At 41.6% G+C, this 52,904-nt stretch carries 46 protein-coding genes and 2 pseudogenes; 6 read left to right on the forward strand and 42 right to left on the reverse strand.

The genetic code is table 11. From position 1 onward, the window contains the following. Positions 1-39 precede the first annotated feature (39 nt). From PS3_RS05555 to lpdD, 3 genes are read left to right on the forward strand one after another with little or no spacing between them, the layout of a single operon-like run. A complete protein-coding gene (locus PS3_RS05555) occupies positions 40-1,527 on the forward strand; it encodes a UbiD family decarboxylase (protein ID WP_040468305.1) in 1,488 nt (495 codons plus the stop codon). 9 nt (positions 1,528-1,536) lie between these two features. Further along, on the forward strand, positions 1,537-2,100 hold the full coding sequence (locus PS3_RS05560) for a UbiX family flavin prenyltransferase (protein ID WP_040468307.1): 564 nt from the start codon (positions 1,537-1,539) through the stop codon (positions 2,098-2,100). Then, positions 2,075-2,491 carry a prenylated flavin chaperone LpdD gene (gene lpdD / locus PS3_RS05565; RefSeq protein ID WP_050950859.1) on the forward strand — a complete coding sequence of 139 codons (417 nt, stop codon included), beginning with the start codon at positions 2,075-2,077 and terminating at the stop codon, positions 2,489-2,491. Before PS3_RS05560 ends, lpdD begins: the two co-directional genes overlap by 26 nt. 44 nt (positions 2,492-2,535) lie before the next feature. On the opposite strand, the gene PS3_RS05570 is transcribed toward lpdD, so the two are convergent. The 17 genes and pseudogenes from PS3_RS05570 to PS3_RS05645 all read right to left on the reverse strand — a co-directional run bounded on the left by PS3_RS05570 (position 2,536) and on the right by PS3_RS05645 (position 19,813). Further along, on the reverse strand, positions 2,536-3,714 hold the full coding sequence (locus PS3_RS05570) for an MFS transporter (protein WP_007122306.1): 1,179 nt from the start codon (positions 3,712-3,714) through the stop codon (positions 2,536-2,538). Positions 3,715-3,769: 55 nt separating this feature from the next. Further along, positions 3,770-4,399 (reverse strand): annotated as a pseudogene (locus PS3_RS10635) (alpha/beta fold hydrolase); the annotation flags it as partial. 89 nt (positions 4,400-4,488) lie between these two features. Beyond that, positions 4,489-5,787: an O-acetylhomoserine aminocarboxypropyltransferase/cysteine synthase family protein gene (locus tag PS3_RS05580; protein ID WP_007122307.1), complete on the reverse strand. Its 1,299-nt coding sequence runs from the start codon at positions 5,785-5,787 to the stop codon at positions 4,489-4,491. A gap of 140 nt (positions 5,788-5,927) precedes the next feature. Continuing rightward, positions 5,928-6,770 (reverse strand): homoserine O-acetyltransferase/O-succinyltransferase family protein, encoded by an 843-nt coding sequence (locus tag PS3_RS05585; protein WP_007122308.1) that lies wholly within the window; start codon positions 6,768-6,770, stop codon positions 5,928-5,930. A 375-nt stretch (positions 6,771-7,145) separates the two neighbouring features. Then, on the reverse strand, positions 7,146-8,276 hold the full coding sequence (locus tag PS3_RS05590) for a trans-sulfuration enzyme family protein (protein ID WP_007122309.1): 1,131 nt from the start codon (positions 8,274-8,276) through the stop codon (positions 7,146-7,148). 3 nt (positions 8,277-8,279) lie between these two features. Next, positions 8,280-9,434, reverse strand: a complete 1,155-nt coding sequence (locus tag PS3_RS05595; protein WP_040468309.1) for a trans-sulfuration enzyme family protein — start codon at positions 9,432-9,434, stop codon at positions 8,280-8,282. A gap of 443 nt (positions 9,435-9,877) precedes the next feature. Next, positions 9,878-11,203: a CapA family protein gene (locus tag PS3_RS05600; protein ID WP_040468310.1), complete on the reverse strand. Its 1,326-nt coding sequence runs from the start codon at positions 11,201-11,203 to the stop codon at positions 9,878-9,880. Positions 11,204-11,212: 9 nt separating this feature from the next. Further along, positions 11,213-12,072 (reverse strand): annotated as a pseudogene (locus tag PS3_RS10870) (MetQ/NlpA family ABC transporter substrate-binding protein). A gap of 211 nt (positions 12,073-12,283) precedes the next feature. Next, on the reverse strand, positions 12,284-13,453 hold the full coding sequence (locus tag PS3_RS05610) for an aminotransferase class I/II-fold pyridoxal phosphate-dependent enzyme (protein ID WP_007122311.1): 1,170 nt from the start codon (positions 13,451-13,453) through the stop codon (positions 12,284-12,286). A gap of 8 nt (positions 13,454-13,461) precedes the next feature. Beyond that, a complete protein-coding gene (locus PS3_RS05615) occupies positions 13,462-14,217 on the reverse strand; it encodes a dehydroquinate synthase/iron-containing alcohol dehydrogenase family protein (RefSeq protein ID WP_235719990.1) in 756 nt (251 codons plus the stop codon). Between the two features lie 3 nt (positions 14,218-14,220). Beyond that, positions 14,221-14,505 (reverse strand): dehydroquinate synthase/iron-containing alcohol dehydrogenase family protein, encoded by a 285-nt coding sequence (locus tag PS3_RS10650; protein ID WP_235719991.1) that lies wholly within the window; start codon positions 14,503-14,505, stop codon positions 14,221-14,223. Position 14,506: 1 nt separating this feature from the next. Continuing rightward, the gene (locus PS3_RS05620; protein WP_040468311.1) at positions 14,507-15,802 is read right to left on the reverse strand and encodes a lanthionine synthetase LanC family protein; all 1,296 of its coding nucleotides are present in this window, start codon (positions 15,800-15,802) and stop codon (positions 14,507-14,509) included. A gap of 13 nt (positions 15,803-15,815) precedes the next feature. Next, a complete protein-coding gene (locus PS3_RS05625) occupies positions 15,816-16,466 on the reverse strand; it encodes an amino acid ABC transporter permease (protein WP_040468313.1) in 651 nt (216 codons plus the stop codon). 17 nt (positions 16,467-16,483) lie between these two features. Beyond that, positions 16,484-17,275 (reverse strand): transporter substrate-binding domain-containing protein, encoded by a 792-nt coding sequence (locus PS3_RS05630; protein WP_040468314.1) that lies wholly within the window; start codon positions 17,273-17,275, stop codon positions 16,484-16,486. A 306-nt stretch (positions 17,276-17,581) separates the two neighbouring features. Next, complete coding sequence (locus PS3_RS05635) at positions 17,582-18,316, reverse strand: amino acid ABC transporter ATP-binding protein (RefSeq protein WP_007122313.1); 735 nt, start codon at positions 18,314-18,316, stop codon at positions 17,582-17,584. Next, positions 18,317-19,012: an amino acid ABC transporter permease gene (locus PS3_RS05640; RefSeq protein ID WP_040468316.1), complete on the reverse strand. Its 696-nt coding sequence runs from the start codon at positions 19,010-19,012 to the stop codon at positions 18,317-18,319. It abuts the gene before it with no gap. 3 nt (positions 19,013-19,015) lie between these two features. Then, positions 19,016-19,813 carry a transporter substrate-binding domain-containing protein gene (locus PS3_RS05645; RefSeq protein ID WP_040468318.1) on the reverse strand — a complete coding sequence of 266 codons (798 nt, stop codon included), beginning with the start codon at positions 19,811-19,813 and terminating at the stop codon, positions 19,016-19,018. A 514-nt stretch (positions 19,814-20,327) separates the two neighbouring features. On the opposite strand from PS3_RS05645, the gene PS3_RS05650 reads away from it, so the two are divergent. Then, positions 20,328-21,707, forward strand: a complete 1,380-nt coding sequence (locus PS3_RS05650) for an aspartate ammonia-lyase (RefSeq protein WP_007122315.1) — start codon at positions 20,328-20,330, stop codon at positions 21,705-21,707. Positions 21,708-21,804: 97 nt separating this feature from the next. Here the strand turns inward: PS3_RS05650 and brnQ are convergent, their stop codons facing one another. The 3 genes from brnQ to PS3_RS05665 form a co-directional block, all read right to left on the reverse strand. Beyond that, positions 21,805-23,175, reverse strand: coding sequence for a branched-chain amino acid transport system II carrier protein (gene brnQ / locus PS3_RS05655; protein ID WP_007122316.1), 1,371 nt, complete (start codon positions 23,173-23,175; stop codon positions 21,805-21,807). A gap of 409 nt (positions 23,176-23,584) precedes the next feature. Further along, positions 23,585-25,036, reverse strand: a complete 1,452-nt coding sequence (gene ffh / locus PS3_RS05660) for a signal recognition particle protein (RefSeq protein ID WP_007122317.1) — start codon at positions 25,034-25,036, stop codon at positions 23,585-23,587. Between the two features lie 71 nt (positions 25,037-25,107). Next, the gene (locus tag PS3_RS05665; protein WP_007122318.1) at positions 25,108-26,031 is read right to left on the reverse strand and encodes an AEC family transporter; all 924 of its coding nucleotides are present in this window, start codon (positions 26,029-26,031) and stop codon (positions 25,108-25,110) included. Positions 26,032-26,171: 140 nt separating this feature from the next. Between PS3_RS05665 and PS3_RS05670 the strand changes: the two genes are divergently transcribed. Further along, the gene (locus PS3_RS05670) at positions 26,172-27,272 is read left to right on the forward strand and encodes an iron-containing alcohol dehydrogenase family protein (protein ID WP_235719992.1); all 1,101 of its coding nucleotides are present in this window, start codon (positions 26,172-26,174) and stop codon (positions 27,270-27,272) included. A 58-nt stretch (positions 27,273-27,330) separates the two neighbouring features. Here the strand turns inward: PS3_RS05670 and asd are convergent, their stop codons facing one another. The 22 genes from asd to gmk all read right to left on the reverse strand — a co-directional run bounded on the left by asd (position 27,331) and on the right by gmk (position 52,464). Then, the gene (gene asd, locus PS3_RS05675) at positions 27,331-28,431 is read right to left on the reverse strand and encodes an aspartate-semialdehyde dehydrogenase (protein WP_040468319.1); all 1,101 of its coding nucleotides are present in this window, start codon (positions 28,429-28,431) and stop codon (positions 27,331-27,333) included. A 158-nt stretch (positions 28,432-28,589) separates the two neighbouring features. Next, on the reverse strand, positions 28,590-28,931 hold the full coding sequence (locus PS3_RS05680) for a putative DNA-binding protein (RefSeq protein ID WP_007122320.1): 342 nt from the start codon (positions 28,929-28,931) through the stop codon (positions 28,590-28,592). A gap of 16 nt (positions 28,932-28,947) precedes the next feature. Beyond that, positions 28,948-30,264, reverse strand: coding sequence for a signal recognition particle-docking protein FtsY (gene ftsY / locus PS3_RS05685; RefSeq protein WP_007122321.1), 1,317 nt, complete (start codon positions 30,262-30,264; stop codon positions 28,948-28,950). A gap of 10 nt (positions 30,265-30,274) precedes the next feature. Continuing rightward, positions 30,275-33,841: a chromosome segregation protein SMC gene (gene smc, locus PS3_RS05690; RefSeq protein WP_007122322.1), complete on the reverse strand. Its 3,567-nt coding sequence runs from the start codon at positions 33,839-33,841 to the stop codon at positions 30,275-30,277. A 9-nt stretch (positions 33,842-33,850) separates the two neighbouring features. Then, positions 33,851-34,552: a ribonuclease III gene (gene rnc, locus PS3_RS05695; protein WP_007122323.1), complete on the reverse strand. Its 702-nt coding sequence runs from the start codon at positions 34,550-34,552 to the stop codon at positions 33,851-33,853. Positions 34,553-34,680: 128 nt separating this feature from the next. Further along, the gene (acpP, locus tag PS3_RS05700; RefSeq protein WP_007122324.1) at positions 34,681-34,923 is read right to left on the reverse strand and encodes an acyl carrier protein; all 243 of its coding nucleotides are present in this window, start codon (positions 34,921-34,923) and stop codon (positions 34,681-34,683) included. A 53-nt stretch (positions 34,924-34,976) separates the two neighbouring features. Next, positions 34,977-36,002: a phosphate acyltransferase PlsX gene (gene plsX, locus PS3_RS05705; RefSeq protein WP_007122325.1), complete on the reverse strand. Its 1,026-nt coding sequence runs from the start codon at positions 36,000-36,002 to the stop codon at positions 34,977-34,979. A gap of 16 nt (positions 36,003-36,018) precedes the next feature. Further along, positions 36,019-38,055, reverse strand: coding sequence for an ATP-dependent DNA helicase RecG (recG, locus tag PS3_RS05710; RefSeq protein WP_007122326.1), 2,037 nt, complete (start codon positions 38,053-38,055; stop codon positions 36,019-36,021). 86 nt (positions 38,056-38,141) lie between these two features. Next, positions 38,142-39,830: a DAK2 domain-containing protein gene (locus PS3_RS05715; RefSeq protein ID WP_007122327.1), complete on the reverse strand. Its 1,689-nt coding sequence runs from the start codon at positions 39,828-39,830 to the stop codon at positions 38,142-38,144. Positions 39,831-39,852: 22 nt separating this feature from the next. Further along, positions 39,853-40,215 (reverse strand): Asp23/Gls24 family envelope stress response protein, encoded by a 363-nt coding sequence (locus PS3_RS05720; protein ID WP_007122328.1) that lies wholly within the window; start codon positions 40,213-40,215, stop codon positions 39,853-39,855. A 138-nt stretch (positions 40,216-40,353) separates the two neighbouring features. After that, positions 40,354-40,542: a 50S ribosomal protein L28 gene (gene rpmB / locus PS3_RS05725; protein ID WP_040468321.1), complete on the reverse strand. Its 189-nt coding sequence runs from the start codon at positions 40,540-40,542 to the stop codon at positions 40,354-40,356. 124 nt (positions 40,543-40,666) lie between these two features. Beyond that, positions 40,667-41,317 (reverse strand): thiamine diphosphokinase, encoded by a 651-nt coding sequence (locus PS3_RS05730; protein ID WP_007122329.1) that lies wholly within the window; start codon positions 41,315-41,317, stop codon positions 40,667-40,669. Positions 41,318-41,371: 54 nt separating this feature from the next. Beyond that, on the reverse strand, positions 41,372-42,025 hold the full coding sequence (rpe, locus tag PS3_RS05735; RefSeq protein ID WP_007122330.1) for a ribulose-phosphate 3-epimerase: 654 nt from the start codon (positions 42,023-42,025) through the stop codon (positions 41,372-41,374). 10 nt (positions 42,026-42,035) lie between these two features. Then, complete coding sequence (rsgA, locus tag PS3_RS05740; RefSeq protein WP_007122331.1) at positions 42,036-42,905, reverse strand: ribosome small subunit-dependent GTPase A; 870 nt, start codon at positions 42,903-42,905, stop codon at positions 42,036-42,038. A 17-nt stretch (positions 42,906-42,922) separates the two neighbouring features. Beyond that, the gene (pknB, locus tag PS3_RS05745; protein ID WP_007122332.1) at positions 42,923-44,836 is read right to left on the reverse strand and encodes a Stk1 family PASTA domain-containing Ser/Thr kinase; all 1,914 of its coding nucleotides are present in this window, start codon (positions 44,834-44,836) and stop codon (positions 42,923-42,925) included. A 3-nt stretch (positions 44,837-44,839) separates the two neighbouring features. After that, positions 44,840-45,583, reverse strand: a complete 744-nt coding sequence (locus PS3_RS05750; protein WP_007122333.1) for a Stp1/IreP family PP2C-type Ser/Thr phosphatase — start codon at positions 45,581-45,583, stop codon at positions 44,840-44,842. A 12-nt stretch (positions 45,584-45,595) separates the two neighbouring features. After that, positions 45,596-46,933, reverse strand: a complete 1,338-nt coding sequence (rsmB, locus tag PS3_RS05755) for a 16S rRNA (cytosine(967)-C(5))-methyltransferase RsmB (RefSeq protein ID WP_040468322.1) — start codon at positions 46,931-46,933, stop codon at positions 45,596-45,598. Beyond that, positions 46,914-47,876, reverse strand: a complete 963-nt coding sequence (gene fmt / locus PS3_RS05760) for a methionyl-tRNA formyltransferase (RefSeq protein WP_007122335.1) — start codon at positions 47,874-47,876, stop codon at positions 46,914-46,916. Before fmt ends, rsmB begins: the two co-directional genes overlap by 20 nt. A 16-nt stretch (positions 47,877-47,892) precedes the next feature. Continuing rightward, complete coding sequence (gene priA, locus PS3_RS05765) at positions 47,893-50,310, reverse strand: primosomal protein N' (RefSeq protein ID WP_007122336.1); 2,418 nt, start codon at positions 50,308-50,310, stop codon at positions 47,893-47,895. Between the two features lie 15 nt (positions 50,311-50,325). Further along, entirely contained in the window at positions 50,326-51,516 is a 1,191-nt protein-coding gene (gene coaBC, locus PS3_RS05770; protein ID WP_007122337.1) for a bifunctional phosphopantothenoylcysteine decarboxylase/phosphopantothenate--cysteine ligase CoaBC, read from the reverse strand. 67 nt (positions 51,517-51,583) lie between these two features. Beyond that, positions 51,584-51,847: a DNA-directed RNA polymerase subunit omega gene (rpoZ, locus tag PS3_RS05775; protein WP_007122338.1), complete on the reverse strand. Its 264-nt coding sequence runs from the start codon at positions 51,845-51,847 to the stop codon at positions 51,584-51,586. Continuing rightward, positions 51,844-52,464, reverse strand: coding sequence for a guanylate kinase (gene gmk / locus PS3_RS05780; RefSeq protein WP_007122339.1), 621 nt, complete (start codon positions 52,462-52,464; stop codon positions 51,844-51,846). Before gmk ends, rpoZ begins: the two co-directional genes overlap by 4 nt. A 169-nt stretch (positions 52,465-52,633) precedes the next feature. Between gmk and PS3_RS05785 the strand changes: the two genes are divergently transcribed. Next, positions 52,634-52,904, forward strand: a 271-nt coding sequence (locus PS3_RS05785; protein WP_040468324.1) for a hypothetical protein, incomplete at its 3' end; no start/stop codon positions are given.

Genomic DNA, 52,904 nt, shown 5'->3' on the forward strand with positions numbered 1-52,904 from the left:
AATTCTTGCTTTAATTAAATTCAAACGGAGGTTCTTAATATGACTACTAATTTACCAAACGATCCCTATGACTTACGTAAAGTTCTGAAAGAATTACAAGATCAACCAGGCCAATATCACGAAACCAACGAACCTGTTGATCCTATGGCGGAATTATCGGGAGTTTACCGATACATTGGGGCTGGTGGTACTGTTCAACGCCCCACCCAAGAAGGGCCAACAATGATGTTTAATAACATTAAAGGCTTTAGCGACGCCCGGGTTTTAATTGGTCTCATGGCCAGCCGAAAGCGAGTTGGGCAAATTTTCCATCATGATTACCAAACCCTGGGGCGCTTTTTAAAGGATTCCGTCAATACCCCAGTGCATCCAATTCAGGTTGATCATGACCAAGCGCCGGCCCAAGAGGTCGTCCATCGGGCAACGGATCCAGATTTTGATATTCGTAAAATCATTCCCGCTGCCACTAATACGGAATTTGATGCTGGTCCCTACATCACGGTCGGTGTGGTAAAAGGTTCCAGTCCTGATCAAACTATGACCGACGTTACTATCCACCGAATGGTCTTAGAAGATAAAGACACCATTGGGATGTACATCATGCCGGGTGGTCGACATATTGGTCACTTCCTGAAACAATATGAAGATTTAGATCAGCCAATGCCGATCACCATTAATATTGGTCTCGATCCAGCAATTACCATCGGCTGTACTTTTGAACCGCCAACAACTCCCCTAGGTTACGATGAATTAGACATTGCCGGTTCCATTCGTCAAGAACCAGTCCAATTAGTTGATGCTGTAACTGTCAAGGAACAAGCGATTGCCCGGGCTGAATATGTGATTGAAGCAGAAATTCTTCCTCATGCCAGCATGCAAGAAGACATCAATACCCACACGGGTTATGCCATGCCCGAATTTCCCGGCTATAATGGTGACGCCAATCCAGCTGTTAATGTAGTTAAGGTTAAAGCAGTTACTCACCGCCAAGACCACCCAATCATGCAAACAATGATTGGTCCCAGTGAAGAACACGTTTCAATGGCCGGGATCCCTACTGAAGCATCAATTCTAGATCTGGTCGATAAAGCCATTCCGGGTAAGGTCACTAATGTTTACAATCCACCGGCTGGAGGTGGAAAATTGATGACCATTATGCAAATTCATAAGGACAATGAGGCCGATGAAGGAATTCAACGTCAAGCCGCCCTACTTGCCTTTGCTTCCTTTAAGGAACTTAAGACGGTCTGGTTGGTGGACGAAGACGTGGATATTTTTGATATGAATGATGTCGTCTGGACGATGAATACTCGTTTCCAAGGAGACCAAGATGTGGTCGTGATCCCTGGGATGCGCAACCATCCACTGGACCCATCAGAACGGCCCGAATATGATCCTAAATCCATTCGCTTCCGCGGGATGAGTTCCAAGACGATTATCGACGGAACAATTCCATTTGATATGCGGGAGACCTTTAAGCGGGCACCTTTTAAAGAAGTTAAGGATTGGCAGAAATACTTGGAATAAGGTGAGAATATGAAAAAGATTATTGTTGGCATTACTGGTGCTTCCGGCGTGATTTATGGGATTGATCTTTTAAAAAAGCTCCATGCGCTCCCAGAAGTTGAAACCTACCTAGTTATGTCAGCCTGGGGGAAGAAGAATATCGAATTAGAGACAGATTATGCAATCAGTGAAGTAGAAGGCTTTGCTGACCACCTCTTTAAGAATCGGGATTTGGGCGCCACGATTGCCAGTGGGTCTAATCTGTTTGATGCCATGATCATTGTCCCGGCAACCATGAAAACAGTCGCCGCCCTTGCCATTGGCTATACTGATGACTTAATTACTCGGGCAGCTGATGTAACAATTAAAGAGCAACGACAATTAATCATCGTTCCGCGGGAAACCCCGCTCAGTGCTATTCACCTCGACAATTTAAGTAAACTGGCTCACCTTGGTGTCCAAATCATTCCTCCCATGCCAGCATTTTATCAGCAACCAACTACTATTCAAGAGCTCCTTGATCAGCACTCCATGCGCCTGATGGATGCTTTAGGAATTAAGCAAGAAGTTGGTCGACGCTGGGAAGGAGATTAAAGTGAATTTCACGATTCAAAAATCTGGTCTTCGGTTGCAAGCTGAACTGAAAATCATTAATGGTGACCTCCTGATCGCCTTAACTGGGGGTGATACCCCGCACATTGGCACCATTACTACCTTTGATCAGGCTACTAGAGCGATTACAACGACTCAATTTACAAGTCATGATAACCGAAAACATAAAGATCAAGTCCTGGCTGAGGAACTTTTAAATATTATTCAACCAGTCTTAACCGGTAACTGTGTCATTACTTCGGGAGTCCACGTTAATGGGATTACTCAAGCACAGATTCATGCCACTTTCCCAATGGCCCAAAATTTAGGTCAACAAATTAAGGCATGGCTGCAAGAAAACCCTTTCGAAATTAAGGAACCGGAATATCATTAATAGAGGCCGGAAAGAATCGTCATCACGTTCTTTCCAGCCTCTTTTTAACTTACAAATTTAATGTTCCTAGTTGCCAAGGCAATAATAATTGCCATTAAAACGGCCACTATTCCGATAACAATATCGCCAGCAAAGGCCATTTGAATACTGATATCCGATAAAATCCCAGTAATAATGGGAACGGTAAATGAAGCGATCGCTCCGAAGAAATAAAAGACGCCGGTCACCATTCCCCGATGCTGCGGATAGAGTTTCATAAATAAGGTTAAACCAGTTTGCATAACGCCACTAGCAGCACTGAAGCCAAAGATAAAACTAGTAATTTCCGCCACCACTAACTGGTGAGAAAGCACAAGCATTATCAAAGATCCGGTAGCGATCAAATTCATCGCAATGATAATCTTCGCTTCACCAACATTTCGTCCTAATAGGATAAATAAAGTTAGCACTCCCAAAATGGACCCTATACTATATAAGGAAAGTAACCAATGACTTTGACTGGCAGTATAGTGCTGACTGTTTTCACCAAAAAGGGTAACCCATTGCGTAAACCAAATCATCAGCGCCATTGAAACATAGCCATAAATAACGAAGGCGCCACTAGCGATTAAACGTCCAGGATTGTTTCTGCTCCCCTGACTATCCTGATTCGAACTCGAAGTTACTTCTGGTCGTTTCGGGAATCTAATCGGCATTAATAAAACCGCATTTATCGCCAATAAGCCCGCCATAATCAAAAATGTCCAACCGTACCAGCGCCCATCATGGGAGAAAAATGAAACCAGAAGCGGCAAAATAAATTCCCCCACCGAAACCACGGCCCGCAGTAAGACGTTAAATTGTCCATTACCATTGTTCATTTCAACAAAGGTCGTATAGGTGCCGGCGTCTAAAGCCGAATTAGCAATCCCTGCTAAGATCGCTAAGACATAGGCAACTGGAATGCTCGGTGACATCACTATGCCAACCGCAAAAACAAAGTAACAGGCCATCCCAAGATAAACAAACAACTTACGACTGAGTCGATCCGCCCAATATCCGGTGATCAAATAAGCAAGCAAGCGCCCAATCCCAACTCCGGAAATAATAAAGGAGACCATCTTAATGGTTACTCCCCACGACGAAGCTAAATTCGTCATATTTTGCGCTAAAATTAACAAGCCAAAGCCATGAACAACATAGTTTAGATATAAACTGAGTGATAATCGGCGACGCTGCCCCACCGTGATAGTCAACCACCCCGTCTGCTTGACCATGCAAAAACAAGATCGGATCAGTAATCTGATTTAAATTCTCTTTTAATTCTACTGCCCCGTTCCCCAAGGCATTCATGATCCCCACTTTTAAATTGGTTAAATTAGCCGGATCCTGCGCCGCTCGCTGTTCAACCCGTGAGTCAGCATTCACGCCTTGACCGCCACTAGTCTGATCAGGAATGACCTGATGCGGATCAAGATCCAGAGGTAATTTCCCTAAAGTTGGGATCTGATAAACCGAAAAAGGGTCTACAGCAACGGCCCCCGCAATCTGACCCGTTGTTTGGGTGAGATAGCGCAAGATGGTAAAGCCACCCATACTATGCCCGATCAAAAAAGTTGGGAAATAATAATATTCACTCTTTACCTGTTCAACTAGTGTTGCCAAGGTTGTCTCCAAATCACTAGCTGCCTGCAAATACCCCCGTTCGCCTTCTGATTGACCGTGACCAGGTTGATCATAACGAAAAACATTACAATGGTTGGCAAGCAAGAAACTCGTTAATTGATCATATTTTTCGAGATGCTCTCCCAAACCATGAACGATAATGATATTAGCTTGCGGATAATCGGCTAAATTGGCAACAGTATGAATTTTAATACCTAAAGCGTCAATTAAAACTTGGTTCGTCCTTTGATCGTAAAATCCCATTTGATCCTCCCGAGTGAACACAAAAGCGACCAGGTGATTTCACCTGATCACTACATTAGAAATTAAGAAATGAATTTAGCAACCAATTATTAGTCTAGTTGGGCCAAGGATTGATCCAAATCAGCAATTAAATCATCTACGTTTTCAATCCCAATCGACAAACGAATGAGGTCTGGTGTAATGCCAGCAGATAACAATTCTTCTTCGCTTAATTGAGCATGGGTGGTTGAAGCTGGGTGCACTACTAAGGACTTAGCATCCCCAACGTTAGCTAATAAGGAGAAGAGTTTCAAATTATCAATAAATTTGACAGCCGCCTCGGCACCACCAGTTAATCCAATCGTAAAGATAGACCCAACCCCCTTCGGGAAGAATTTATCAGCTAATGGCTTATATTTGTTGCCAGCCAAACTTGGATAGTTAATCCAAGCGACCTTCGGATGATTGTTTAAGTAATCCGCTACCTTTTGAGCGTTTTCGACATGCCGTTCAATTCGTAGCGACAAACTCTCTAAGCCTTGTAATAACAAGAAGGAGTTGAACGGACTTAGAGCTGCCCCAGTATCCCGTAGAATCTGAGCTCGAAGTTTCGTTGTAAAGGCGGCTCCGCCAAGATCTTTCCAAACCAAGCCATTGTAATGTTGATCAGGGGTCGTAAAGCCAGGGTAACGTCCTGATGCTTCGTAGTCGAATTTATCACCTTCTACGACAACCCCACCCATGGAAGTTCCATGACCACCAATAAATTTAGTAGCTGAATGAACGACGATGTCTGCCCCTAAATCTAGAGGACGGATTAGGTAAGGAGTTCCAAAAGTGTTATCAACAATCAGCAAGATCCCATGCTTGTGGGCGATTTCCGCGACTGCTGGAATATCAATCAAGTTCGCGTTGGGATTACCAATTGTTTCCAAATAAACTACCTTGGTATGATCATTAATTGCCTTTTCAAAGTTAGCTGGGTCATCAGGATCAACAAAATGAGTCGTAATCCCAAATTGAGGCAAGGTCGCTGCAAATAAGTTATAGGTTCCACCATAAATCGTCGATGCGGAAACAATCTCATCACCTTGACCGGCTACATTTTGAATCGCTGCTGTAACTGCCGCTGCACCCGAACCAAGGGCTACACCTCCGGTCCCGTTTTCTAAGGCCGCCACCCGCTTTTCAAAAACTTCCGTTGTCGGGTTGGTTAACCGTGAATAAATATTTCCGGCATCCGTCAAGGCAAACCGACCGGCAGCTTGTTCAGCGTCTTTAAAAACATAGGCCGTCGTTTGGTAAATTGGAACTGCCCGCGACCCAGTTTCAGCATCTGGATGTTGTCCTGCGTGCACTTGTAAGGTTTCAAATGATAATCCGTTGGTATCTAAATCGTAAACTGACATGGTAATCTCCTTTTAGATCATAAATTTTTAACTACTTTTAATTAAGACTTAGCTCCACATGACATCATCATCCAGATCAAGGAGGACACTGACATATCCCCAATTCTGATAATGTTTCATTAGTATCCTCCTCGACTAATTTAAACTATGGCAAAGCAACCTTTAAAAACATTTTTGTATAGCTTTAAAGCATCTTGGTGCCAAGAATCTTGGACATTTTCTGGTTCTGGCGTCCCTTTAAAATAATTGGCCGGTAATTCAATACTCTTCCCAGCTTCACTATCACGATGATACTCCTGGTACAAGGTCAAACGATCGTATTCGGGATGTCCCGTGATGTATGTGAAGTGGTGATCAGCGCTTTCGACAATTTGCGGGCCAACCACTTCATTTGCCGCAATCAAGACAAGGTTGGTGCGCTCGATATTCATGATCCGGTTAGTAGTATGGCGAGAAAAAGGAATCTTCAAACGATCAACGTCGATCCCATCAAACAGTTCGCTCTCATGGAAAACCGTGACGGGATAAAGGCCAAACAATTTTTGATCCGTTGGATATTTGGGTAAATCAGCCTCATAATACATACCGGCTTGGGCTGCCCAACAAAGACACAAGACTTTGGTGCAGTGATCGCGCGACCAATCGATAATCTGACAAAATTCATCCCAGTAATCAACTTCTTCAAAATCAACGGTTTCAACTGGCGCACCAGTGATAATTAAGCCGTCAAAATGTTGATCCGCGATCTCTTGCCACGTGGCATAACATTCTTTAATCGTCGCTGCTTGATCACTCTTAAAGTGATGAGATGCCGGATAAAAGAACGTTAATTCAACATCCGTTTCCAAAGCGGCTAAAACACGACGATATTGATTTTCAGTTGTTTCTTTAGTTGGCATCAAGTTTAAAATCGCAATTCGAAACGCTCCTGAAATACTTTGATCAATATCCTTGGTATACCCGTTTAAACTATATACTGTCATGTTAATAACCTCCTTGAAAATTTTACTTATTTGAATTTCTGTTAATAAAAAAATCGTTCCTAAATAGTTGCCTATCCAGGGACGATCACTCGTGTTACCACCCATCTTCATTAACTTGTTACCAAGTTAACCTCATCAGCACACCGAAGTATGCTAGGGATGGTATCGGATCCTGCCGGAATCATCAGCCTTGCGACCAAGATTCAGCGACTCGGAGCTCATTTTCAGTAATGATTCATCGTCTTCTTTCACCAAACGAAGCTCTCTGGAACTAGAATCAACTACCTACTCTTCTCGTCAACGTCATTCATATTAATAAGTTAAGACCATTATAGTCCTCTAATATGAGATGTCAACAACTTTTATCATTTTTATTTAATTTTTGTCTAATAATTGGGCTAAATCGGCAATTAAGTCATCCGGATTTTCGAGACCAACTGATAAGCGTAAAAGGGTCGGTGTAATCCCTAACTTTTCACGTTGGGCTTCTTCAACGTCGGCATGTGTTTGATATAACGGGATCGTAATGAGACTCTCAGCACCCCCTAAACTTTCCGCAAAGGAAATGATTTTAACATTATCTAATACCTGCCGAGTTAATTCGGGCGTTGCTAAATAGAATGAAATCATCCCCGCTTTTCCGGGATAAAGAACCTTGGTAACTTCTGGACGCGATTCCAAAAATTCCTTAATCTTTGTGGCACTTTTTGTATGGCGTTCCATTCGAATCGGTAAAGTTTTCAAACTACGCAAGAGCAGCCAGGCATCAAAAGTGGCCATCGTGTCGCCGGTAGTAATGTAGTATTCATAGTATTCGTTATCCAATTGTTCATCATTCACTACAACGACTCCACCTAAGAGATCATTATGCCCCGAAAGATATTTGGTGGCTGAATGAACGACGACGTCCGCACCCAAGGTCAATGGCTGTTGATAAATTGGCGTGTAAAAAGTATTATCCACCATGACCAAAATGGAGGAATTGTATTCATGAACGGCAGCGGAAAGAGCCTTTAGATCGAGTTTCTTCATCGTGGGGTTGGAAGGTGTTTCTAACCACACTACTCGGGTAGCGGGACTTAATAAATCCACTAGATCAGCTAATTTCTCCCCATCCCATTGTTTGAACTTAACTCCCATATGACTTTCCAAATACCGGAAATAGCGGAAATCACCACCATATAAATCATCTAAAGAAATTAACTCATCACCGGTCTTTAAAATGCTTAAGGCTAACTGAACCGCCGCCATCCCAGAACTTAAGGCAAAGGCACGCTGACCACTTTCTAATTCTGCTAAGGTTTCTTCAAGCACGCGCCGTGTGGGGGTGGCTAAGCGGGCATAAGTATATTCCTTTTGCTCATCAAAATTAATTGCTTGCTCTAATGATGGATGACGATAATTAGATGAAAAATATAAAGGTGCTGAAACCGACCCATTCGCATCTCGGTGATTCCCGGCTTGCGCGGCAATGGTTTCCACTGACTTTTTACCCTGACTACACATAAACTATTCCCCTCTCTGTGCACTTAATAAAGCTTGTTTTAAATCTGCAATTAAATCTTCGGCATCTTCAATCCCAACTGAGAGCCGAATTAACCCAGGCTTAATCCCCGCAGCTAATTGCTCAGCCGGCGATAATTCGGCATGACTCATTTGACTTGGTAATTCCACTAAACTCTCTACTGACCCTAAACTAACGGCTAATTTAAAGTAGTTAAGTTGGTTCACAAAAGCCACGGGATCAGCTTGATCATTTAACTCAAAGGATAAGACCCCCCCAGCCCCTTTAGCCTGAGTACGGAGACTCTCGTAACCTGGATAACCCGGCAGACCTGGATAATTGATTTTTGACACGACACTTTGACTTTCTAAAAATTCGACAATGGCTTTCAAATTTTCCATTTGACGATCCATCCGTAAAGATAAGGTTTTAATCCCCCGCGCTAATTCATTTGAGTCTTCAGGTGATAAGATTCCGCCCAGGGCGTTTTGAACAAAATAGATCCGCTCGGCATACTGGTCATCTTTGACGGTGACGGTTCCAGCACTCACATCGGAATGTCCTGATAGATATTTAGTAGCACTTTGAATTACCACATCCGCGCCTTGTGTTAATGGTTGCGATAAATATGGACTTAAAAAGGTGTTGTCAACAATCGTGGTTAAATGGTGTTGTTGGGCTAACTTTGCCACCTCTTCTACTGAAGTTACCTGTAACAAGGGGTTGGTTACTGGTTCAAAATAAATTCCCTTCGTGTTGGGCTGAATTGCGGCTTCAATCGCTGCTAGATCACGAGTATCGACGGTGGAAATCGATAGTCCCCACCGATTAAAGAACTGATTCAATAATCGAAAAGTTCCGCCATAGATTTGATCACCAACAATGAGATGATCGCCTTCTTTAAAAATCGCTAAAGCCGCATGAATGGCCGCCATTCCAGAAGCAAAAGCGAAGGCATGTTTGCCACCTTCCAGATCGGCAACTTGATCCTCTAAAGCTTGGCGCGTCGGATTACCTGATCGTGAATAATCATATTTAACTTGTGCGCCAATTTCCGGGTATTCATAAGTCGTTGCCTTATAAATGGGCACCGTCACAGCCCCCGTTTGATTGTCTTTCGGGGCTGGTACATGGACCAGCCGAGTATTAAAACCTGTCATATTCTTCTCCTCTAAAATAAAAAACGCCCCCAAATGACCGAAGTCATCCAGGGACGATTGCTCGTGTTACCACCCATTTTCATTAGTCTGTTACCAAACTAACCTCAACAGCACACCGGAGTATGCCAGGGATGGTATCGGATCCTGCCGGGATAACTATAATTATTCTAGTTTCCATTTGCTCCGAGGTGATCTTCAGAATCATCTCAATCCCGCCTTTTCACTAACGACGGTCACTGATGATCTCCATAATTCCTACTCTTCTCATCAACACATAAATATTAAAATTTAATTAGAATGATTGTAGTATAGTAGGTCACCTATTGGCTGTCAAGAGATATATCTGAATTAATCTGCTGTAATTTTAAATTCCCCCGTCGGTATAGTTATTATCAGCGATTTGGAAATATTAAATCTTAGTATTTTAACCTAATATTAGATCGCTAAATTTCATCAATTTTAAATTCTAATGATGAGTAATCGTAACTCACCTTAGTATTAAATTCGAAACTATCTTCGTTTAATCGTTTTAAAATACGATCTGAAATTTCTCGATTAGCAGATACGGGAATTCCATGATTAAGAATACGTTTATCCTGTAATCTTAAATCAATTGGCAATGCCTTAAATTTGATCTGGTTGTCATCAAACATTACTCCAATCAATAGACCATCATTAAACATAGTTCTGCTATTAAAACCAACCCACTCGCCATTTTCTTTAGCACGATGGCTATGTAGTACCGATGGTAAAGCGTTTTCATTATGACCATATTCAGCATTCATTTCAGGTGGAATTATCGATTCGCCGGCCTCAAATTCCATTAAGAAGCTACCCAAATTATAAAAAATTGGTTTGCCATGATATTTTTCAATTCCACGTAAGAAATGAGCTCCATGACCTATCACTAAATCGGCTCCCGCTTTAATTGCCCGGTGGGCGCTTTCAACAATAAAATCAGCAGGTTGATCATTATACCAATCTTCATTAGCTCCCTCATGCGTGTGAATAGTAAAAACAACATAATCAGATCGATACTTTGCATCTTTAATTTGACGCTCAATTTCCTTAATATCACTCTGGTTTACTTCTGTGACAGTTTTCGTTTGATCACTTTTTCTTATTTGAATAGATTTTTCATAAAGCGACCCAAATTTAAATGTTCCTTCTGGTTCCGGAACCCATCGTTCAACGTCATAACCATTTTGACTTGATTTAGTCAGGCCCAATTGATCCCGCAATTCCTCTAAAAACAGGTATTGGTCATCCTTAACTTCATAAACCGTGTTCCACCGCAAAGGATTAACTCCCGGTCTAGCAACGACGCCATTTCCTCCTCGACTTGCTAAAAACAAATCGCCTCTAGTTGCCGTAGCAGAAACAATCCCCACCCTACACTCTTTCGTATCTACAAAGCGTGGTTTTTCAACTTCATCTAAGCTTCTACCTAGTCCGATCGGATCTAACCCCCTTCGCTCAGCAACCTTGATCGTATTTTTTATACCTTCAATTCCAAAGTCACCTGTATGATTATTGCCAAAATTTATTGCGTTAAAACCTAATTTAACTAATTCATCTAATCGATCTTCCCGAACAGCGGTAACATAACCTCTTCCTGCTGCTACAGGTGTTCCATATTTAGGAATTGTAAATTCAGCATTTGTAAAATTTACGTCACCTTCTTTTAAAAACTCTAAAATTCTTGAATCTAATCGATTAACCAAATTCTTACTTGAAAATAAGCTATCCCCTGTTATATTAATCTGCATAACTTTCTCCTAATTCTTCAGATAGTTTAATGTTTTTTTAACTTCAACCTTAGCTGGATAATGCTTTTTAATCCATTTTTGAATTTCTTTATTATGATAAAGCGTCAGGAGCTTCTTATATTCTGACTTTTTCGCATTATTTGCAGTAGTTACAATTACGTTTACATTGGCTTTAGTATTTTGATTAATATTTTCATGATAAATTGAATCTTTCAAAACGTTCAATTTAGCTTGTTGAGCTGTGTTATTATCAATCGCGACTGCAGCAACACTATTGTCATGTAAAACGCTCGGCGTACTAGTTGAAACAACTGTTTTAATCTGAAGTTTCTTAGGATTATTAACAATGTCAGATGGCGTTACCAAAGTATTAGCATTATGTTTTTTAAGGTAATTAAACCAGCTGACTCAAGTAGTTTTAATCCTCTGCTTTCGGCAGCAGCATCATTAGCAATAACTACTGTACTCCCATCAGGAATTTCACTTATTTTTTTGTATTTTTCAGAATAAAGTCCCATCGGCTGAATATAAGTAGTACCAATTGCTACAAGTTTATTCTTTGGATTCTTATTGTTGTATGTGGTGAAAAAGGCATAAGATTGAAAACCATTAACATCAATTTGACCAGTAGCGGTTGCTTTATTAATCGAATTAGAATCAGTTATATCTTTCACCTTAATGTTTAGACCCGCCTTTTTGGCCTGAGATGATTTAGCAATATGTTCCCATACGGCAGTATCAGTATTTTGTGTTCCGATAACGATTGTATCTTTACTAGTTGATTTTTGATTCGTTATATACCATAATCCACCCCCAAATATTATTAGAATGATGATTATTGCTATCCAAATAAATTGTTTTCTACGCATGACTTTCTCCTTTTCTTTTAGAACAAAAAAGCTACCAACCACAAACATGGTTGATAGCTCCTATCAAAGTCTGGTACTCTTCTGGCCCACTACTTAATTAATGTACCTCAAAAAGCCCAACTGAAACCATGTCAGTTCGGATTTAATTGTGATACACATGTACATCATCGCTTGTTTCAATTTTTTCATGATTTCAGTTCCTTTCTTATTATTATCCATTTTCTTCAATAAACGAAACCAGCCGCTTAAGAGCTTCCAAAATCGTTTTGGTCTGGTCGACCAGACTTACCCGAATATAACCTTTCCCATATTCACCAAAAGTACTACCAGCCACCACAGCCACGTATTTTTCTTTCAACAAATCATTCGCAAATTGTACATCGTCTACACCGTTCGGCAATTTAATCCATAAGAAGAAGGTCCCGGCCGAATCCAGCACTTCGATGTGATGGTCCTTCAATAACTTAACAGCTGCAACTTGTCGGTCCTGATAGATCGCTCGTAAATTAGCTCTCCCTTTTTGCGAATTTAAAAGTCCAAACTCAACCGCATCCTGAATGGCCCCAAAGACACCACCAAAAGATGCCCGAATAAACCCTTCAATTAAATGAATGATTTCTTGATTTCCAACGGCAAAAGCGATTCGCCACCCAGCCATATTAAAAGTTTTCGAAAGGGTATATAATTCAACCCCAACGTCTTTAGCCCCTGGAACACTTAAAAAGCTCGGTGCTGACTGATGAAAGGAGATATCGGCATAAGCAAAGTCATGCACCACTGGAATCTGATTTTGCTTGGCAAAGCTAACCGTTTCTTCAAAAAATTCTCTCGTGGCGCCTGCCCCCGTCGGGTTATTGGGATAATTCAAAAAGAGCAAATTAGCCTGTTTTAAAACAACTGGAGGAATTTGATCATAGCTTGGCAGATACTGATGATCGGCCTTTAGTGGTAAGGGGTAACTACGCCCGCCCGCCATCTTTACGCCGTTTTGATAACCGAAAAAGGCGGGATCAGGAATCAAAGCATAATCGCCGGGATTTAATAAGACCATCGGTAAAGCGGTGATCGCTGCTAAGGATCCGGAAAAAATGGTGATTTCATCCAACGATAATTCCACCCCATATTCGCTTTGATAGAATTCTTGAATCGCAACCTTTAACGTTTGTTTCCCACCATATGGCGGGTAGCCATGATTTAATGGCTTTTTACTATCCTGTAAGAATTCATCTACAATTTCTGGAAAAGTTGGTAAATCGGGGCTTCCTCGTCCTAGAGAAATCACTTCATGACCAGCTTGCTTTAATTCACGAATTAACTCTTGTTGGCGCGATAAAAAATTATCAGTTTCACCATTAATTCTGCTTGCCTGATTTATTTTCATGATCGACCTCACAAACGTTCAAATACCGCCAGAATCTGTTCAGCTGAGATAGCGGGAAAAATCGATTGCATCCGCTCATTTTGCACATCCGTCATTTGAATTGCAATCTCCCGTGCCTCTTGGTCACTAATCGCTAAATCACTTAATCTCTCTGGTAAACCGAAATGGGGATAATAAGAATGGATTTCGGATATTAAGTCCTGATTTGCTTCTAATTCCACTTGAATTAAATTCCCCAGTGCCACGATCTCGCCATGCGTGAATTTAGTTACTCCTTTAACCTTCATAAATGCATTGTAGAAGGTATGGGCGGCGACACTACGCCCATTCAAATCCGCAAACCCATCAACGGCTGCGGCAAATAAAAAGATCGTATCTAAAAAATTGATTAATTGTTCTGACGCTAATTGATCAACACCCTCGACTGCTAAGATTTCATCGCGACACTCATCCAAAAAGAAGCGCGCCGCTTTTTCTGTAGCTAAAGATAGGTGATCCTTCGGCAATCGGCGACGAATTTCATAAAACTTAGCTAAGGTATCCCCGATTCCAGAATTCAAATATGGTCGCGGACTCTGTTTTAAGAGTTGGGGTTCAATTAACACAGCAGCAATTGGATTGGCAATCCGGACACTTTCAATCATTTCATGCGCTTGATTGTAGACAATACTTTTGGTGGTCAAGGCAGCACAATTAGACGGGACAGTTTGGATATTAATTAACTTTACCTTTAATTGATCCGCCACTAATTTGGCGTTGTCCATTAATTATCCTCCGCCTAAGGCAATTAATCCATCCACCTGGGACTGACTAATTTGGTCCACTAAACGGGTTACTTCCGCAAAAGTATTCGCGCCCGCAAATAAAAATAGTGGGTATGTTTCATAAAAATGAGCTGGCAGAAAATCGGCCGTCACCTTTTTTACCAGTTCGTCAGTCATAATCACTGGATGTTGAATTTCAAGGTCAGCCAAGATTCCCTCAATTGATTTTAAAATTCCGGGTTCATTAATATAAATCCCCGGGCTTTGGCGAATGACTCGTTTTGCCATGTTAACTCACCTCCGCAGGAAATGGATCATCTAACATCCGGTAAATATGCAATGTATCGGGATGATTTAATAATTGATGCAATTGTAATAATGAAGCGGCAATCCCTGCTGCCCCATCATAATATCCGAGAGCGGCAGTTTTAATTGCTGGATTTTTCCGTTCAAATGATTGCACCCACTTTACTTGGTCATTCTCTTCACTAGCCCGTTTAATAATGATTTCCGCCGTTACTTTAGCTTTTTCTAAATAGTTATCGTCCTTGGTCGCTAAATAAGCTCCAATATACATCTGAAGAAGCCCCGCCGATGAACAACAATAATTATCAAGTTCCCAATATCCTGCCGACCGTTCTTCCGGCGCTTTGAGATAATCAAGCCCAGCAATCGAATCTTTTAACAATTCCAAATGTCGCTGATCATGCTCGAGCTGCCATTCTTGGTAAAAATAGCGGGCTACCCCAGTGGGACCTCCACAATAACCAACATAGCAAATATGTTCATCATCAGGTAAATAATGGGGTAGAACAATCTTAGTTTGATCTAGCGAATTCTTTCGATAAAAATCATCAATCCCTTGCGTTCCTAACCGATACTTTTCTTGCCCAGTGATTTCCCAAATTTTTAAGAGAACAAAGGCGACTCCGCTCGGGCCTAATGGAAAGCCCGTATTAAATTTACCATTCGGTCCCCCTACAAATTTTAGGTCCAGCCCTATATAGTATTGACCAAACTGATCGTGATGTTGTTGTTTTAAGACATAGTCCCCAAATTTTGCTAATGCTGCTTGAAAACCTGACAGTTGGTATTTAGGTCCCAACTTAGCTAATAATAAAGCTGTCCCCCCATCAGCGACGACACCAATCTGCCCAGACCAAGCTCCTTGATCAGTTTGATCATCAATGATTGCTTGTAGAATTTCTTGAACGGTATCTCGATAAATGGCTTGATTAGTAAAGTCAAAAAGTTCATCTAAGATAAAGGCAATGCCGCTATAACCAGTCGTGATCGCATAGGGACTAAAAGCCTTTTTTAAAGTCCGTTGATTTTGCCACCGATATACCAAGTATTTTCCGGCTTGATCTGCAATTTTGAGGTAACGTGAATCTTGCAAGTTGGAATAAAGATCTAAATAAAATTTAATGATCCCGGCACTACCTGCATACAAAGAGATTTCGTCATAATAATTCCAGTCACCATGAAAAGATTCTGAAATATCCCACACCGTACCTTCATCACGATCAACTTGATGGGCTGCTAAATATTTTTCAACACCTAAGACTGTTGCTAGATAATCCATCTCTTACCCCCGTCTAATATTGACTATAGCGTCGTTCCAGGAATTGCTGAAAGATGGTATAGATCAAAATCAAAATGACATACCAAATTCCTACGACGATATAAACTTCAAAATATTGGAAATTCTCTGAAGCAATCAACTTCCCTTCCCCAAATAATTCGGTGACCCCGATGGAAAAAGCTAAGGAGGTTTCTTTGAGCAGTCCAATAAAGGTATTCCCGATGTTAGGAATCATGATCCGAATGGCTTGAGGAATTACAATGAACCGATAAACCTTTTGATTACTTAAGCCCAGGGATCGGCCGGCTTCAACCTGGCCGCCATCAACGGAGGATAAGCCTGACCGAAAGATTTCTTCCAAATAGGCGGCTTCTTTTAAAGCAAAACAGAAGATCGCCGCCGCTAATGGTGAAACTGACGATCCTGTATTCAACAGTTCGGGAATCCCAAAATAAGCGACAAAAAGAATCACCAAGGTTGGGAAGCCCCGAAAAATCAACAGATATAATCTGACAAACCAATTCGTAGCTTTAAAAGAATACATAATCGTTAACAATGCCCCGAGCGCAATTGCAATGGCCATTGCTGCTAAAGCCATGCCAACGGTTTGTGGTACATAGCGACCAATTTGTAAAAATAATTCTCCTAAATAATTTAAGTTCATACCTACATTACCTTTCGCTAATCATCAACTGATTTCTTAGTTACATCTTCGCCGTAGTATTGTTTTGATAATTTACTAATCGTCCCGTCAGCTTTAAGTTCCTTTAAGGCCTGGTTAAACTTCTTCTTCAAAGCGGTCCCTTCACTACTCTTTTGGAATGGATATGCTTCATTATTCCATCCCGCCACGCCTTTCACGATCCGCAAATTCAAGTTTTGCTTCTTAATTGTTTGTTGAAGGAATTGACGTTGATTTAAAACCCCTGCGACCGTTCCATTATTAGCATCGGTAAAGATCGCATTCCGATCATCGTAAGTTTTGATCTTAATCTTGGAGTCATAAGCCTTCAATAAGGCAATGTTGCTTGACCCAAGGGTGGCCGAAACCGTTTTGCCTTCCAGATCCTTTAATGATTTAACACTGGAGTCTTTAGGCACGGCTACCTGCGCTGCATAATATGCAAAGGTATTGGAGAATTGGTAGGTTTTCTTTCGTTCAGCATTAACGGTTACCGCATTGGCTACGGTATCAATCTTGCCGGATTTAACTGATTCCAACAGGGCTGGAACATCACCAATCACTTTAAACTTCACTTTATAACCAAGCTTTTTAGCCACTGCCTTGGTTAAGGCGATGTCAAATCCGGTTAGTTTCCCGTTCGAGCGATACGAATTGGGATATGTTTGAGCTGTCGTTCCTACCGTAATCGTCTTACTGGCGGCTTTGACCGTCGTCTGACTAGCGAATAACCCTACGACTGTTAAAAAAGCCGTTAAAGTAACCAAAATTCCTAATTTCCACTTCTTCATCTTCTTTACCTTCCTTTTTTCTAAAACAAAAAAGGCTACCAACCACAAACATGGTTGATAGCCTTTATCAAGGTTTGGTACTTCTCAAGCACATTATTCAATTAATGTACCCGAAAATGCCCAACTGAAACCATGTCAGTTCGGATTTAGCTGGAGTACACATACACATCATCGCTTGATTCAAACTTTTCATAATTCCAGTTCCTTTCTGTTAGATATTTTTCAATATAGATAATATATTGGAATGACCACTAAAAGTCAACATAATTTTTAAAATATTTTAATCATATTTTAAATTTAATTTAATTAAAATTCCATTGCGTCTAAAAATGCTTGAATTCGTTCCGTTGGATGCGTAAAGAAATCATCCGTTGAACCATCAAATTCAATACGACCATCTTCAACAAAGACAATTTTATCCGCTACGCGGCGGGCAAATTCCATATTATGGGTCACCACAATCATCGACTGGTCTTGTTTTGCCAAATCTTGTAAAACACGCAAGACCTGGGCCTCTAATTCGGGATCTAAGGCGCTGGTCGGTTCATCTAATAAGATATAAGACGGGTCAAGGGCCAGCGCACGACAAATTGAAATCCGTTGTTGTTGTCCCCCGGAAAGCTGATCTGGATATCGATCGGCAGTATCAGCCAAGCCCACTTGTTCTAATAACCGACGCGCATTGGCCTCAGCTTCCTTTTTAGGCTGCTTATGTACGACAATTGGTCCTTCAGTGATATTTTGTAAAATCGTTAAATGAGGAAATAGGTTCCAACTTTGAAAAACCATCGCAGTTTGCTGACGGGCTTTCAATAATTCGTTTCTAGCAATTGGCTTAGCAAAATCAATCGTTTGATCATTTATCTTTAAGAGACCTGCCTGAGGACGTTCCAAGAGGTTAATGGATCGTAAGAGAGTTGATTTCCCCGCTCCCGATGGCCCTACTAAAACCGTAGTCTGATGTTCAGGAAATTCAACACTAACATTATCTAGGGCATGGTGGTCAGCAAATTGCTTATCAACATTTTGAAAAGAAATCATTTAAGCCACCTCCTGAGTAAGATAACGCGAAAAATGTTTTTCTAAGTAATGTTGCAGAATTGACAAAATGGTACAGAAAAGCGCATAAATAACGGCCACAATACAATACATTAATAATGGCTGATAGTTTCTTGCAGCATATTGTTGGCTAACCATAAACATTTCTAGAATCGTAATTGACGACGCTAAAGAAGTGTCCTTGACTAAACTGATAAAGGAGTTTGATAATGGTGGTAAGGCGACCCGAATGGCCTGTGGAAAGACAATCTTAAATAAAGTCTGTTGGTAGGTCATACCAATTGAATAAGCTGCTTCCCATTGACTTTGGGGGATTGAACTAATAGCTCCACGAACCGTTTCGGAGGCATAAGCCCCTGTATTCAAGGAGAAAGTTAAAATTCCTGCAGTCCAGGCATCAAATTGAATGCCAACATTGGGTAACCCAAAGAAAACAATAAATAATTGAACCAATAATGGCGTCGACCGAAATAGCCAAACGTAAAAACCCAGAATCCACTTTAACAAATGCCAGAAAATGACCAGCACCCGATTACCACGTGGTGTTGAGATCCGCACAAGCGCCGTCAAAACGGCAATCACTAACCCGATAGCGAAGGAAATTACTGCAATCGGGATGGTATATTTGATCCCTGCCCATAAAATATCGGGAGTTGAACTAGTTATGATTTCCCACATAAATTACTCCTCAGTTAAATCAGTTCCAAAGTACTTTTCAGAAAGTTTTTTCAGTGTTCCATCTTGGCGTAGTTCCTTCAATGCCTTATTAACCTTCTTTTGCAGTCCCTTGTTATTTTTGCTCATCATTGCCGTAATCTTTTGACTGGCGATTTGACTAGTTGGTACTTCAATTGACTTCAGATCAGCATTCGGATTCTGCTTGATGTAATAGGCATAAGCTTCATTTGAGTTTAAAGCAGCAACGACCCGACCTTGTTGAATTAATTGCATTGAACTGGCAAAATCACTTGATGAAACCACGGTCCCACCAAACTTCTTTACGTTCGATTCATTAGCGGTCCCCGTTCCAGCAGCCACCTTTTGCCCCTTAATATCATCAATGCTAGAAATCGTCGAATCCTTCTTGGTAATTAAGGCTGACTTAGAATAAATGTATGGGGTTGAAAAGGCGTAAGCTTTCTTCCGTTGCGGTGTTTCCGCTAAATCGTTAAAGACAATATCAAATTTATTAGAACCCAAGCCGGCAATTAGTGAATCCCATTTGGTTGGCACGAATTTTACCTTGTAGCCTAGCTTTTTTGCGACATCCTGTGCTAAGTCAACTTCAAAACCTTTTAGTTTCCCGTTTTCTTTATAAGAATATGGCGCATATGTTCCCTCTAAGCCGACAGTTAGCGTTCCCTTAGTGATTAAATTGGCTTGACTACTGCTCGAGCTCTTGCCACAAGCCGCTAAGGTAACTGTTGCTACTACAGCTACGGCTAAGACTGATAAACGTTTAATCCTTTTCACTTTCATTGTTAACCTCCAATTAACATACCTTGAAATTAGCTTACATGTTGCAAAAAAGGCATCAACCACCCAACATGGTTGATGCCTTTTTAAGGTTAAGGAAGAATGAGTGCTTAATGTACCTCAAAATTCCCAACTGAAACCATGTCAGTCCGGACTTGCAATGAAGAACACATACACATCATTTGCAGATCCAATGGTGACATACTTTCAGCTCCTTTCTTTTGCTTATCATTTGTAAGTACAGTGTCTAGTTTACCGACCCAGATCTTATCTGTCAACATAAATATTGAAATGTTACTAAATAGCGATGACTGTTTGACATTTTCTCAATTGGTCTATATTCACACTTGAATCTAACAGTAATTTCCGATTAGTTGTTTCCGCTTTCTTAATAATAAAATTAAGTAAAATGCATCCACAACATAAATATTTACGTATTTAGTTTTATATTATTTACTCTAACTCTTTTGAATGATAGGATCTGTGACATATTATTTATTCAACGGAGGATTGGTCTATGAGAATTGAACACGATTCATTAGGAGAACTAGCAGTACCCAAAGATGCCTTATACGGGATTCATACCTTGCGGGCTCGCGAAAACTTCCCCCTGGAATCCATTAAAAACGATCCAGAACTTTGCAAAAACTTCCTTTTAGTCAAAGAAGCAGCTGCGATTGCTAACATGAAGGCCGGGGCATGGGAAGATAAACGCATTCCTACCGCCATTATCTCATCTTGTGATTATCTTTATCACAATTTCAGTTATTATCATCAAGAATTTGATCTTCCCGCCCTGCAAGGTGGTGCCGGTACTAGCACTAACATGAACATTAATGAAATCATAGCTAACAAAGCCTTACAAGAACTCGGCCTCCCTTTAGGTGATTATCAATACATCAGCCCCAACGATGATGTCAACAAGTCCCAGTCAACCAATGATACCTATCCTACAGCTGGCCATTTAACCATGATTAAATTCACACGAACGGTGATGGACGAATTGTCGAAAGTAATAACAACCCTTCAAGACCTAGCAACTAAGTATCAAGATGTCCTAAAGATGGGGCGAACCCAGCTTGAAGATGCCGTTCCAACTACATTTGGTCGATCATTTAAAGCCTATGCCTCCGTCCTTTCTCGGGATATGGATCGATTAGCGGCCGTTTGCCAGGAATTAATGACCATCCCCCTTGGCGGAACAGCGATTGGAACCGGTGTGACTGGTAACCGCTCATATATGGACACGGTGGTTGATGAATTAGCTACTTTAACTAAACTACCCTTAAAACAGTGCGATGATTTAGTGGATGGGATTCAGAACAACGATTGTTATGTCTCCTTATCAAATGCTTATCGTAGTTTGGCCGTAGATTTATCTAAAATGAGCAATGATCTTCGCTTACTAAACTCTGGTCCTCAAGATGGTCTGAGTGAAATTAATCTTCCCAAACGACAAGCAGGTTCATCCATTATGCCAGGAAAGGTTAACCCCGTAATTCCTGAATTCTGTACCCAAGTTGCTTATCAAGTTATGGGCCACGCAACCACAGTAGCCATGGCAGCTGAAGCTGGTCAATTAGAACTCAACGCCTTTGAACCGGTCGCCTTTTATGATTTATTCGAAGATGCTCGCTTATTACGAAAGGCACTGCATACGCTAGATAAAAACTGTCTCCAGGGAATCACCATCAACATTGAACGTTGTATTGCCATGGTTGAACACTCAGCTGAAACAGCGACCGCCCTATCGCCAGTTCTGGGTTATGAGCGAACTACAGAAATCATTAAAGAATCCTTACGGACCGGAAAATCTATCCGAGCCCTCGTCAAAGATGAGATTAGTCAAGAAAAACTGGATGAATTACTTTCGCCAGCTTCATTCTTTGTGAAATAAAATAACTAGCTGAAAAAAACGCCCCATAGGTAAACTGGAACGGCTGCAGGTCTAAAACGGACCAACGTGAATTCCTAATATCGATGGGGCGTATTTTTTAATCATTTTCAAGCGATGGTAAAGCCTGCCGGGTTTTGAAGATATGGGTTAAAAGCCCAATTATCAATCCAGCAATTCCAAAAGTCAGCCAACCAAAACCTAAACTAAAGAATGGGAAATAGTGACTCGCAAAATTAATCATTGCTTGGGCAAAGCCAGTATTACGAATAATTTCTGGGGCTGAATTGATCATATCAAAAATGGCTGGAATTAAAGTGAAGGCCATGGTGATCCGATAAATCATTGGATCGTTCTTAAAGAAAGGTGAAAAGATGGCCAGAATAATCAAGGCAATTGCTAAAGGATACAAGAACATCAGCATTGGGGTTGACCAAGCAATAATCTGATCTAAACCAAGATTAGCAATTAAAAATGACAAGCCACAGTTAAAGCGTAAGAAGGCCTTATAAGAGATTCTAGGGAAGCGCTTATGGAAATCTTGGGAAAAGGCGATTACTAATCCCATGGCTGTCGTCATACAAGTTACGGTTGCCAAAGTTGCTAAAATGGCATCTCCCGCAGTTCCTAAGTAGTAATGTGCAATTTGCGCTAAGGTCGTCCCTCCGTTTTCAGCAAGGGTGAAATGATGAAGACTCGTCGCCCCTAAAAAGATCAAAGCCAGGTAAATTAAGGCAATTCCTAAAATCCCAATCGAACCACTTTTTGCCGTTGCTAAAGAAATATCACGTTGCCGGCTTAAACCATAATTTTTAATTGCCGTAATAACAGTAATCCCAAAGGCCAAGGCAGCCAAACAATCCATGGTATTGTACCCTTCCAAAAAACCGTTCGTGAAGGAACTCGTGAGATAAGCACTAGTGGCGGTGGTGGTGGTAGCAGAACCTAGTGGGCTGATGAAAGCTAATAAGAAAATAACAAATAACAAGAGTAAAAACAGCGGATTTAAAATCTTCCCAATAATCGTAGTAATATTCCCTTCGCGGGTGGAGAAAAAGTAAACAATCCCAAAGAAGATGGCAGAATAGATGAACAATCCTGGCCCCGCCAAAGATTTTGCTAAGTGCGGTGCAATCCCGATTGAAAATGGCACGGTGGCCGTCCGCGGAGTTGCGAATAACGGTCCTAAAGTGGCATGAACTAAAATTAAGAAAATTAAGGCGAACCACTTCCCGTTTGGTAAGGCCAGGTCATAGATCCCCTCCGAACGAGTAATACTGATTGCTAATAAAGCCATTAAGGGGAGCAACACCCCAGAAAAGATAAATCCAATTGCTGCACTCAACCAGTGACTCCCGGCTAATTGTCCTAAATGAATCGGAAAGATTAAATTTCCTGCGCCGAAAAACATGCCGAAAATTAATGATCCTAATAACAAATATTTCTTCCAATTTAATTGTGACGTTTTCATAATTCGACTCCTTTTTGAATCAACTTAGTGTTGTTAGAAAAAGGCTTAGCTAAGTCCTAAGTTAATCAACGAAAAAAGCGTCCCTCCCAGAAACCGATCTGGAAGGGACGCTACCGCGTGTTACCACCCTTGTTTGTAATGATATTACTAGCATTACCTTACCACGTGCTCATCACTGAATACGCTGGCGCGATTACGGGCGCACCCGTTCGACACTCCTGACGTTGCATCGACCACTCACAGGCTACTTTCGTCTTAGTAACTGATCCTCGCTCACACTATGCCGAGGTCGCTGTATCCGGTCACTAATTCTACTCTCCTGATCAACGTGTTTTCTTCGTTGATTAACTTGTGTATTAATATACTGGGTCTGTCATCATTCGTCAAGATAAAAATTAGAATTTTTTAATTATTTACGCTTTTTATTTTTCTTGAGTCGCTTTTTCTTATTCTTTTTCATTTGACGAGCCATCCGATTCATCGCCATCTTACCAAGTTTTCCCCCTGGCATCCCTGGCATATTTCCGAGGCCGCCCATCATGTTTTCCATCCCGTTCAAGTTCCCATTGGTCACTTGTTTCATCATCTTCCGCATTTGATCGAATTGCTTAATCATTCGATTGACTTCGACGATTGGTCGACCGGATCCGGCTGCTAACCGTCGCCGTCGACTAGGATTCATTAAATCAGGATTCTCACGCTCTTCCGGAGTCATAGATTGAATGATCGCCTTAATATGCAAAAATTGTTTAGGATCGATATTAATGTTTTTTAAGGCCGGATTGTTTGCCATCCCAGGCATCATCTTAATTAAATCTTCGAGCGGCCCCATCTTCGAAACTTGATCCATTTGATCCAAGAAATCATTATAATCAAAATTATTTTCTTGCATCTTCCGCATCGTTTCAGCGGCTTGTTCTTCGTCAAAGTTCTTTTGCGCTTTTTCAATCAGGGTCAGCATATCTCCCATCCCGAGAATTCGAGATGACATCCGATCGGGATAGAAAACATCTAAGTTTTCCATCTTTTCCCCTTCACCGACAAACTTAATTGGTTTCCCGGTTACGGCCCGAATGGACATTGCCGCCCCACCCCGGGTATCACCATCTAACTTGGTTAAAACAACCCCGGTAATATCTAGCTTTTCGTCAAAACCTTCTGCAGTATTAACGGCGTTTTGACCCGTCATGGCATCTACAACCAACAAGATTTCATCTGGATGAGCTAACGCTTTAATATTAGCTAATTCATCCATTAAGGCTTCGTCAATTTGTAAGCGACCCGCTGTATCAATAATGACATAATCATTGTGGTGTTCCTTAGCTACTTCCATCCCTTGGCGGACGATTTCTACGGGATCAACGTCAGTCCCCAGGTCAAAAACTGGCACATCAATAGAATCAGCCACTTGTTTTAATTGCGTAATGGCGGCTGGCCGGTAAATATCGGCCGCAATAAACATTGGCCGCGCTTTTTCTTCATTTTTGAGTCGTAAAGCCAGTTTCCCAGCCGTGGTAGTTTTCCCGGCCCCCTGTAACCCAACCATCATGATCACGGTCGGAATATGATCTGACTTATTAAGGGGAACGGCGGTTTCCCCCATCATCTTAGTTAATTCTTCATTAACAATTTTAACAATCTGTTGGGCTGGATTTAATCCCTTTAAAACTTCCGTCCCAACTGCTTGTTCTTGAACTGTTTTTACAAAATTCTTAACAACCGTAAAGTTAACATCCGCTTCCAATAGGGCCAAGCGGATTTCGCGCATCGTTTCACGCAAGTCGGCGTCCGTAACTTTCGGTTTCCGCCGTAGTTTTTCCATTGTCTTTTGAAGACGTTCCGTTAAACCTTCAAATGCCATTAATTTATTGCCCCTTTATTTATTTTCTAAAAATAAATTTTACCATAAAAGTCCTTAGCTGTCGTGATTTACTAAAGCATCGTGAGGGCGAAGCAAATCGGGATTGTAATTAAACTTAATAAGGTCGAGATACTCATTAAAACCACGGCGGGCTTAGTATCATCTTTAGCCTGTAATGTAAACAAAACGACCACGCCCGCTACTGGACAGGCGCTTAAAATGACCGTTGTATACAGAGCTACCCCAGTAACTCCGAGTAATCGTAAAATCAAAATAGTAATTATCGGGAAAATCAAATTACGTAAGAGCAAAGTTATCCACATTGATCTAGGTAATTTTAAATCACGCCAGTTTAAACCGACGAGATTACAGCCGATCACAATCATCGACATTGGTCCATAGGCCGAACTAATATCCCCCATAAAAGTTGAAATCATCGTTGGCATCTTCAAAGAAAAGACAAAGGCTAACAAACCTAAAATAATCGCGATAATATTAGGGTTTTTAAAAATTTGTTTCAGTTGCTCGTGAAAACTAGGTTGTTGCTGACGAAACATGCCAACACCCTGCGTCCACGAAAACAAATTAAAACCGGCCATCGAGGCTACGCCATAAAAGACTCCGTTATTTCCAAACAAGGCTAAGGCTAAGGGAATCCCCATAAACCCATTATTACAATAGACACTTCCATAACGGGCAATTCGACGCAAATTAGGATCTTGGACGCGCTGAAAAATTAGTTTAGCAACCACAATCATCACGATATATGAAAAGATGACTGCTACCAAAACTAAGCCAAGAATATGGAGTCGATTCAGAGAAAAATCTTTTTGAAAAGAATTAAAGATTACGATTGGACTAGCAAAGTAGAGTAACATATTGGTCATTTCACTAATTGTTGTCACCTTAAAAAAGCCTAGGGCACGAATTAAAGCACCTAGGAACATCAATAAGAATAAAACCATAATTTGATTGGCTAGTTGGCTAATCGACATAATCTTTCCTCCGACCTTTAAACTAAGTCTATTATACTAATTATTCTTTGAATATTTTAATCTTTTTTTAATTTAACTATTGATCTTATTTAAGAACCTTGCTTATACTATACCCAATCTAAATTTTGGGAGTGTTTACTATGGCTTTGATGTTTTCGCAAAGTGGTCCGCAACGTTATATTTCTGATGAAACAGCCTATCAAGTTTTACCAGATTATTTCCATGAACTAGGTCTCAAGACCGTCGTCTTTTTACATGGTGAAAAAGGCTATGCGGTTGCTAAATCCTTCTTACCAAAATGGCCAGCTGATGTTTCAGTCATTGACGTGCCCTTTAATGGCGAATGCTCTTATGAAGAAATCGATCGCGTTAAAAAAATTTGTGCTGATTCCAAAGCTGACGCCATTATGGCTTTAGGCGGCGGTAAATGTTTAGATACCGCTAAGAGCGTAGCAAATGGCACTAAGTTAGCTCAAATCATGTTACCAACTCTGGCTAGCAATTGTGCCGCCTGGTCTGCCCTGAGTGTTCATTACAGAGAAAATCATGAACATATTGACCATAAAATTTATTTAAGAACGAGTGAATTGCTCTTGGTTAATCCCAAGGTAATCTTCAATTCACCCCTTGACTATTTTGTGGCAGTAATTGGTGATACCCTAGCCAAATTTTATGAATCGGAACGGGTTTTTGAGCATCTGAAACCAGAAGAATTTACCGATGCCCTGATTATCTCGCAAAGGATGGCAAAACAGTGCCAAGAAATTTTACTAAAATACGGAGTACAAGCCGTTGAAGATATGAAAAAAGGCAACTATAACGAGAATTGGCGCCAAGTAGCCGAAACAATCATCGTTACCGCAGGAACCGTTGGAGGCTGGGGAGATGCTTATGCCCGGGCTACCGCTGCTCACCCCGTTTGTGACGCCCTAACCGCTTTTCCAAGAACTCATAATCACCTCCATGGAGCTAAAGTAGCTTATGGTATCTTTGTAATGCTGGCGCTCGAAAACCAAGAAGACGACTTAAAGGATCTGTTACCGTTTTATCGTCAAATCGGCTTGCCAACTAATTTAGCTGATCTTGACTTTGGCGATGCAACTGATGCTGAGTTGGATCAATTAGTAGCTGATATTACCGCACCAAATACGCAATTACACCTGTTACCAGCCACCGATATTTCACCCGCAGCGGTTCATCATGCCATCACCCGGGTGGAAGAATTAACCAAAGCTAATTAATTAAATCTACGATAAAAGAAGCTGGAAGAAACATAACTTTCTTCACAGCTTCTTTTTTCTAAAGTTCACTCTTTTTCTTTAAATAGCCTTTCTTAACTAAGGCTTCGGCAGATAATACACCACCGCCAGCAGCTCCACGTAAAGTGTTGTGCGAAAGGCCAACAAACTTCCAATCAAAAATCGAATCCTCACGTAGACGCCCAATGGAAACTCCCATCCCATGCTCAAAGTTTACATCCTTTTGCACTTGTGGACGATCATCATCTTCTAGATATTGAATAAATTGCTTAGGCGCACTTGGTAGTTCGGCTTCTTGTGGGAAACCTTGGTAATCACGTAGGGCCTGAACTAATTCTTCCTTAGTTGGATTTTGCTTAAAGTTAACAAAGACCGTTGCCGTGTGGCCATAAAGAATTGGTACCCGGATACATTGACTCGTGATCTTGATCCCTTCCTTATTCACAATTGACTTGGTAGCTGGATCCACATGCCCCCATACTTGAAGCGGCTCTTTTTCCGACTTGGCTTCTTCACCTGCAATGTAAGGAATAATATTCCCATTCATTTCTGGCCATTCCGCAAAGTTCTTCCCCGCCCCCGAAATTGCTTGATAGGTCGAAACAATTACTTCCGTTGGTTCAAACTTTAACCAAGCGGTCAAAGCGGGAGTATAACTTTGGATAGAACAATTTGGCTTAACTGCCACAAATCCATTCGTAGTCCCTAATCGTTCCTTTTGATACTTAATAACGTCATAGTGATCTGGATTGATTTCGGGAACTACCATTGGAACATCAGGTGTCCAACGGTGAGCACTATTATTTGAAACCACTGGTGTTTCCGCCTTGGCATATTGTTCTTCGATATCGCGAATGACATCTTTGGGCATATTGACCGCACAAAAAACAAAATCAACTTGCGGCGCAATCGTCTCAACATCACTCACTTCTTCTAAGACCATGTTAGCAATTCGATCGGGAATTGGCGTTTCCATTTTCCACCGACCATCAACTGCTTCAGCATAAGTTTTTCCTTTGTTTCGCCCACTCGCAGCCACTAAAACAACTTCAAACCATGGGTGATCAGCCAATAAGGAAATAAAACGTTGTCCGACCATCCCAGTTGCCCCTAGGATACCGACCTTATACTTTTCGCTCATCTCGAAACTCCTTTAAACAATTAAAATTTAATTAAGATATGTTTTTATTATAGCCTATTTTCCTAAATTACGCAGGAAAATGGTAATTTTTTGCTTCACAAATTTATTTTTGCCTTAATTCCCGAATAAAAAACGGAACAACCGGCTATGGTGTTCCGTTATTCAGCTTCGAGATTTTCTAGTCCCGCTACTAGCTGATTTAAATTTTGATCATCAGGATAATGCTCCTTAATGTATGTCTGGATCTGGTCAGCTTGTTGATTGCGCAATTGAAAATTGCTAAACAAGTGCAATTTTTGCTCGTAATCTTCTAGGATTCGTTCGGTGCGACGAATATTATCATAAACCGCCTGCCGCGAAACTTGGAATTCTTCAGCAATCTCACCAAGGGAATAATCGTCTGCATAGTAGAGTTGCAAGTAATCGTTTTGCTTACTTGTCAATAATGGCTGATAAAAAGCAAACAAGGCATTAACCCGCTCATTTTTTTCCAATTCCATTAGCCTTAACCTCCCCTTATTGGACGTTAACCAAGCCTTTGAACAATCCGTAGACAAAGTCACTTGCATCAAATTTTTCTAAATCCGTGACCTTTTCACCTAAGCCCACAAATTTAACTGGCAAGTGTAGTTCATTCCGGATAGCTAAGACGATCCCCCCACGGGCCGTCCCATCTAACTTAGTTAAAACAATCCCGGTCACATCCGTACTTTCTTTAAAAAGTTTGGCTTGGTTAAGGGCGTTTTGACCAGTCGTCGCGTCAAGAACCAAAAGCACTTCATGGGGAGCGCTTGGAATTTCCCGAGTTAAAATCCGTTTCATTTTGGCTAATTCGTTCATCAAATTAACTTTATTTTGTAGCCGTCCTGCGGTATCAACAAATAAAATGTCATAATGATCATCCTTAGCCTTTTTGACCGCATCAAACACAACGGCTGCTGGATCGCTATTTTCTGGCCCCGTCACAATATCGACACCATCACGTTGGGCCCATACTTCTAATTGCTCGGTGGCTCCCGCCCGGAAGGTATCAGCGGCAGCTAATAAGACCTTTTGTCCTGCTTGTTTATACCGAGCAGCTAACTTCCCGATCGTCGTCGTTTTTCCGGCACCGTTGACCCCGACAAACATGATAACCGTCGGGCCTTGTTCGGCTAAATGAATTGAATCATCTTCATTGGCGCCGGCTTCTTCGTATAGCTCCACCATTTTTTCGATAATGACATTGGAAACTTCTTGAGTTGATTTAGCATTTTGTAGTTTTACTTCTTCGCGTAGTTCGCCACTTAATCGGACGGCCATTTCATATCCTACATCTGACTCAATCATTAATTCTTCAAGATCATCAAAGAAGTCTTCATCGACTGACCGGAATCGGGCCAAAAAGCGGTTCAACCGTTCCCCAAATCCTGACCGCGACTTTTTTAGTCCTTGATCGTATTTTTCTTCGGTCGTCGCTGTGTCCGTTTCTTCCACTGTTTCGTTTGGCGTTTCAGAAGTAGCAGGTTCAGTTGACTCCGATTCGCTCGTTGATGCTTCCAGCGATTGTTCACTGACCTCACTAGCCGCTAATTCACTTTCACTAATTGACGCTAACGAAACTTGACTATTTTCTGATAAACTAGTCGATTGACTTTCACTTGCCAAAATTGTTTCCGATTCACTAGTGGTTAAGGAACCTTCGTTGACCCTAGAAGCTTCAGAAACACTTGCTTCGGTTTGACTATTACTTGTTTCAACTAACGATTCAGTTGTTGATTCGCTAACAACTGTTGATTCACTGGCTTCTGAACTGGGCTTAGCCTTCCGCCGGAAAATATCGAATAATCCCATCGTTTTTCTCCTATTCTGCTTGGTGTTGTCCTAAAGTTTCATCAATATCCACGGCAACCATCCGTGAAACCCCTGATTCTTGCATGGTGACCCCATATAAAATGTTGGCATTCATCATTGTCCCTTTACGGTGAGTAATGACAATAAATTGTGGACCATCATCGCCAAAATGACTTAAATAATTAGCAAACCGGTCTACATTGACCGCATCCAAGGCGGCTTCTGGCTCATCTAAAATAGCAAACGGGACTGGACGCACTTGGATAATCGCAAATAAAAGGGTAATGGCCGTCAAAGCCTGTTCCCCACCCGACAAAAGACTGAGGTTTTGATTACGCTTTCCAGGCGGTTGCGCAATAATATCAACCCCAGTTGTCAAAGGGGCATCCGGATCAGTTAATACTAGCTTCGCACTCCCACCGGCAAAAATCTGTTTAAAAGTAGCGGAAAAGGCTGTCGAAACTTCTTCAAAAGTTTTTATAAACCGCGTAGCCACTTCCCGATCCATTTCACTCATGGTGGCATCTAATTGCGCCCGTGATTCCAATAGATCCGCCTGTTGACCAGCTAAGAAATCATAGCGCGTCTTCACTTCTTCATATTCCGCAATCGATGCCGTATTAACTTCTCCTAATTCAGCAATTCCACGATTTAATAACTTGATCTGACGAGCTAATTCATCATCATCTAATTCACTTAAGTCGGTCTGAGCATCGGTTAAGGACATACTATAGCGTTCGCTTAATCGATTTAAACCTTGGTCAATTTGGGCTTCTAGTTTAGCTTGTTGACCACTTAAGGTTGATAATTCATTCATTGCCACCCGTTGTAAACCTTGCAGCCGATCTAATTGAGTCGTTTCGTTCTCAATTTGCTCAGCCATCGCATCAGTTTCCGTTGATAATTTTTCAACTAGAGCTTGTTGGTCTGTTAATTCCACTGTCGCTTTTTGTAATGCCGCTTGGCTATTTTCGACTTCATCGGCTTGTGCTTGAACTGATGATTCTAATTGATCCAACTGGTGTTGATAATCAGCTTGACTTTGTTCATAATCGGCCAATTGGACTTGATCAGCATTTTGCTGACTTTTCAATTGATTCAAGCGTTCCTGGCCAACTGCCGTCTTTTGCATCAACTCTTGGATCCGTTCTGCTTGGCTATTAGCATTTTGCTGCAGATCATTAATCTGATCCTTCATTTGTTGAATGGCTGTTTGATGATCTGCAATCTCTTGACTAAGTCGCGCATAGTCACGGTCTAATTGATCAAGCTGGCTTTGATAATTTTGACTTTGGCTATTTTGTTGGTTGACTGTGAATTCTAAACTTGTTAATTGACGTTTCAAGCTGGTCAACTCATTAGCACTCACTTGCGATTCGGTAACTAGAGTTTGATGCGCATTTTGCAATTGACCTTGCTCTTCTTGAAGCTTGGTTAGCACAGCTTGGTTTTGTTCACGGGCGGTTTGGATATTTTGGACCTGATGTTCCAATTCGCTAGCGTTGGCCTGCGTTTTTTTCAAGGCCGTTTCAAGTTGTGCTAACTGCTCCTTTTGTTGAAGTAAACCAGTCCGTTGCCGCCGGTTAGCTCCCCCCGTCATCGCCCCACTCGCATTGATTAATTGACCATCAAGGGTCACTACCCGCAGTTGGTGTTGCCCAGCTCGAGCAATCGTTGTTGCATGGTCTAAGTTGTCAGCCACGACCGTCGTCGATAATAGGTGGGCCACAACTCCCTTATATTGGTCTTGATATTGAATTAATTCACTGGCCTGGCCAATAAAACCTGGTAAAGTTTGGACTCGTTGTAAACTATTAGGCGTCCAACTAGGTCGTAAATTATCCATTGGTAGGATCGTCACCCGACCAGCTCGTTGTTGAACTAAGAAGTTAATAATTGCTTTCCCGGTAATTTGGGTATCAACCACTAATTGTTGTAATTGGCTACCCAGAACCGTTTCGATCGCCATGGTATATTGAGGCGCCACCTGAATTAATTCACTCACGGAACCAAAAAGTCCAGTGAAGCGTTGCCGATTTTTTAAAACATACTGAACCCCTTGGTAATAGCCAGTATAATCAGCCGCCATGGACCGGAATCCTTGAATTCGATTTTGAGCTGATTTTACTTCACCAAGAGCTTGATACCATTGCTGAGAAATTTGTTCATAGCGTTGCTGAATGGTTTGCGCTTGGGCCTGTTCCGCTTGTAATTTAGCACTAATTCGATCTAATTTTGCTTGGCTAGCCGCCACTTGTTGGTGTTGAGCTTGGGCTTTTTGATTAGCTTCTTCATATTGCTCTTGTAAATTTTTTAAATCTGTATCTGCTTGCGCCTGTTGATCACTATCACGTTGATGATTCCGTTTTAAGTATTGCTGTTGATTTTGTACGGAGGTTTGCTCTTGCATTAAATCAACTAATTGCGATCGTTTTGTTTCAACTTGCTCCTCTAATTGAGCCACTTGTTCCCTTGCACTCAAGGATTGAGCTGCTTTTAAGGCGGCTTGATCACTGGCTAACTGCTGACTTTGCTTGGTAATAGTCTCCCGATCTTGACCTAACTTCTTTTGTAAAACTGCAAGCTGTTCTTTTAATGACTGAATCGCCGTTTGAAGACGTCCAATCTCTTGTGCGCGTTGTTCTTGTCGGACTGAAGATAAGGATTGTTCCCCATTCAACTTGGCAATTAATTCCGTTAGTGAAAGAACCTGTTGTTGATGTTCATCCTTGGCCTTTAATTGGCGTTGATAAGTTTCACGTAGAACTAATAAATGTTCATTCGCACTTTTAGTTTCCGTTTCGTATTGATCTGATGTTGCTTTAGCATGGGCTAATTGATCTTGTACGGTCCCCAATTGCTGGCGTTTAGTCAAAATTGACCGCACTGTTTGGGTCCGGTCTAAAAGGTCTAAGCGCGTTTTTTGTTCCAAGTAATCCTGGGCTAACGCACTTTGTTCAGCTAAAGGCTCTAAGCGATCCATAATTTCAGTAATAATATCATTAACCCGATTTAGATTGTCATTGGTTTCGGCCAAACGTTTTTCAGCCACCTGCTTATTCTGTTTATATTTCGAAACCCCCGCCACATCTTCAATCACTGTCCGACGATCACTCGGTTTACCATTGAATATTTCGGCCACGCGGCCTTGGGAAATAATGGAAAAAGACTCACGGCCAATGCCTGAGTCCATAAATAATTCCACAATATCTTTTAAGCGTACCGCGTGGTCATTAATCAGATATTCACTATCCCCATTCCGGTATAAACGACGGGTCACGGTTAATTCCGTGAATTCACTTTGGAGATAATGATCACTATTATCAAAGGTGATCTTAACCTGGGCCCGATTCAAGGGTTTACGATCAGTCGAACCATTAAAAATTACATCCGCCATCTTGTCACCCCGTAAGGTTTTCGCGAATTGCTCCCCCATTACCCAACGAATGGCTTCAATAATATTACTTTTACCACTCCCATTAGGACCGATAATCCCATTCATGCCCGGCTGGAATTCAATTTTTGTTTTCTGCGCGAAGGATTTAAACCCTTCAATCTCTAAAGATAATAATCGCATCGCGTTATCCTACTGTTTATCTTGACGAAGCTTTTTCAAGGCGGCCTGAGCTGCTGCCATTTCTGCGTGTTTCTTCGATGAACCAGTTCCTTCGCCAATTACTTGTCCATCCATACTAACATTTACCGTAAATTCAGGCGCATTTTCGGTTCCACCTTCCGATAAAAGATGATATTCAATATCAACATCACCATCGCGTTGTAAAAATTCTTGCAGCGAAGTTTTACTATCAACAGCGTGGTCAAACCAGCCAAGATCCAACTTAGGAAAAATCACACGTGCAATAAACTTTTTAACGGCTTCACGACCTTGATCCAAATATAATGCCCCAATGAAGGATTCGAAAATGTCACACAAGAGGCTGTCGCGATTACGAGCGCCCGCCATTTCTTCACCCTTACCAAGCCGAATATATTGATCAAAATGACATTCCCGGGCAAATGCGGCGAAACTCTTTTCTTGAACCATGGCCGCCCGTAAACGGGTTAACTTTCCCTGCGGTAATTCAGGGTACCGTTGATAAATGTATTCTGATACATACAACTGTAAAACAGCATCGCCTAAAAACTCAATTCGTTCGTAAAATTTCAAATACTCCTTGGGGTGTTCATTTACATAAGAAGCTTGGGTAAAGGCCTCAGCTAATAGATCCAAATTCTTAAATTGGATGCCAAACTCACTAGACAAATATTCACTTAATTCGGTAATCATAGTAATCCTTTCTTGATTAACCCTGTGATATAGAATCCTATAAAGACACAATCCCATATCACAGGCCTAAGCCTATTTTCAAACAAGGCTGTGACGAAAAATTCATCATCACAGCCCAACAGCAGAGTTTAGTTTTGATGACTGACGATATAATCAACCACTTCCCCAATGGTGCTCAGTTGTTCAGCATCGTCATCATCAATGGTTGCGCCAAAAGTATCCTCAACTTCAAGAACAAATTCAACAAAATCAATAGAATCAGCATTTAAATCTGTACGTAAATTTAAATTATCGGTAATCTTCGCCCGATCAACTTCGAAGTGATCGGCTACGATTGCTGAAACTTTCTTAAATACTTCAGCTCTATCCATTCTAAATCAACCTCTTTAATTATTGTAACGACTTAATTCTATTAGGTTTTCACCTAATTGTCCAACTTTTCTCTGGTTTGATCGGCACTAAAGTAATCAACTGTTTGACCAATTAAATTGGCATCAATCATTTGTTTAATCTGGACAATGGTATTTTTAATGGCTTCTGCATCGGAAGAACCATGGGTTTTAACTACCGGTGCTTTTAGCCCTAAGAGAACGGCGCCCCCATAAGTTGACGTACTCATCTGATTTTTAATCCGTTTTAAGGCAGGTTTGAGTAACCACGCTCCCAATAAGGCCCGCCAACCACCTTGCTTAACCCCATCTTTAATGAGGTTCATAAACATTTTGGCAGTCCCCTCAGTCGCTTTGAGAGCTGCATTAGCTGTCCAACCATCCGAGACAATCACGTCAGCCTTCCCATATAAGAGATCGCCAGCTTCGACATTTCCTACAAAGTTTAAGTCAGCAGTTTGTTTAAGCATTTGATGAACTTCTTTGTGGAAACTATCCCCCTTATCCTCCTCAGCACCATTATTCAATAGGGCAACCCGGGGATTAGCTACTTTTAAAACGTTTTCGGCATAAAATTTACCCATGATCGCATACTGGAGCAGATTCTTTGTCTTAGATTCAGCATTAGCACCAGTGTCTAGATATACGAATCTCGTCTGATCACTACCGGGTTGGGTAATGGGCAAAATACTTGTCAAGCCAGGTCGATCAATTCCTTTAATTCGACCAACAATCAAAAGCCCCGCTGCTAAAATGGCCCCCGTATTACCTGCTGAGAAAAAGGCATCGGCCCGTCCTTCTTTAACAGCTGTTGCGGCTTGCGCAATTGAAGAATCTTTCTTCTTCCGGATTGCGCGAACGGGCTCTTCACCCATTTCGATAATTTCGCTGGTTGGCACAATTTTTAAACGAGTTGAATCCTGAATTAATGGGGTCACCTGTTGGGGATCACCATACAGATCAAATTCAAGCTCGGGATATAAATCCCGCGCTTGTTCAACTCCCGCTACTACTACTTGAGGGGCCTGGTCGCCACCCATCGCATCGACTGCAATTTTCATAAATCATTATCCTCATTCAATCAAAGTGTGTTGCTAATTGATGTCGTTTTAAATATAAGACTAAGGGTTGATTTTCAGCTTTCTCATCCCAGCTGGGTTCATTTAACAAATTTCCGACATCTGAACGGGCAATTTGTAACATTTTTAAATCAGCCACCGGGTCACCGACCTTAAATTCAGGGACTCCAGACTGCCGACTGCCTAGCACATCGCCAGATCCTCGCAATTCTAAATCACGCTGGGCAACCACGAAACCATCCGTTGTTGCCACCATCGTTTCCATTCGCGCCGTTCCTTCATCAGTCTTAGGATCAGCAACTAAGAGACAATAGCTCTGACGGCTTCCCCGACCCACTCGTCCCCGTAACTGATGAAGTTGCGCTAGGCCAAAGCGATCCGCATTATAAATCATCATCACAGTTGCATTAGGATTATCAACCCCAACCTCAATAACGGTCGTGGATACTAAGACCTGTAATTTACCATCTTGAAAGTCTTGCATAACCGCAGACTTTTCTTCATTCGTCATCCGGCCGTGTAAGAGGCCAACTTGGTAGTGAGGAGCAAACCGCTGTTGATATTGCTCCGCTAACGCCGTCGCATTTTGAACGTCAAGACTTTCTGACTCCTCAATTAAAGGACTAACGATGTAGGCTTGAGCTCCCTGTTCCAGTTGACCTTTTAAGAAGTCAATAGCTTGATCTAGCTGTTTTTCTCTCAACCAGGTCGTTTTGATTGGTTGTCGACCTGCCGGTAATTCATCGATAATTGATACATCCATCTCCCCATAGGCGGTAATAGCTAAGGTTCGCGGAATGGGAGTAGCAGTCATCGCTAATATATCAGGATGATCGCCCTTTTCGCGTAGCGCTTGCCGCTGCTTAACTCCAAACCGATGTTGCTCATCAATGATTGCCAAACCGAGATTAGCATAGTCAACCTTCTCTTGAATTAACGCATGCGTGCCGATAATTAGATTTACTGAGCCATTTTCAATTTGATTTAATAATTCCTGATGTTGCTTTGCCTTCATTGACCCAGTCAGCAAGGCCACATTAACATGCGTTCCACTAAAGGTCCTCGCTAATTTTTCGGCGTGTTGTTCAGCTAAAATTTCAGTTGGCGCCATCATAGCCACTTGATAACCGGTCGAAATCGCAGCATAAATTGCAATTGCCGCCACAATCGTTTTTCCGGAACCAACATCCCCTTGCAAGAGCCGGTTCATCTGATATGGGCTCCGTAAATCCCGACAAATTTCGTTTACCACCCGTTTTTGGGCACTCGTCAGTTCAAAGGGAATCGTCCGGATAAATTCACGAAGCTCTTCATTATCATAAAGAATCTGAATGCCATTCTCTTGGCGATGGGCTCTTCGCAGAGCTTGTAACCGTAATTGGAATAAGAAGAATTCTTCATAGGCTGCTGTTCGTTGCGCTAATTTTGCCATTTCACGATTGTCAGGAAAATGAAGTTGTTTAATCATTTCCCGTCGTTCCATCAATTGATAGCGTTGACGCAAGGAAATTGGTAATAAGGTCGCAATTACCCGTTGATATTGATCATAAGCCTGCCGGATTAATTTGCGAATCGTGGCTTGCTTGATATGTTTATTAGCCGGATAGATGGCGCCCATCCCTTTTTCTTCATTAAGATTACTAGTTAGGAGTTTAGTCCCCTTGATTTCATTACGGGATAGATCCCAGGTTCCCATCACAGTCACATCAGTATTCATTTGAACGGATTTGGCTAAATAGGGTTGATTAAAAAAGGTCACTTGCGCCACAGCATGACCAACCATTATCCGAAAACTCAGACGAGAACGGCGATAGCCAAAGCGTGACATCATCGGCTCAGATATCACAGTCCCCTTTACAGTTATTCGTTGTTTATCTTTGGCATCTTCCAAATTAATCGGCGTAAATTCATCATAACGCGCTGGAAAATAGGTTAACAGGTCTTCAACGGTCAGGATATCTAAGATTGCTAAATTTTCGCCCATCTTGGGACCGACTCCTTTTAGCTTTCCAACACTGTCTTGTAAACTTAACATGTTAACCTCCTTTCCAAAGATATATTGATTCTTTAGTGACAAGAAACCTTCAAGGCTTACAAAAAGCTTTGAAGGTCAACAGCAGACTATTCAACTGAAATTAAGTAAGGGTAAACTGGTTGATTCCCTTCATAAATTTGCACTTCGACTTCATCATCGATTTCTTCAATTGCTGCTTCAATCTGTTCGGCCACTTCAGATGAACCATCTTGTCCATATAGAATGGTCACGATTTCACTTTCGTCATCTAGCATTTCCTTAACCATGGCAATTGCTGCTTCAGCTACTGTAGGCTTAGTTACCACGATCTTACCATCAACAATTCCCATGTAATCGTCTTTTTTGATTGTTTGACCATCAATGGTGGTATCACGAACGGCATTAGTAACTTCCCCACTCTTGACTAATGATAAGTTGCCTTCCATGGCATCATGATTAGTATCTAAATCAGCATCTGGGTTATATTCCAATAGGGCACTCATTCCTTGAGCAATCGTCTTGGCATGAACTACAACGGTTGGAATGTCAGCAACTTCGGCCGCTTGCTCAGCTGCCATAAAGATATTACCGTTGTTGGGTAAGACAATCGCCTGCTTAGCCCCGCTTTGATTAATTGCATCTGTCAAATCTTGGATACTTGGATTCATGGTTTGACCACCAGCAATAATCTTGGTAACCCCCAGACTTTGGAAAAGTTTTGAAATTCCATCTCCAGAAGAAACTGCAATCACCGCCGTATCAGCGACTGATTCTTCAGCTGGTTTATCACTCATTGTTGTTGCAACTTGATTATCATTTTGCATGATCTCTTCTTGTTGCCAACGCATATTATCGATTTTAATGGTTTGTAAGTCCCCAAATTGCAGACCCCAACCTAAAACTTGGTCCGGGTGCTCAGTATGCACATGAACTTTAACCACTTCATCATCGTTAATCACCAAGAGACTATCGCCCATTCCAGCCAGATAATTGTAAAACTCTTCATAATCGAATTGTTTAGTGACACTATTACCGTGACCAATTCGGACCATCATTTGGGTACAATAACCAAATTCAATATCTTCTGGATTGAGCTTCCCTTGAGCCGATTGATGATGTTGAACATTAATCATTTCTTCAATTTGAGCATTGTCAGGTTTAATTTCATCAATCACCTCACCCGTCAAAGCTTCATAAAAGGCATGTAGTACAAAATCCAAGCCTTGACCACCAGAATCAACCACTCCAACTTCTTTTAAGACCGGTAACAGATCAGGAGTTTTAGCTAAAGCAGCATCCGCAGCATCAACAATTTTCTTCATGATAATCGCTAAATCGGCATCCCCAGCCTTAATAGCATCTAGACCCGCTTGCGCCGATTCCCGAACCACGGTTAAAATTGTCCCTTCCGTCGGTTTCATCACGGCCTTATATGCCGTTTGGGCCCCATTCGCATAGGCATTCACGAAATCAGTCGGACTTAAAGTCGCTTTGCCTTCGCACCCCTTGGAAAAACCGCGGAAAATTTGCGATAAGATCACTCCCGAATTTCCCCGAGCTCCCATCAATAAACCTTTAGCTAAAGCAGTAGCCAAGTCTCCAACCTGGTCACTAGTCGATTCCCGTTCATACTTAGCTCCACTGGCCATTGACATACTCATATTAGTTCCTGTATCTCCATCAGGCACGGGGAACACGTTTAATGAATTGATAAATTCGGCTTGATTATTTAACTTCGCCGCAGCGGCTTGCACCATCTGACCAAACTCTAAGTTGGTAATTTCTGTTACTGACAAATTTCTTTCCTCCCGCTTGCCACTACTCACCAGCTACGCGAACCCCTTGAACAAAGACGTTCACTTCATCAGCGGTAATTCCAAGCATTGATTTTAAATTATACTTTACTTGTGATTGAACACTTTTGGAAACTTCAGAAATTTTGGTTCCATAGCTCACAATAATGTTAACCTCCACATCGATTTGATCATCATTTTGGCGAACTTCGACCCCTTGATGATAACTATCTAAACCTAAAATTTGGTTAAAACCGTCTCGAACTGGTTTCCGACTAGCCATGCCGACAACTCCATAAATATCGGTTGCGGCACCACCCACAATAGTGGCAATGACGTCATTGGAAATATCAATCATTCCCGATTGATTCTTGATCTTCACAGTCATTTAAACGGCCTCCTTCAATTTAAAATACCATACGTAATTGTACCATATCGGAATTTTTTTAACATGAATTAGTTCACCTTGGTTTCCCAACCAACTTTTAAGAGCACAAAAAAAGATGGCCTTCACAAGACCATCTTTTTAGTGAACACGAGTAACTTTCCCTGACTTCAGAGTACGTGCTGAAACGTAAACCTTCTTAGGCTTACCATCAACTAGGATGGTTGCCTTTTGAAAGTTTGGCTTCCAACTACGACGACTTGAGTTAAGGGCGTGTGAACGCTTGTTACCGAATTGTGTGTGCTTACCAGTAATGTAATCCTTTGCCATTGTAGACCCTCCTCTCCTCATCAAGTTTATTTCAGAGCGCAAATGCGCTTTAACTCACCTAAATAATTTACCATAGCTAACAACTGAATGCAACCGTTTCTTTCAAGTATTTTTGCTTGACACTTTAGTCATGGGACTGAATAACCATTATCACTCCGGTCTCAAATGAAAAGTGGGCTTGGTTACCAACAAATTCATTGGAAGACCATGAAATTGGAAATGTTGCATTATAATCATACAGTTGATATTTTTCATCCGGTAAGGTTAATCCGGTTACAGGAGTCAAATTAACAAAAGCTAAGTATCTCATTTCGGGTAGCCGATTAATTTGATAAGTACCTGGCTCATACCAAGTAATATGATTTCCCCGATCGATTATCGCCAATTTAGCTAAGGCCGGACGATACTGAGGCATTAAGACCGTATAGAGATTAGCGAGGTATTGATCCAATCGACCACCCGTCGCCCCATATAAGCGAATTTGATCTGCTCCAAGCTCCAATGCAATTCGGATAGCTAATTGGGTATCCGTATCTTCAGTCTTGATTTCTGGAGGATAAAAGCGAACATCTGAAACTAGTTCTTTCACCCGCTTAAATTGTTGATCATCAGATGAATCAAAATCTCCCACCGCAATATCTGGAATAATTTGATGGTCAATTAGTCGAGTGGCGCCAAGATCAACCCCAATCCAGAGACCATCTAATCGAGCAAAGTCAGTATAAGGAATTAAATGTTCAGGTCCGCCGACTAAGACATTTACTACTCGTCCCATAAATCCTCCCGAATAAAAATGGCGGGTTACCCCACCATTTTTAGTGAATTAAAACTACTTAGTTGCATCCTTAATTGCGTTAATCTTAGCAACGGGATCATCAGCACCATAAACGTATGAGCCCGCAACTGCTACGGTTGCCCCCGCTTCATAGCATGGAACGACTGTTTCATTGTTAACTCCACCATCAATTTCAATATCAAAATTGTAGCCATTTTCTTGCTTCAAAGCGTTCAATTCCGCGATCTTTGCCACTGTTTCTGGCAAGAACTTTTGCCCACCAAAGCCAGGGTTAACCGTCATTACTAAGACTTGGTCCACCATATGCAGAACTGGCTTAATCATTTCTACCGGAGTTCCGGGATTAATCACAACTTCCGCCTTAACGCCACCGTTTTTAATGATTTGTAATGCCCGGTGAATATGTTGGGTTGCTTCAACTTGAACCCCAATGATATCAGCCCCAGCTTCCACAAAATCAGGAATAATATGTTCAGGATTTTGAACCATTAAGTGAACATCCAAGACCATTTTAGAAATTGGTCGAATGGCCTTAACAAAACCTGGCCCATAAGAAATACTTGGAACAAAACTACCATCCATCACATCAATGTGTAGATACTCTGCTCCACCTTGTTCAACTAGTTCAATATCCTTTTGTAAGTTAACATAATCTGCTGACAAAATCGAAGGTGCAACCTTAATCATAATATTCTCCTTAATACTTTGGTTTTTGATTCATAATCAATTCATGGAATTGTTGATAGTTTTCATATCGACTGCACATTATTATACCATCTTCAACCGCTTTCTTCACGGCACAACCCGGTTCCTTCAAATGAAGACATCCACGGAAACGGCAGTCTCCACTAATCCGGCGCATTTCTGGGAAATAATCCGGTAGTTCTTGCACTGTCATTGGAAAATCTTCATAGGACGAAAAGCCAGGTGTATCTGCGATCAGTGCCCCTTGTACTTGTAAAAGGCTGACTTTCCGCGTGGTGTGTTTCCCCCGTTGTAAGGCATTAGAAATTTCACCCGTTGCTAAATTTAGGTCAGGAGCCAAATGGTTAAGTAAAGTTGATTTACCAGCCCCAGTTTGCCCCATCATAGTGACGATTTTACCATCTAAAGCGGTCATCAAATTATCTAAAAGCGCTTGTTCAAACGGTGGCCGGCTAAAGAAAGTGGCATAACCAATTTCCTGATACCCCTTGATAACAGATTGAAATTCCTGAGCTTCTTGATCTGACAATAAATCCGTTTTAGTAAAGTAGATCACCGGTACGATTTGCTGACTTTCTAAAGCAATTAATTGTCGATCTAACAAATTAGTTGAAAATCCCGGTTCTTTCATGGCCGTCACCACCACTGCGACATCAACATTAGCCACCATCGGTCGAATTAATTGGTTGTCACGTGGTAACACTTTTAACAAGTAACCATCTTCAAATTCTACCCGATCACCGACTACTGGCTTAATGCCCCGCTTGCGGAAATTTCCGCGCGCTCGGGTTCGGAAAATTTGATGATCACTTAAAATATCATAAAAGCCACTTAACGATTGTTGAATAATTCCTGTTTGCAAATATTTATCCTCTAGTTTCAAGCAGTAATGTTATTAACACTCATGATGGTTCGTCCATCTCGAATAACCCGATAAGAACCAGTTGAGTTATTCCGTAATTTAAACTGGAGATTTACCGTGGTTTCTTGATTAATGGTCATTGTTTGATAGACCGTTCCATAGTTGTGGTCATCATCACGAATATAAATCGACACCTTATTTTCTTTATAGTCATCGTCATAAGGGATCGTCACTTGAATGTTAGTTGTCTTTTCGGTATCGCTGGAAGCAGAGGTTGCGACCGTCACCGTTAAGGTGTCACCTTGGGAAAGCTTCTTCCCGACCGCTGGTTGCTGGCTAACCACATGGTTATCCGCTACTTTACTATCCTGCGTCGTAAGTGTGGTTAATTGCAAGCCATGTTTGGTTGCATAGGCTTGAACATCGCTGATACTCTTGTTTTTAAAATTAGGTACCTTGACCGTATCTTTACCTGAGCTAACCGTCAAGGTAATGCTATCACTACCTGGATGAGCGACAGTATTTGCCGCGATACTTTGTTTGATAATCGTGTTTTTATCATAATCTGCCGAATGAACCGTTTCCTTATGGACCGTGAATCCTTTATTCTGTAAAATTTCAGCTACATTTTGATAATTCTCACCCGTATAATCGTCTAAAGTATAGCGCTTGACACCCCGACTCATAATGACATTAACTGATTGACCATATTTTTTGGTTTCTTTCCCGGTCGCTTTAATAACATGACCATTAGCAACTACCGAGCTGTATTGCATGGTAACATCACCTAACTTAAGATGATGGGATGCTAATTCGTCTTGCGCTTCGGTTTTAGTATCCCCAAACAAATCAGGAACACTAGTCGTTTGGTTGTAGTAATAGTAAAGACCACCACCAGTAATTAAAACAATCAAAAGAAAACAAACCAGGAACCACCAGCGCCGCCGAATCCGCCGCCGTTGATGCTTTAACTTTAATTCCCGGGTATCACTCCGCGAATGATTAGTATCTTTTATCTGGGCCGCATCAAGATCTTTAAATTGTTGAACATCTAAAACTTTTGTTTCGTCATCAGCCATGGTCGCTTGAAAACGTGGCTCATCCACCCGATCAGGATCTAAAGCCGTTGATAAATCATCCAACATTGCTTGGGCTGATTGATACCGATTTATTGGATCTTTAGCAGTCGCTTTTAAAACGACATTTTCTAATGATTGTGGAACCGCTGGATTTAAAGAGCGAATTGAAGGCACTTCATCGCGGAAATGTTTAAGCGCAATTGAGATTGCCGTTTCACCTTCAAAGGGCACTTGCCCCGTCAGGAGTTCATACAAAATAATTCCTAAGGAATACACATCGGAACACTTAGTCGCTACACTACCTTTCGCTTGTTCTGGAGATAAGTAATGAACAGACCCTAAAAGGGTATTAGTTTGCGTTAAAGCGTTGGCATTTGACGCCGTTGCAATCCCAAAATCAGTGATTTTAATTTGTTTTTGATGGTTAATTAGGATGTTTTGTGGTTTTAAATCACGATGGATAATTCCATGCTGGTGAGCGACTTCGACCCCCTGGAGAATTTGTGTCATGATGGTAATTGCTGTTTCAATAGGTAAATGGGGATGAGTTTGAATAAAGGCTTTTAGATCCGTCCCTTCCACATATTCCATTACCATATACTGCATGCCATTTTCTTCACCGACATCATAAACGCCGACAATGTGCGGATCATTTAATTCAGTAGCCGCTAAGGCTTCTCGATTAAACCGTCGCTTAGTATTTTCATCATCACGCATGTCAAGGCGCAACACCTTGACAGAAACATCCCGATCTAAAACCAAATCACGGGCCAAGTAGACGTTGGCCATGCCACCTTCTCCTAATGATCGAATAATCTTATATCGATCATTGAGTATATATCCGGCTTTCATGAGCTAACCTCTCTTTGGAGTATTTTGACAAATCAAGACGCTAATATTATCAGCTCCGCCGGTCTTTAAGGCACGACCAATTAGCCGATGACATTTTTCTTGAACTGAAATGCGCTTCATTTTGATAATGCGTTGCATCTGATTGTTGGTGACTTCTTTGTACAAGCCATCAGAACATAACATGAAGACATCTCCTTGCCCGAGCACGTAAGCATTGACTTCAAGTTCTGCTACTTCGGCTACGCCCACGGCTCGAGTAATCACATTTTGATGAGGTGATTGCTTCGCTTGTGTAGGTGTTAATTCACCAATCCGCACCAATTCATTAACTAAGGTATGGTCACGCGTTAATTGATTTAAGGTATCATCGTGCAGTAAATAAGCCCGACTATCACCTATATGAGCAACAATCACCGTTGGTGCCAACACAATCGCGGCAACTAAGGTCGTCCCCATCCCGCTATATTGAGGATCTTGATTTGCAGTTTCTAAAATTTGATCATTAATAGTTTGGACATATTGATAAAACCAGCGCTTTGCTGCATCCGGAGTCGCTGGTGTATCACTTAAAAAGGTGTTCCCCAAAAAATCGACGGTCATCGTGGCGGCTTTACTACCACCTTGATTTCCCCCGATTCCATCCGCAATGATTAATAATTGACTACCTGAGGGGGCTGTCGTTATTGCAACCCGATCCTGATTATCTATTCGTTTTAAGCCAACATCAGTCAAAAAGGCTGTTTGCATTGAGAAAACTCCTTAACGGACCCGCTTTAAATTACTAATGAAAAAGCCGTCCGAATTAAATTCATTTGGTAAGATCGTCAATGTCTTAGCATGACGATCAGCTTTAATTGCCCGTGCAGTTTTCGTCGTCATTAACTCAAACTCAGGATGACGCGCTAGAAAAGCTTGGACTGTCCCATCGTTTTCTGTAGCTAAAATAGTGCACGTGCTATAAGTAATTATACCGCCCTTTTTTACTTTTGGGGCGACTGAATCTAAAATGACCCCTTGAATCCGATGTAGGTTTTGACTATCTTGCCAAGTCTTATCATAACGGATTTCTGGTTTTCGACGTAACAGGCCAAAGCCACTGCATGGCGCATCCACCAAAATTTTATCAAAAGTTTCGTCAGCAAAACGTTCATCAACTTTTCGTGCATCAAGCTGAAGCGCTTGAATCCGATCCGCTACTTGCATCCGTTGTGCGTTTTGTTCTATCAACTTGACCTTATGGGCATGAATATCAAGCGCCACCACCTTGCCAGTGGTTAAATTTTCCGCAATCTGAACCGTTTTTCCACCAGGTGCAGCACAGGCATCTAAAACTAAATCATCAGGTTTGAGATGCATGCTTTCAACCGCCAGCATGGCGCTCTCATCTTGGATGGTAATCCGCCCTTCTTTAAACGCAGTTGTTTCCGTTACACTACCACTTTTTATAATAAAGGCATTATCAGCCAAAGGACTTAGTTTCACTTCAAAACCAGCTGTTTCTAGTTCTGCTTGCACCGCTTCCGTATTAGTAAGATTTGTATTAACCCGTAAGCTCTGATTAGCTGGCTGATTAACTGCTACTGAAATCGCTTTGGTCACTTGCATTCCATACTGATCACTCAGTTTTTCAATGAGCCATTGTGGTAAACTAGCGACCACGCTTAGTCGCTGAATTGGGTCTTTAATAGTATTTAGATCCGCTACTCCTTGTCGTAAAATGGCATGGCAAACCCCCGTCACAAACTTCCGAATACCAGGATTACCATGCCTTTTAGCAATTTCAATGGCTTCATTGGTGGCGGCCCAATCCGGAATCCGGTCTAAATAATGATATTGATACAAAGTCATCAATAACAACGTTCGCACCCATGCAGCCACTTTTTTCCCCTTAATAAAGGGTGCTAGCCAATATTCTAAAGTAATTTGGTGTTGTAAAACACCATAAACTAAATTAGTAACCAAACGTTGATCAGCATCATTTAAATCAGCTTGGTGAAGGCTTTGATTTAATTGTAAATTGGAATAGGCATGTTGTTGGCGAACCTGCTGCAAGATTTGCCAAGCAACTTCCCGAGCATTATTTTGACTCACTTTCATCAGTTACTGCTTGTGCTCCTACTTCTAATTGTTGGTGGCCATTCAAATAAGCGGTAATGTCCATCAATGGTTTCCCCGCAGGTTTTAATTGATTAATCCGATAAGTCGTCCCCTGACCAGCCGCTAGGACTAACTCATGCTTTCCAAGACGAACTACTTTACCAGCTGCTAATGAGGTATTTTCTTCTAGGGGCGTTACATCATAAATTTTAGTAACAATCCCATCAATCACCATATTACCAACCGGTGAAGGGCGTAAGCCCCGGACGTGTTCATCGATTTGTTGGGCCGTCATTTGATAATCGATTCGCTCTTGTTCTCGGCTAATATTTGGAGAAAAGACAACTTGACTTTCATCTTGCGGTTTCGCCTGGATAGTCCCAGCCACTAATTGGGGTAAAGTCTGCATCAAGAGATCTCGGCCAATCAGACTTAATTTATCAAACATGGTCCCCGCATCATCGTCCTTGGTGATTGGAATGGCTTGTTGCGCTAACATATCCCCTGCATCCATAGCTTTAACCATGTACATGATGGTAACCCCCGTTTCTTGATCACCATTCATAACCGCATACTGAATTGGCGCCCCACCGCGATATTTTGGTAAAAGTGAGCCATGGACATTGATCGCCGCAATCTTAGCAGCTGATAATAATTTGCTTGGTAAAAACTGACCAAAAGCCGCTGTAATCATCAGGTCGGGTGATAAGTCGATAATGGCTTCCATTTCTGGACTATGGTTAATCTTTTCAGGTTGAAAAACCTTAATTCCTGCCGTCACCGCTAACTTTTTTACCGGGGTCGGTGTCAAAACATGTTTTCGCCCCACTCGACGATCAGGTTGAGTGACCACTGCTAAGACATCATATTGAGGATCGTCAATCAATGCTTGCAAAATTGGTACCGCGAATTGCGGAGTCCCCATAAAAACTATTGAAGTCATTGTCTTTCCTTCCTTTTTACATGAAATATTGTGGATCTGGATCAATACTAATTTGCAGATCCCGACTATATTTGCTCTGGGCCTCATGCATTATTTGGCTTAACAAGGAATGCAATTTTTGGTCCTGGCGATATTTAATAATAATTTGATAATAATAGCGATTTTTCAATCGAGCAATTGCTCGGGGCGTGGGGCCTAAGAAGATCGTTCCCGAATCCGTGACCTGATCCAATTGTCGGCGAATCTCAAACATGGCCTTGGCCACCTTTTTTTCATCAGGATGGCTTCCCATAATCCGCACCGTGTAATAATAAGGCGGGTAAGCCGCTAATTTACGTAAATTCATTTCAGTGGCAAAAAACCGTTCGTAATCATGCTCTTTAACCAACTGAATGACATAATTATCGGGATTAAAGGTTTGAATAATTACCTGACCAGCCTTATTAGCTCGCCCTGCCCGACCACTTACTTGAGTTAACAAATCAAAAGAGCGTTCCGCCGCTCGGAAGTCAGGTAAATCAATCCCCGTATCGGCATTTAAAACGCCCACTAAAGTTACATTGGGGTAATCTAGTCCCTTAGCAATCATTTGGGTTCCCAGCAAAATATCGGCTTCATGATTGCCAAATCGATCTAGCAACTTTTGGTGCATTCCCTTTCGTCTGGTTGTATCGACATCCATTCGAATAATACGTGCATTAGGTAATAATTCTCCTAATTCCGCGGCGACCTTTTCTGTTCCCGTACCGTAATAACTAATTCGCCGGCTTTGGCATTGCGGACAGCGATTGGGAATCGCTTCCTCATGACCACAATAATGACACTTCATCGAATGTGAGTCCATGTGCAGTGTCAATGAAATATCACAATTCGGACACTTTAAAACATAACCACAGTCCCGGCACATGACAAAGGAAGAGAATCCCCGTCGATTTAACAAGAGCACACTTTGTTCATGCCGTTCTAACCGAGCATGTAAGGCAGACAATAATTGTTGGGAAAAATTGGTTTCCCCCTTTTTCTGGATCTCAGGTCGCATATCAACAATCTCAATTGGCGGTAAAGCCTGTCGATTAGCCCGTTTAGAAAGTACCAACCGATGATATAAACCCGCTTCAGCTCGCGATCGACTTTCTAAACTCGGAGTAGCTGATCCTAACACTAAGGGAGCATGATGAAAATCACTACGCCATTTGGCAACCTCACGCGCATGATAGCGCGGTGACTCGTCTTGCTTATAGCTTCCTTCGTGCTCTTCATCCATAATAATTACCCCTAGATTCTCGAGAGGGGCAAAGATCGCCGAACGCGTCCCCACCACGACCTTGACTTCACCACGCGTAATTCGTCGCCATTCGTCATAGCGTTCGCCGTTCGACAATCCACTATGTAGGACCGCCACTTGATCGCCAAACCAACTCCGAACCCGTCCAACAATTTGCGGGGTTAAGGAAATTTCCGGCACTAACATCATGGCCGTCTTTCCCTGATCCAGTGCCATTTGCATTACCCGCAAGTATACTTCCGTTTTTCCACTCCCCGTAACTCCTTGCAATAAGAAAGTTTGGGAAACTGATTGTTCAATAGCTTGATCAATATTATCAACCGCTACTCTTTGTTCATTATTTAAGGTTAAGATCTGCTTTTGGGGTACCGAAACTTGTAAAAACGGGTCGCGATAGACCTCTTGTTGAACTTTCGTCAACCAACCACGGGATTGCCCCAAAGTAAAAGTGGCTGAACTTAACCCTGTGGTAGCTTGGGCCTCTTTTAAGGCAACCACTTGATCACCTAGTGTTTGTAGATACAGGATTAACTGATGTTGTGCTTTAGCATTTTTAGTAATCCCTTGTAATTCATCTTCATATTGTTCAAAGCTTAAACTAGCCTTAATGGCCGTCACAGTCTTCACTCGGGCACGATCATTAACTTGATAAACGAACTCAATTTTCTTATCACGTTGAAGTTGGCTTAATCTTTGAACAGTTTCCGGATCATGTTGAACTTTTGAAAAATCAAGTTCATCTTGATTACCAAATAAAGCCATTTGGTCACTTTCGCTTAATTCATCGATTATTCGCACCATCCGTTGACTTTTCGCCTTCAGCAAGTTTGGCAACATAGTATATAAACAGGTTATCCAAAAAGCATAGGTCGTCTCCGCCATCCAATGACTCAGATGCAATAATTCCGAATTAACCACTGGATTCAAGTCCATTACTGCCGAAATTGGTTTTAATTTCCCATCATATTCAGTCTGCGACGACTTGCCAACGATAAAACCTTGGACCTCACGATGACCGGCCCCAAATGGGACAATTACTCGCATCCCAGCTTGTGCAATCTCAACTAAGCGGTCTGGGATTAAATAAGTATACGGTTGATTAGTTTGCATGGTTGGGACATCAACCACGACTTGCGCCAGATCCGCCATCATAATCTCCTCTATCTATTGCAATTCCTGAATGAATTGAATTAAATTCTTTGCGACCGCTGCTTTTGACATTTGTTTCCACTGTTGTGGTGCTTGGTTAGGTTGATAAATGGTCACCTGATTAGTATTAGTCCCAAAGCCACTACCTGCCTGAGTGACATTATTACCAACAATCACGTCCGCATGTTTACGGGATAATTTTGCTTGCGCATGATCATCCAAATGATCAGTTTCGGCCGCAAACCCCACAACGAATTGGCTAGCTTGTTTTTTCGCCCCCATCGTTGCTAAAATATCTGGCCCTTGGGTTAAATCTACACTCAAAGTAGATGTTGCGCTTGTTTTCTTAATTTTTTGGTCCGCTGGATGATCAACCTTATAATCAGCCACGGCGGCTGCCATTATTAACCCATCTGCTCCAACAAAGGCTTGATCGACTACCCGAAACATTTCTTCGGTTGTTTCCACTTTCGTAATATGAATTCGCTCACTCTTTGGTAGATCCACTTCAACTTGACCAACAATCAAATCAACTTGGTATCCAGCTTGAGCCGCCGCACGGGCAATTTCAATTCCCATTTTACCAGATGACCGATTTCCAATAAATCGAACCGGATCAATCGGTTCACGGGTACCACCAGCTGTTGCCACTAATCGTTGACCATTTAATGGGGCAAAAAGTAACCCTTGAATAACGCTGACAATGCGCTCAACCGCTGGCATTCGTCCTTTCCCAGCATACCCTTCGGCCAATAGTCCTTCGTCGGGATCCAAAATCGTGATCCCATCTGCTTGCAATAACTTTAGGTTCCGCTGGGTAGCTGGATTATCCCACATGTGATTGTTCATCGCCGGAACAACTAATTTGGGAGCTTTTGTCGCTAGCAACGTGCTAGTTGCGGTATCATCAGCAATCCCATTCGCCAACTTAGCAATAATGTTTGCAGTAGCGGGAACCACCACTGCTAGCTCCGTCCAATCAGCTAATTCAATATGAGGAACATGCCCCTGGTTAGTTTGATCCCACATATCCGTCAAGACTGGTTGGTGTAAGAGCGATGCAAAAGTGGCTTGGCCAACAAATTCTTGCGCTGACTTAGTCATTACCACCCGCAACTCGTGTCCTTGCTTTTGCAAAGAGCGAACAAGACTGACCGATTTATAGGCCGCCACGCTTCCGCTTACGTATAACATAATTTTTGCCATTTTGTCGTCCTCATAAAAAAAGGGTAGCCAAGTTTAATCTTGATCCACCCGTCTAAATAGTATTTGCTTAATCTTTCGTTTCAGTATCGATCGTTACCAATCCAGCTTCAATTTCTTCTAAGGCCATCCCTACCGATTTGTTTGATTCATAATGATCAAGCAATAATGGCTTATCTTCGCTCATATCAACTGGCTTTTCCGAATGATCGGCACGGAATTTATCTTCACGATACTTATCGATCTCATGGGCCCGCTTACTAGCAAGCATAATTAAGGAATAACGTGAATCAACTCGTTCTAATAATTTGTCAACTGATGGAAATAAAATCATTGGTTAGCTTCTCCTAACATTTCTAAATAGTCGGGCATGACTCGATTAACCCGTAAATGCTCAGTCCGAATAATTTCTTTAATTCGTTCAACGGCATTGCTTACTTCATCGTTCACAACAGCATAATCATAATTTTGCATCATTCGGATTTCATCAAAAGCCGTTTTAATCCGTTCATCAATGACATCCATTGATTCAGTCCCACGACCAATTAAACGATGCTTCAGTTCCATGATGTCAGGCGGTGTCAAGAAAATAAATACGCCATCTGACGTCCGTGAACGAACCTGCATTGCCCCATTAACTTCAATTTCTAAGAAAACGTCTTTGCCGGACTCTAAAGTTTCATTAACATATTTTAAGGGCGTGCCGTAATAATTGTCAACATACTTAGCATACTCAAGCATTCCGCCGGTCTGAATTTCATGTTCAAACTCTTCTTTAGTAACAAAAAAGTAATCCTTACCGTTAACTTCGCCTTCACGTGGTTGTCGTGTCGTCATTGAGATCGAATACTGAAAATCATTACCTGGTTGATCGAACAGCGCTTTTCTGACCGTGCCTTTCCCAACTCCGGATGGGCCCGAAAGGACAATTAATACTCCACGTTTAGCCATGCTGCTAACACCTCTTATAAATTTGAATTAATGTAATTACTATAACACGAATTAGACCGTCTTGGTACTGGATTTCAAAACTAGTTACTAGCTCAAAATCTTTCTCCTTGCTTTTTCGAACGTTTGTTCGTATAATGACTTTATACAAACAAACGTTCGGAGAAAAAATATGCGACAACTTAAAACCTCACTTTTAGATCGTAGTGCAAATTATCTAGTCAATCGTTTTAACAATTTTTTCTCATCAGCTGATGAGGAAGCAGCACCTCTCCATCATAGCAAACCACTGCCAAAATTAACCCAAGCCATCATTGCCCAGCGCTTTAGTATAGCCGTTAATACCGCTAGTCCGGTAACTTTACAAATTAAACCACTCTCAGCAGCTGGCGGTTTGACAACCATTAGTGGAATTATAAAACCTCTCCATCATAATTTTTATC

It is taken from the genome of Limosilactobacillus gastricus PS3, assembly GCF_000247775.1.
Lineage (GTDB): Bacteria > Bacillota > Bacilli > Lactobacillales > Lactobacillaceae > Limosilactobacillus > Limosilactobacillus gastricus_A.

Excerpts from the sequence above, each read along its gene's own strand:
- PS3_RS05555 (WP_040468305.1), top strand. The coding sequence starts at position 40 with ATGACTACTAATTTACCAAACGATCCCTATGACTTACGTAAAGTTCTG.
- PS3_RS05560 (WP_040468307.1), top strand. The coding sequence starts at position 1,537 with ATGAAAAAGATTATTGTTGGCATTACTGGTGCTTCCGGCGTGATTTAT.
- PS3_RS05580 (WP_007122307.1), bottom strand. The coding sequence starts at position 5,787 with ATGTCAGTTTACGATTTAGATACCAACGGATTATCATTTGAAACCTTA.
- PS3_RS05585 (WP_007122308.1), bottom strand. The coding sequence starts at position 6,770 with ATGACAGTATATAGTTTAAACGGGTATACCAAGGATATTGATCAAAGT.
- PS3_RS05590 (WP_007122309.1), bottom strand. The coding sequence starts at position 8,276 with ATGTGTAGTCAGGGTAAAAAGTCAGTGGAAACCATTGCCGCGCAAGCC.
- PS3_RS05595 (WP_040468309.1), bottom strand. The coding sequence starts at position 9,434 with ATGACAGGTTTTAATACTCGGCTGGTCCATGTACCAGCCCCGAAAGAC.
- PS3_RS05600 (WP_040468310.1), bottom strand. The coding sequence starts at position 11,203 with ATGCAGATTAATATAACAGGGGATAGCTTATTTTCAAGTAAGAATTTG.
- PS3_RS05610 (WP_007122311.1), bottom strand. The coding sequence starts at position 13,453 with ATGAAAATAAATCAGGCAAGCAGAATTAATGGTGAAACTGATAATTTT.
- PS3_RS05615 (WP_235719990.1), bottom strand. The coding sequence starts at position 14,217 with ATGGACAACGCCAAATTAGTGGCGGATCAATTAAAGGTAAAGTTAATT.
- PS3_RS10650 (WP_235719991.1), bottom strand. The coding sequence starts at position 14,505 with ATGGCAAAACGAGTCATTCGCCAAAGCCCGGGGATTTATATTAATGAA.
- PS3_RS05620 (WP_040468311.1), bottom strand. The coding sequence starts at position 15,802 with ATGGATTATCTAGCAACAGTCTTAGGTGTTGAAAAATATTTAGCAGCC.
- PS3_RS05625 (WP_040468313.1), bottom strand. The coding sequence starts at position 16,466 with ATGAACTTAAATTATTTAGGAGAATTATTTTTACAAATTGGTCGCTAT.
- PS3_RS05630 (WP_040468314.1), bottom strand. The coding sequence starts at position 17,275 with ATGAAGAAGTGGAAATTAGGAATTTTGGTTACTTTAACGGCTTTTTTA.
- PS3_RS05635 (WP_007122313.1), bottom strand. The coding sequence starts at position 18,316 with ATGATTTCTTTTCAAAATGTTGATAAGCAATTTGCTGACCACCATGCC.
- PS3_RS05640 (WP_040468316.1), bottom strand. The coding sequence starts at position 19,012 with ATGTGGGAAATCATAACTAGTTCAACTCCCGATATTTTATGGGCAGGG.
- PS3_RS05645 (WP_040468318.1), bottom strand. The coding sequence starts at position 19,813 with ATGAAAGTGAAAAGGATTAAACGTTTATCAGTCTTAGCCGTAGCTGTA.
- PS3_RS05650 (WP_007122315.1), top strand. The coding sequence starts at position 20,328 with ATGAGAATTGAACACGATTCATTAGGAGAACTAGCAGTACCCAAAGAT.
- brnQ (WP_007122316.1), bottom strand. The coding sequence starts at position 23,175 with ATGAAAACGTCACAATTAAATTGGAAGAAATATTTGTTATTAGGATCA.
- ffh (WP_007122317.1), bottom strand. The coding sequence starts at position 25,036 with ATGGCATTTGAAGGTTTAACGGAACGTCTTCAAAAGACAATGGAAAAA.
- PS3_RS05665 (WP_007122318.1), bottom strand. The coding sequence starts at position 26,031 with ATGTCGATTAGCCAACTAGCCAATCAAATTATGGTTTTATTCTTATTG.
- PS3_RS05670 (WP_235719992.1), top strand. The coding sequence starts at position 26,172 with ATGGCTTTGATGTTTTCGCAAAGTGGTCCGCAACGTTATATTTCTGAT.
- asd (WP_040468319.1), bottom strand. The coding sequence starts at position 28,431 with ATGAGCGAAAAGTATAAGGTCGGTATCCTAGGGGCAACTGGGATGGTC.
- PS3_RS05680 (WP_007122320.1), bottom strand. The coding sequence starts at position 28,931 with ATGGAATTGGAAAAAAATGAGCGGGTTAATGCCTTGTTTGCTTTTTAT.
- ftsY (WP_007122321.1), bottom strand. The coding sequence starts at position 30,264 with ATGGGATTATTCGATATTTTCCGGCGGAAGGCTAAGCCCAGTTCAGAA.
- smc (WP_007122322.1), bottom strand. The coding sequence starts at position 33,841 with ATGCGATTATTATCTTTAGAGATTGAAGGGTTTAAATCCTTCGCGCAG.
- rnc (WP_007122323.1), bottom strand. The coding sequence starts at position 34,552 with ATGATTACCGAATTAAGTGAATATTTGTCTAGTGAGTTTGGCATCCAA.
- acpP (WP_007122324.1), bottom strand. The coding sequence starts at position 34,923 with ATGGATAGAGCTGAAGTATTTAAGAAAGTTTCAGCAATCGTAGCCGAT.
- plsX (WP_007122325.1), bottom strand. The coding sequence starts at position 36,002 with ATGAAAATTGCAGTCGATGCGATGGGTGGCGACCAGGCCCCTCAAGTA.
- recG (WP_007122326.1), bottom strand. The coding sequence starts at position 38,055 with ATGTTAAGTTTACAAGACAGTGTTGGAAAGCTAAAAGGAGTCGGTCCC.
- PS3_RS05720 (WP_007122328.1), bottom strand. The coding sequence starts at position 40,215 with ATGACTGTGAAGATCAAGAATCAATCGGGAATGATTGATATTTCCAAT.
- rpmB (WP_040468321.1), bottom strand. The coding sequence starts at position 40,542 with ATGGCAAAGGATTACATTACTGGTAAGCACACACAATTCGGTAACAAG.
- PS3_RS05730 (WP_007122329.1), bottom strand. The coding sequence starts at position 41,317 with ATGGGACGAGTAGTAAATGTCTTAGTCGGCGGACCTGAACATTTAATT.
- rpe (WP_007122330.1), bottom strand. The coding sequence starts at position 42,025 with ATGATTAAGGTTGCACCTTCGATTTTGTCAGCAGATTATGTTAACTTA.
- pknB (WP_007122332.1), bottom strand. The coding sequence starts at position 44,836 with ATGAAAGCCGGATATATACTCAATGATCGATATAAGATTATTCGATCA.
- PS3_RS05750 (WP_007122333.1), bottom strand. The coding sequence starts at position 45,583 with ATGCAAACAGCCTTTTTGACTGATGTTGGCTTAAAACGAATAGATAAT.
- rsmB (WP_040468322.1), bottom strand. The coding sequence starts at position 46,933 with ATGAAAGTGAGTCAAAATAATGCTCGGGAAGTTGCTTGGCAAATCTTG.
- fmt (WP_007122335.1), bottom strand. The coding sequence starts at position 47,876 with ATGACTTCAATAGTTTTTATGGGGACTCCGCAATTCGCGGTACCAATT.
- priA (WP_007122336.1), bottom strand. The coding sequence starts at position 50,310 with ATGGCGGATCTGGCGCAAGTCGTGGTTGATGTCCCAACCATGCAAACT.
- coaBC (WP_007122337.1), bottom strand. The coding sequence starts at position 51,516 with ATGGCAAAAATTATGTTATACGTAAGCGGAAGCGTGGCGGCCTATAAA.
- rpoZ (WP_007122338.1), bottom strand. The coding sequence starts at position 51,847 with ATGATTTTATTTCCATCAGTTGACAAATTATTAGAACGAGTTGATTCA.
- gmk (WP_007122339.1), bottom strand. The coding sequence starts at position 52,464 with ATGGCTAAACGTGGAGTATTAATTGTCCTTTCGGGCCCATCCGGAGTT.